A 55695-nucleotide genomic window follows, 5' to 3' on the forward strand; every position below is an offset into this window, starting at 1 on the left:
GGCGGGGCGGCGGCCGCGCTCTCGGCGGCGGCCGTGGCGGCGGTGTACTGGCTGTCCTTGGACTCGCGGCCGGAGAACCTCGCCTTCACCTTCTACCACCCGCTCGCCGCGCTGGCATGGGCGGCGCTCATGCTCGGCGTCGTGCACGCCGGCGGCCGGGTCCGCTGGCACCGCCTGCTGCGGGCCCGCTGGCTCACCTACCTGGGCCTGGTCAGCTACAGCCTCTTCATCTGGCACGAGCCGGTCATGCTGCAGCTCTACCAGTGGGGCCTGCTGCCGGGCCGCCCGGCGGGCTTCTGGTGGGCGGTGGCGGTCGTACTGCTGGTGGCGGTGCCGGTCGCGGTGGCCAGTTACTGGGTCATCGAGTACCCGTCGAGTCTGCTGTACCGGCTCAGGGACGGGCGCGGCCGGCGGCGCGACTTCTATGCGGGGGTGGTGACCCGGTAGCCGCGGGGCGGACTCAGGGGGCGGACTTCAGCATGACCACGATGAAGCTGAGGAACGCCAGGAGGACGTGCGAGCCGACAACATAGAGGGCGACCCGTACGGACAGTCCGAGCGGTGCCCGGTCCTCGATGTCATTCTTACGGGCTCCGGCGGACGCCGGCGGGGGCGCGGGCTGCTCGGACACGGTGCTGGTCCTTTCCACGACGGGCGGCTTCACAGGCCGCGGCGGGTGCCGCCGCCCAGGCACAGTTCGGCGGCGCCGCTCTGCATGAGGGTGTGGACGAAGAGGATCTCGGTGCCGCTGCCGGCGGCGTCGGCGATGCGGTGCGGGGTCAGCGAGTCAAAGTGCGCCGCGTCGCCCGGGTCCAGGAGCTGCACCGTCTCGCCGAGCGTCAGCCGCAGCCGGCCCTTGAGCACGTACAGCCACTCCTCGCCGGGGTGCACCCGCACCAGCCCGGCCTGGCCGTCGTGCGGCGGGACGAACACCCGCAGCGCCTGCATGGCCCGCCCGGGACCGCCCATCGGCCAGTACGTCCAGCCGCCCGCCTCCGAGGGCTCGGCGTCGCTGCCGCGGAACACCGGCTGGAGCTCCGGCGCGGTCTCGCCGAGCAGGTCGGATACCGTGGTGACGTACGTCCGTGCCAGGGAGAGCAGCATCGGCAGCGAGGGCTGGCGGCGCCCGGTCTCCAGGCGCGAGAGGTGCGCGGGCGACAGACCGACCCGCCGGGCCGCGGTCTCCAGCGTGAGCCCCGCGCGACGCCGCAGGTCACGCAGGCGGGGGGCGACGACGGGCAGCTCTTCGGCGGCACCGTCGGGCCCGTTGTCCAGGGGTTCGGTCATGTCTCTGGTATAGCCAGGTCCGGCCTGAGGGGCAAAAGTTTTACCTCTGAGGCAAAAGCGGTCACGGAACCCCACGCATCTTTCCCCTCCTGTGAACTCCCGGGAAATTTCCGGCACTTGGATTGACAGGTCCATGTCTACGCGCGTCATGCTGTACGCCATGAGAATCCCCCCACGGATCACCCGGATCGGCGCCCTCGGCGCCCTCGCCTCGGCCCTGTTCCTCGCGGGCCCCACCGCCGTCGCCACCACGCCCGCGGCCACCCCGGCAGCGGTGGCCTACGCGGCTCCCGTACACGCAGCGCCCGTACACGCGGCGCCCGTGTACGCAGCTCCTGTGCAGGCCGCCGCCGTCGGCGACATCTGCTACTCGAAGCTGCCCGGCGAGGCCCACGAGACCCTGGGCCTCATCGACAAGGGCGGCCCCTACCCCTATCCGCAGGACGGCGGCGTCTTCTCCAACCGGGAGGGCATCCTGCCGCAGCAGCCCAGCGGCTACTACCACGAGTACACCGTCGAGACCCCCGGCTCCCCGGACCGCGGCGCCCGCCGCATCGTCACCGGCGAGCAGACCGACGAGGACTACTACACCGCCGACCACTACGAGTCCTTCGACCTGGTGGACCGCGGCTGCTGAGCAGCCCGGGACCAGCGCGGCGGCCGGGGCGGTGCCCCGGCCGCCGCCGTGTTTTTCCCCGGCGTACCGGGCCCCGCGGGCGCCGCCCGGGAACCAAGTCGCACCCCCCGCTGAGGGATTGTCAGCGGTTGGCGGTAGCGTTTCGGTGGAAACAGCGACCGGGCGGGCATCGGCGGCAAAGCGGCCTCAAGGCGGCGACCTGCGGCGGAGCCCGACCACCGGCGCATCGGAACAGTTCCCGGGGGGCACGGCGGCGACGCCGTGTGCGGGAGTGACCATGAAAGGGCGGCGAGCTGTCGTGTACCGCTGGGAGATCACCCGGGCCGCACTGGCTCAGCGCGTTTTCGCCATCGTCCGCAGCGAGACGTACGACGAGGCCAGCGCCACTGCCGACACGCTGCTGTCGGCCGGTATCACCAGCCTGGAGATCTCGCTGACCACACCGTTCGCGCTGGAGGCGGTCACCACGCTCACCCGCGAGCTGGGCGACGACGCGATCATAGGCGCGGGCACGGTCCTGGACGCGGCCTCCGCACGGATGGCCGTGGACGCGGGCGCCCGCTTCCTGGTCTCTCCCCATCTGGACGCCGAGGTGATCGCCACGGGCCATCGGTACGGCCTCCCGGTCTTCGCCGGCGTCGCCACGCCCACCGAAATGGTGCGCGCGCTGGAGCTGGGCGCCGACGCGCTGAAGCTCTTCCCGGCCTCCGGATACGGCCCCGGCTGGCTCAAGGACGTCCGGGCGGCGCTGCCGCAGGCGCCGCTGCTGCCGACGGGCGGCGTGACCACCGAGAGCGCCCCGGAGTGGATCGCCGCGGGTGCGGTCGCGGTCGGCATGGGCTCCGCGCTCTCCGCCGGCGACCGCGACACGGTCACCAAGCGCGCCGCGGCCCTCCTCCCGCTCCTCGCCGCTGCCGCCCCGCCGGCCAAGACCCCGGGGCTCGGCGCGCTGGACCTGTACGACGCCTGAGCGGTACGGACGTACCGCTTCCCGGCCTCCCGCCCGCCCGCTCGGATCGCCCCGCCTCAGATCCCCCCGCGCAGCATCCGTGACAGCCCCAGGGCCGCCGTGCGGACGGCCGGGGCGAGCTGGGCCGGGCGGAAGCGGGCGCGGGGGACGGCGACGGAGAGCGCGGCCACGGCGTCGCCGCCCGCGAAGACCGGCGCCGCGATGCAGCTCACCCCGAGCACGGCCTCCTGCTCCTCGTAGGCCAGCCCGGACACCTGGGTGTTCTCCAGCGCCATCCGCAGCCGCGCCGGGTCGGTGAGCGAGTGCGGCGTCAGGCACGGCAGTGGCCGCGCCAGTACCTCCTCGGTCAGCTCGGTGCCGCAGAACGCCAGCAGCGCCTTGCCCACGCCGGTACAGCTCAGCGGCAGGCTGTGGCCGATGTGCGAGGGCAGCTGGAGCGCGTCATGGCCGTGGATGCGCTCCAGGTAGACCACCTCCATCCCCTCGCGCACGCCGAGGTGCACGGTCTCGCGGGTGGCCTCGAAGAGGTCCTGGAGGAACGGCAGCGCCGCCTCGCGCAGATCCCGCCGCCGCGGCACCAGTGAGCCCAGCTCGAAGAGCCGGCCGCCGAGCCGGTAGCGGGCGTCGTCCGTGCGCTCCAGCCAGCCCAGCCGTACGAGGTCCGCGGCGAGCCGGTGGACGGTCGGCTTGGGCAGGCCCGTGCGCCGCGCCAGTTCCGCCAGCCGGTACGGACCGCCGGTCGGGCGGAAGGACTCCACGATCAGGGCGGCCTTGTCGAGCATGCTCGACCCGGTTTCGTTGGCTGTGTCGTTCCGTGTCACGGAACAAACATTGTCCCGTCCACGGCGCCACGTCTATACCGGAGCAGCACGCCCTTCCCTTCGGGCGCTCGCCCGGCCGCCCCCCAAGCGCCGCTCACACGCCGCCTCTTCTTGCCGATCAGGAGACGCTCCATGCCGACCCCACCCGAGCCCGTCCGCGCGGACGGCGCGCCGCCCGTCGTCGTCAAGGCCGCCGACATCCTGGCGGAGGCCGCCCGTACCGGTGTGCCCTGTGCCCCCGTACGCGGCCTGCTGCCCGAAGGCGACCTGGACACCGCGTACGCCGTCCAGCGGCTCACCATCGAGCGCGAACTCGCCGCCGGCGGCCGGATCGTCGGCCGCAAGACCGGCCTCACCTCACCCGCGGTACAGGCCCAGCTCGGCGTGGACCGCCCGGACTTCGGCGCCCTGCTCGCCGCGATGGCGGTGCCCGAGGGCGAGCCGGTGGCGGCCGGACGGCTGCTGCAGCCCAAGGTGGAGGCGGAGGTCGCGCTCGTCCTGGGCGCCGACCTGCCGCACCGGGACTGCACCGTCGCGGACGTGCTGCGCGCGACGGACTTCGCGCTGGCCGCGCTGGAGATCGTCGACAGCCGGGTGGCCGGCTGGGACATCTCGATCGTCGACACCGTCGCCGACAACGCCTCTTCCGGCCTCTACGTACTCGGCAGCGCCCCCGTGCCGGTGACGCGGCTGGACCTGCGCGCGGTACGGATGACCATGACCCGCAACGGCGCGCAGGTCTCCACGGGCACCGGCGCCGACTGCCTGGGCAGCCCGCTCAACGCCGCCGCCTGGCTGGCCTCCGCGCTCGCCGCGACGGGCGACCCGCTGCGGGCCGGCGATGTCGTACTGACCGGCGCGCTCGGCCCGATGGCGGCCGCGACGCCGGGTGACGTGTTCGAGGCGCACATTTCAGGGCTGGGCTCGGTGACGACCCGGTTCGCGGCGGAGACGGAAGGAGACCAGCGATGAGCGAGCACGCCCCCGACACGCGCACCAAGATCGCGATCATCGGCTCCGGCAACATCGGCACCGACCTGATGATCAAGGTACTGCGGCTCTCCGAGAGCCTGGAGGTCGTCGCGCTGGCCGGCATCGACCCCGACTCCGACGGCCTCGCCCGGGCCCGCCGGCTGAAGATCGCCACTACCCACGAAGGCGTCGAAGGGCTGGTGAAGCTCCCCGAATTCGAGGACGTGACGATCGTCTTCGACGCCACCTCCGCCGGGGCGCACCGCCACCACGACGAGGTGCTGCGCGCCCTCGGCCGTACGGTGATCGACCTGACCCCGGCGGCGCTCGGCCCGTACGTCGTGCCGCCGGTCAACCTCGACGCGCATCTGGACGCGCCCAACGTCAACATGGTCACCTGCGGCGGCCAGGCCACCATCCCGGTCGTCGCCGCGGTCTCGGCCGTCACGCCCGTCCACTACGGCGAGATCGTCGCCTCGATCTCCTCGCGCTCGGCGGGGCCCGGTACCCGCGCGAACATCGACGAGTTCACCGAGACCACCGCCGCCGCCATCGAGCGGGTCGGCGGCGCGGCGCGCGGCAAGGCGGTGATCGTCCTCAACCCCGCCGAACCGCCGCTGATCATGCGGGACACCGTGCACTGCCTGGTGTCGGACGGCGACCGCGAGGCTCTCGCCGCGGCCGTCGCGGAGATGGTCGCGCGGGTCCGGGCGTATGTCCCCGGCTACCGGCTCAAGCAGGAAGTGCAGTTCGAGAAGGTCGTCGCGGGCGACCCGCTGCACGCGCTGCTGCCCGCGGCGGCCGCATCCGGCGACGCCCTGAAGGTCTCCGTCTTCCTCGAAGTGGAGGGCGCGGCGCACTACCTCCCGGCCTACGCCGGGAACCTCGACATCATGACCTCGGCCGCGCTGCGCACCGCTGAGCGCATCGCCGCACACCGCACCAGCGAGGTGGCAGCACGATGACCGCGAACGGGACCGGCACCCCTGCCCTGTACGTCCAGGACGTCACCCTCCGGGACGGCATGCACGCCATCCGGCACCGCTACACCGTCGACCAGGCCCGCGCCATCGCCGCAGCGCTGGACGCGGCCGGCGTCGGCGCCATCGAAATCGCCCACGGCGACGGCCTGTCGGGCTCCAGCATCACCTACGGCGTCGGCGCGCACACCGACTGGGAGTGGATCGAGGCGGTCACCGACGCGGCGAAGACCGCCGTACCGACCACCCTCCTGCTCCCCGGCATCGGCACCGTCCGCGACCTCAAGCAGGCGCACGCGCTCGGCATCCGCTCCGTACGCATCGCGACCCACTGCACCGAGGCCGATGTCTCCGCGCAGCACATCGCGGTCGCCCGCGAACTGGGCATGGACGTGGCCGGCTTCCTGATGATGTCCCACATGGCGGAGCCCGCCGAACTGGCCCGCCAGGCCAAGCTGATGGAGTCCTACGGCGCGCAGTGCGTGTACGTCACCGACTCCGGCGGCCGGCTGACCATGGACGGCGTACGCGACCGCTTCCGCGCCTACCGCGACGTCCTCGACCCGGACACCGGACTCGGCATCCACGCCCACCACAACCTCGCGCTCGGCGTCGCCAACACCGTCGTCGCCGTGGAGCACGGTGCCACTCGCGTCGACGCCTCGCTGGCCGGCCAGGGCGCGGGTGCGGGGAACTGCCCGCTGGAGGCGTTCGTGGCCGTCGCGGACCTGATGGGCTGGGAGCACGGCTGCGACCTCTTCCCGCTGATGGACGCGGCCGACGACCTCGTACGCCCGCTCCAGGACCGCGAGGTGCGGGTGGACCGCGAGACCCTGAGCCTGGGGTACGCGGGGGTCTACTCCAGCTTCCTGCGGCACGCCGAGGCGGCCGCCGACCGGTACGGCCTGGACACCCGCACCATCCTCGTCGAGGTGGGCCGCCGGGGCCTGGTCGGCGGCCAGGAGGACATGATCACGGACGTGGCATTGGACATGGTGGCGGCGCGGGGCTGAGCCGCACGCGGGGGCCGGCGCCCGTACGGATGCCGGCCCCCGTACGGTCAGGACAACAGCGACTCCGCCACGTCGGCCGCCCGCGCCGTGCCGCCCTCCGCGCGGAGTTCGGCGCGCAGCGCGGCCGATCGCCGGGCCACCTCCGGGTCGGAGGTCAGCGCCAGCAGCGCGCCCCGCAGCGCCTCGGCGGTGGCGTCCGCGGTGTCGATCCGCCGGGCCACGCCCAGCGACACCAACTGGTCGGCGTTGCCGAACTGGTCGGCGGCCTGCGGCACCGCGATCATCGGCACGCCCGTGTACAGCCCCTCACTGGAGCCGCCCATCCCGGCGTGCGTGACGAACGCGTCGGCCTGCTCGAGAATCGCCAGCTGCGGAACCCAGGAATGCACTTCGACGTTCGACGGAATGGAGCCCAGCTCCGCCGGATCGGTGTGCTTCCCGATCTGCAGCACGACGTGCCACCCCGGGAGCTCCCCGAAGGCCGCCAGGCAGCGCCGGTAGAACTCCGGCAGCCGGGTGTAGGCCGAGCCCAGTGAGACCAGCAGGACGCGCTCGGCGCCGGCCGGGCGGGTCCAGTCGCCCTGGTCGCTCCGGTCGCCGAGGCAGGGCCCGACGAAGGTCACGGCTTCGGTGTCCACCTTGTCGGCGTGCGGCTGCATGGCCCGCGGAATCGTCGCCACCGCCCGCGCGGGGCGGCCGGAGAAGGCGCCCGGCTCCAGCGTCGTGGCCCCGTTGCCGGCCAGCCACTCGGCGAACTTCGCGAAGTACGCGTCGGCCCCGGGGAGTGCCCGGATCTGCGCGTCGATGTCGTCCTCGCCCGTGCCGCTCCACCCCACGTACGTCGGCGAGATCTGGAGCGTGGGCCGCCCCTGCGACTCGGCGAGCGCACGGCCCGCGTACCCGCCGATGTCGTACAGGTACAGGTCGGCCGGGTCGTCGTCGTACAGCTCGTGCAGCTGCGGCAGCATCTGGACGGCGTCGTCGAGGAAGACGGTCATCCCCTCGACCGGGCCCTCGGGCCAGGTGCTGCCGGTCACCGGCGGAAGGGTGGAGCGGTACGGGCGCAGTTCGGCGCCGGTCGAGGTGACCAGGTCGCCCAGGAACGGGTCGTTGGCATACGTGACGCGGTGGCCCCGGGCCACCAGCTCCCGGATGATCTCGATACCGGGGAGGGTGTGGCTGATGACGGGATTGCCGATCATCGCGATGTGGGCGCGGCGCGGCGACGCACCGGAGCTACGGGAAGCCATGGAGGATCACTCACTTCAGGTCTACGGAGGACAGGACACGGTGGCCCGGCGCCTGGCACCTGATGGTGCGGCGCGGGCGGGCGGCGCGGCGGGCGGAGCCGCCGCCGGGGCCGTGTCAGCCGTAGATCTGGTAGTGATGCATGGCCTCAACGTAACCTCATGTGCCGGACGTGACCAACCGATTTTCCGAGACCCAGTGGCCAGGGGGAGCGCACGTGACGGACATCGTGGAACTCACCGCCTTAGCACCGGACTTCACCAGCGACCCGTATCCGCACTACGCCGCGCTGCACGCCCGCGGCCCCGTGCACCGGGTGCGGCTGTCCGACGGCCAGGAGGTCTGGCTGATCGTCGGCCACGACGAGTCCAGGGCCGCGCTCGTCGACCCCCGGCTGAAGAAGGACTGGTCCGACCACCCGCAGTGGCAGCCGCCGGAAGGCACCGGCCAGCTCCTCGCCAACATGCTGCAGAGCGACCCGCCCCGCCACACCCGGCTGCGGAAGCTGGTCACCAGGGCCTTCACCGCCCGCGCCATGGAGGCGCTGCGCCCCGCCGTCCAGCAGATCACCGACGGCCTGATCGACACCATGCTCGCGAAGGCGACGGACGGCCGCGCCGACCTCGTCGAAGCGCTCGCCTACCCGCTGCCCATGACGGTGATCTGCGAGCTGCTGGGCGTGCCGGACCTCGACCGCGAGCGGTTCCGTCGCTGGTCGGACGCGTTCGTCACCGCCAACGGGCCGTCCGGCAGGGACGGCACGCAAGCCGAGTTCGCGCGCTATCTCGAACAGCTCATCCAGGACAAGCGGCGCTCCCCGGGCCCGGACCTGTTCAGTACCCTCATCCGCACCACCGACGAGGACGGCGACCGCCTCTCCGGCGACGAACTGGTGGGCATGGCCTTCCTCCTGCTCGTCGCCGGCCACGAAACCACTGTGGGCCTGATCGCCAACGGCACCCTCGCCCTGCTGCGTCATCCGGACCAGCTCGCCGCGCTGCGTGCGGACTGGGGGCTGCTGGACAACGCCGTCGAGGAGATGCTGCGGTACGACGGGCCGGTGGAGACCAGCACCTGGCGGTACGCGGCGGAGCCGGTGGAGATCGGCGGCACGGTGCTGCCGGCCGGGGACACCGTGATCGTGGCGCTGGCCTCGGCCGCCCGCGATGCCGGCCGGTTCTCGGACGCCGACCGCTTCGACATCACCCGCGACACCCGCGGCCATCTCGCCTTCGGGCACGGCATCCACTACTGCCTGGGCGCCCCGCTGGCCCGCATGGAGGGCCGTATCGCCGTCCGCGCACTCCTGGAGCGCTGCCCGGACCTCGCCCTGGACGCCGACCCCGCCGCACTGACCTGGCGCCCCGGCATCCTCATGCGCGGCCCTGTCCGGCTTCCGGTGCGCGTGCGCTGAAAGCCGGGCCCGGCTTAAGCTCTTGATCTTGCCTGGCCCATGCTGGTCCGTGCACTTGCCCGGAGCCCCCGCCGCGTACAGGAGTCGCCATGAAGCGTGCCGTCACGCTGTCCGCCCTCGCCTGCCTTCTCGCCGCCACCGCCGCAGCGCCCACCGCGTTCGCCGGGGACGGCAAGCCCGAGGCGTCCGCCACGCCGGAGGCGTCCGGCACGGCAGACGCCAAGGCCACCAAGACCGCCAAGAAGAAGATCGTCCACAAGCTCGCGCCCAGCCTCCTGGACACCGTGCCGCGCCGCGGCACCCTGCGGGTGTGCACCACCGGCGACTACCGCCCCTTCACCTCCTGGGACCGGAAGACCGAGAAGTACAGCGGCGTGGACATCGAGATGGCCCGGGACCTGGCGAAGAGCCTGGACGCCAAGGCCACCTTCGTGCCCACCACCTGGGCGAGCCTGGTCGCCGACCTCGACGGCGGGCGCTGCGACATAGCCGTCGGCGGCGTCTCCATCACTCTGCCCCGCGCCCGCAAGCTCGCCTTCAGCGAGCCGACCCGCACGGACGGCAAGACGCCGATCGTGCGCTGCGAGGACAAGGACAAGTACCGCACGCTGGAGGACATCGACAAGCCGGAGACGACCGTCGTCGTCAACCCCGGCGGCACGAACGAGGAGTTCGCCAGGGCGAACATCAAGCAGGCGAAGATCAAGGTCCACAACGACAACAACACGATCTTCGACGAGATCGTCGCGGGCCGCGCCGACGTGATGATGACGGACGCCAGCGAGACCCTCTACCAGGCCAAGCTCCACCCCGAGCTCTGCTCCGTCCACCCCGACGAGCCCTTCACCTTCGCGGAGAAGGCATACGCGCTGCCGCGCAAGGACTTCCAGTTCAAGGAGTACGTCGACCAGTTCGTGCATCTGGCGAAGCACGACGGCACGTACGAGAAGTACGAGGATGAATGGATGAAGTGACGCTGCGTCAGCCTTCCCCGTCGTACAGCGTCGCGCGCGCCGTGCCCCAGTCGCCCGGATAGTGGCGGTCGAGTGCGGTGAGGGCGTCGGTGAGGGCCGGGGTCAGGATGCCGTACGGGTCGGTCAGGGGGTCGAAGTAGGGGTGGCCCGGCTGGGCGTCGGGGCGTGGTCGGCCGCTCGTGCCGCGGGTCGGTTCCGGGCCGAGCCAGGCGGCTGCCAGGGCCCGCGCCATCGCCGTCGGTGGGTCGTCCTGCGTGAGCGGGCGGACGAGGCGGTGGTAGCGGCGGACCGGTGAGTCGTCGGAGAAGAGGACGTAGTCGCGGACCGGCGCGCGCCGGACCAGGTCGAATGCCTCGCTCCGGGCCGTCCGGTCGGTCGTCTGCTCGAAGACCCGGGCGAGGTACGCGGCCGCCGTCGGCAGATCGCCCAGCGCCAGCGCGTGGTGCGCGGCGGCCGCGCCCTGGCCGTGGTCGCGGGCCCGCAGCCGCAGCGCGTCGTGCGCGTGCCGCCAGGTGAACGCGTCGGTCTCCGGCCGCATGGCCAGTTCGCGCAGGAGCAGGTGGCGCAGCAGCGGGTGCAGCTGGTCGTGCCGGCCGTTCTGTACGGGCGGGGTGAGCAGGCCGTGCGTACGGAAGTGGGTCAGGGCGCCCTGCGCGCGGTCGTCCGTGTCGCCCCACAGGCCCCAGGCCGTGAACGCGTGGTCCAGGTCGACCGCTGCGGCGGCCCGGGGCAGCAGCTCCCGTACCTCCTCGGGGACGTCCCGCAGCAGCGTGTGCAGCAGGTCGCCCGCGAAGTCCCAGCCCGTGCCCTCGGGCAGCGGCCCGGCCGGCGTGAGCAGCCGGCGCAGCCGGTACGCCCAGTCGGTGTCCGCGGGGAACCGGGGCAGCGCGTCCAGGAGCGCGGCGACCGCGCCGGGGTGGCCGCGCGTCACGTCGTGCACGAGGCGGCCGAGCCAGGCGGCCGGGCGCGCGACGGGCGGCCGGGGCAGGCCGCGAGTGCCGCCGAGCGTTTCCGCCGCCAGCTCGGTGACCTCGGCCAGGGACAGTCCGCCGAGCTGGGCGACGACCAGGTCGTCGGCCGTCCGGTTCTCCTGGCGATGCGTCAGTCGCCAGTTGGTGAGCTGGAAGCGCAGGTCGGGCCCGGCCAGTTGCTCCGGGTCGACCTGCCGGGGCACGGTCCCGGCGGTGGCCACGGCCAGCAGCGGGTCCCAGGCCGGGGTGACGCCGCTGTCCAGCGCCCGGGCATGGGCCAGCCCCTGCAGGAACTCCTCGCCCACCGGGCAGTCGGCGTTGTCCAGCAGGAGCAGGCAGTGCGTGGTGCGTCGCCGGACGGAGCCGGAGCCGTAGGCCGTCCGCAGGTCCGAGAGCAGCGCGCGCAGCAGTACTTCGTCCACGGTCCCGCTGTACGCCGGGAGGCCCGCGAGCTGCCGCCGCAGGTAGCGCAGCAGGTCACGGGCGCTGCCGCCGCTGCGCCGTGCGACGCCGGCCAGTGCCCGCTCCAGGTGCCGCAGCCGCAGCCGTGGTTCACCGGCCAGCCGCATTACGGCGCCTACGCCGGGCGGCGGTGGTGCGTCCCCGAGCGCGTCCAGACTGCTCTGCAGCCCGGCCCGGACGGCAGCGGGCACGTCGCCGAGCGGGAAGCGGCCCAGCACGCCGCGCACCGACTCCGCCAGCTCCCGTCCGGCACGCGGCGTGGGCGCGAGGGCGAACGCGAGGAGCAGCCCGGCGAAGGCCGGGAAGGCGAGTGCGGGATGCCGGGCGGTGTCCCGGTGGAACTGCCCGGCCGCCTCCAGGGCCACGTCGGTGATCGAGGTGTAGGCGCCGTCCAGGTCCAGCCAGGCCAGCGGCGCGTCCAGCTCCTGGGCGCGGGCCGAGAGCTGCCGCAGCAGGGTGGTCTTGCCGCCGCCCGGCGGCCCGAGGAAGAGGTAGGCGGGCAGCTCGCTGTGGGCGTGCGGGTCGCGGTGGAGCGCGTCCAGTACCGCCGCCTTCAGCGCCTTCTCGCCGCGCGCCCCGGCCGGGGCGGCGGCAGCGGGCCAGGGCGCGGGGGAGCCGCCGTCGGGGACGCGGGGGCCGGGCAGGACGCCGGGTACCGGCGCCCGGCCGGCCGTGGCCGGCGTGGCCGCTGCCGCCGCGGCCGCCGTCGTCCTGGGCGACGCGATCCGCGCGGCCACCGGAAGCTCGGCGACCGTCGCCGCCCGGCGCGGCCCCGCCGCGTCCGCCCGCCCGATCCCCAGCCGTACCAGCAGCGCGTCGTTCACCCAGGCGAACGCCCTGGCGTGGTCCGGCAGCCGGTCCGGGCCCGCCGGGTGGGAGAGCCAGGCGGGGAAGTCCGGGGAACGGCCGACCAGTTCGTCCATCCGGCGGCCCACCGTCAAGCCGGTCTCCAGCAGTTCGGCGGTGGGGACGGTGTCGAACAGTATGGCCTTCGTCGCCGCGGAGAAGTCGAACTGCCGCAGCCGCTCGGGGACGTCGTGCGCGGCCGGGGGCGGCACGGCGCGCAGCAGCCCGCCGGAGAACACCTCGGCGAGATGCGCGGTCTCGGCGGGCCAGGACACCGATTCCTGCACCAGCCGCATGGCCGGTACGGACACCGGCGCGAGCGCCGCGAGATGGGCGGCGAGGCGGTACGCCTCGGGCGAGACGGTGTCGCGGAACCGCAGCACGGCGGCGGTCGCCGCGTCGGTGCCGGGTGGCGGCGCGGGTGTCGCGGCGGCGTCCGCGCCCAGGTCGCCGGCGGCCGCGGGCGCGGTGCGCAGCAGGGGGAGTACGGCCGTGCCGCCGGGCGAGGCGACCAGCCGCGCCCACTCCGCGACGGAGGCGGGGCGCGGCGCGAGGACGGGGATCGGCACGCCGCGGAAGGACGCCAGCTCGGGCGGCAGGCCCGAGGCGGTGACCTGCCAGGTCGCGTTCGCCGAGGCCCGGCCCCGGGTGGTCACCTCCCAGCGGTCGGCGCGTACGCCCGAGCCCTTCCAGAGCTGTGGCGGCAGGACTTGGAGCACTGCGGTGGGCCCGCAGCGGCCCCACCCGGCAAGTACGTCCGCCATCCGGCCGCCGCGCCACGCCGAGCCGATGCCGTCGGTCACGACCAGCACCATCGTGGCGCCGGAGGGGTCCGCGAGGACCGCCGGGTCGCCGTTGGCCGGGCCGTCGCCAAAAGGGCTGCTGCGCAGGGCGGGCCGCCCGCCGCCGCGGGTGTGCAGCCCGTACACCCGCACGTCGCGGAAGGCGCCGAGCCGTTCCAGTACGCCGCGCAGCTCGCCGCAGAGCCGCTGCCACAGCAGCATCGACGTGCCGTCGTCGATGACCAGCGCCAGGTCCAGCCAGCGTTCGCGGGCGGGCAGGATCGCCACGTCCGGGAGCCCGGTCTCGGCCATCGCGTCGACCGTCGCGGCCTCGTCGACCTCGGTACGGACCGGGCTGGGGCGCTGCTGCTGGAGCGGGCGCAGGGCGCGGGAGAGGGCGAGCGCGTCGGTGACGGCCTTGCCCTCGGGGGCGCGTACGGACACGGCCGGGCGGCCGCCGTCCCGGTCGGGGGAGGTGGTGCGGAGCGAGCCGCCGTGCAGGCCGTGCCCGGCGTCCGGGCGGCGGGGCGCGCGGGCGGGCGCCTGGGGGCGGGCCTCGCGGCCGGGGGAGCGGGAGGGCAGCACCGGCTCCCCGTCCGGCGCCTCGAGCTCCGACGGGTCGTCCGGCTCCGGCGGCGCCGTCCCGTTCTCCGGCTCGGGGGCCGGCGCCGCGGCCGCTTCGTCCGGTGCGGGCAGCCGGGTGGCCAGCCAGAGCGCGTCCAGCAACTCCTGCGGCGACAGCTCCACTCCGCTGTCGCTCAGGATGCGGCGGGCCCGCTCCGGCATCGTGGTTACACCGTCCCGCCGAGCCGGTGCAGCACGGCCTTGCGTACCGCCTCGGCGTCGATGTCCACGCCGCCCGCGCGCAGGAAGACGGCGTTCAGCAGCTGGTCGGTGGCCAGTTCGCCGAGCGCGCGGCGGTTCAGGAACGCGGTGAGCAGGTCGTCGACCTCGGGCAGGATGTCCGGGCCGAGGTGGGCCGCGATGATCTCGCGCAGCCGGGTCTCGTCCGGGTCGGGCAGGTCGAGGCGGACGCAGCGGCGCAGGAAGGCGGGCGGGAAGTCCCGCTCACCGTTGCTGGTGATCACCACGACCGGGAACTCCCGGCAGCGGACCCGGCCGCGGTGCACCGGCTCGGTCGCGCCCGGATCGGCGGTGAGCACGTCCACATCGGCCTGGTCCTCGGGCAGCCGGGCCAGCTCCGGGATCTCGAACTCGCCGCTCTCGAAGACCGCGAGCAGGTCGTTGGGCAGGTCCACATCGCCCTTGTCCAGCTCGTCGACGAGCAGCACGCGCGGCCGGTCGCGGGGCGCGAGGGCGGTGCCGAGCGGCCCGAGCCGGACGAACGTACCGATGTGCGGCTCCGGTTCGTCCCGGTCGCGGCGGAGCGACGCCTCGCGCAGCCGGCCCACCGCGTCGTACCGGTACAGCGCGTCCTGCAGCGTGGCGCGGCTGTTGACCGGCCAGTGCAGCACCCGGCCGAGCGACAGCTCGTGCGCGATGGCCTGCGCGAGCGAGGACTTGCCCGTGCCGGGATGGCCGGTGACCAGCAGCGGGCGGCGCAGGTGCAGCGCGGCGCTCACCACGTCGGCCTGCTCCGGGCCGATCAGATACGGGCCGCCGCCCGGCCCGGCGGCGGATGTCTCCCTGCGCGCGTGCCCGAAGCGGCGCCAGGGCGGCGCCTCGGGCATCGCGGGCCGGCGGGCCCGGCCGTCGCCGCGGAAGAGCCGCCAGCCGTCCGCGCCGCCGGTGCCGCGGTCGTCGGCGGGTCTTCCGGGGCCGGGGACGGCGGCGTCCGGGGCCTCGCGGGGGTCGGCGGGTGCGTTCTCGGTGCTCATGGCTCCCTGGACTTCCTACAGTTCCGCTCGCTCGGAAGGGTCGGTCAGCTGCGCGGTCAGCGGCAGTGGGCGGCCCGGATCGTCCCACACCAGGACCGGACGGGCACGGTGCTCGTCGGGGGAGCGGCGGGCCTTGGCCCGGTACTCCCGTACGGCTTCGGGCAGTTGGTGCACCCGCGAGGGCGGGTCGAGCGCGAAGAGCCGGCCGCTGTCGGCCGCGTGCTCCCCGCGGTCCCACAGCAGTACCGGTACCCCGCAGGCCAGGCACCATGTGGCGGTCCTGGCGCGGGTGCCGTGCGGGGTGCCGATCACCACGACGGACGCGTCCAGGTCCTCGTCGAGCAGCCCGGCCACCCGGCCCGGGTCGTCGTGCGCCGCGTCCAGCCGCACCGCGCCCTTCTTGCCCAGCGCCCGCCACCGGCGCCGCCACACGCCGTCGCTGTCGGCCAGCCGCCGGATGCTGGGGCAGCGCAGCACCATCGGATAGCGGGTGCCGACGACCTTGGGCGGCAGCGGTCCCTCGCCCGCGGCGTCCAGGGAGTCCAGGTCGATCTCCAGATCGCCGTGTTCCACGATCAGTTCGACGGCCGGCCAGGCCTGCCCGACCGAGGCGCCGGCCAGCCGGTCCAGGTGCTTGTGCAGCACCTTGACGATCTCGGCCGGGGACAGCGGGTCGGCGCCCGCACCGGCCGCGGGCTGCAGCCGGCCGTCGCCCACATCCGTCCAGAACCCCACGTCGTACCGGCGGGTGCGGCCGTGGCCCGTGCCGCCGGTCAGCTCCACGACCAGCCGCGGCGGTGCGCTCACCGCGGACTGCGCCCACTGGTCGGCGTCGGCGCGCCGGTCGGCGAGGGTGGCTGCGTCGATGCCGAGGTGGCCCGCCATCCGCTCGTTCCACAGCCGCAGTTCGGTGCGCTGGGCGAGCGGGCTGCCGAGCGCCGCGACGAACTCCACCGCGCGCAGCAGCGCCGGTACGCCCGGTGTACCCGCCGGCACCTGCCGCCCGTCGCCCGCGCGGCTCTCCAGCGCGGTCACCCAGTGCCGCGCGTACGCGGCGAAGACCTTCGGGTCGCTGAGCCCCGTACCGTCCACCACCTCGTCCGGCAGCGGATACGGGAACGCGCTGCGGGTGGCCTCGGGGACCCGCCGCCGGACGTCGTCGGGGAGCGTGCCGAGCAGTTGCAGCAGCGCCTGCTCCTCCCAGGGGGACATCCAGCGGTCCGTCAGGCGCGGGGTGAGCCGGGCCAGGTCGCGCAGCGCGCGGGCGTTCGCCGGGTCGTACGGCGCGAGGACCTCGGCGAGCGCGGGCACCGCCCGGTCGACGGTCAGCAGGACCTCCGTCCACTCCTCCAGGGTGGGCAGCGAGCCGTCCTCGGGGTGCGGCAGCCGGCACCGCTCGGCGAAGCGCGCCGCGTGCTTGCGGACGTGTGCCTCGTCGGGCAGCGCGCGGTCCAGCAGTACCCGCAGGTCCTCGCGGAGCCGGTCGGGGGTGCGCTGCTGCGGTACCGGGTCCGCGCAGTCCGCGAGCAGCGCGCGGGCGCCCGCGGCGATCAGCTCCTCCTTGATGACCTGCCAGGAGAACGACCAGCTCAGCCGGGTGGTCATGGCGGGATCGTAGGGCCCGGTCCCGTGCGTGACCATGGCGGCGACCAGCCCGACCGCGCGGTGGTCGTCCACCGACCAGACCGGGCCGCCGCTGTAACCGCCGCGGATCGCCGCGCCGGTGGGCCGCCCGTGCACATAGCCGATGCCGCCCTCGCAGGAGACGATCCGGCCGTACGCGGTGTGCTCGGGGTCGCCGGTGCCGTAGCGGGCGCGGACGGTCCGGTCGCCGGTCATGGCGGTCCAGCGGGGCGGGGTGACGCCGGGCGGCGGATCGCCGGTCAGCTCCAGTACGGCGAGGTCGCCGCGCCAGCGCCGGGCGCCGGGCGGCACGGGGGAGTGCCGCTCGGGGAACTGCTCGTCCCGCGGCGGTATCCAGTGGGTCAGCCGGGCGGTGCCGCGGGCGTCGTGCGTGGCGCCGGGGAAGCCCACCGTCAGCTCCACCGCGCCGGGGTGGGAGTGCTCCAGCCGGTCCCGGCCGGCCGCGAGGTTGACGACGTGGGCGCAAGTGAGGACGTGCCGCGGGGTGAGGCAGACGCCGGCGCCGACCGTGCGGACGCCGCTGCTGGGCGCCGCCGCGAGGGGACTCGGGTCGTACGTGCCGAGCGCGCCGCCGCCGAGCGGGGTGGCGGCGAAGGGACGGACGGCGGACGGGGGCGGCACGGGCGGCTGTCCGCCGTCCGCCGGGGCGAAGTCCGTCCCGTACACCGTGACCAGCCCGGCCCGCTCGTCCGGCGTCGCGTCCTCACCGGTGCCCTCGGCGCCGGCGCCGAACCACCGCACTCAGCCCTCCTGGGATGCGGTGTCCGGCAGCTGCCAGCTCGCGGTGATCTTCATGGCGGCCTGCGTGCTGCCCCCGGCGATGCCGAGCTTGAGGTCCTGCCCGATCTGCACGCCGAACTCCACGGACAGCTCCTGCGGCGGATTCTCCGTGCGTACGACGGAGTCGTGCACCTCCTGGAGCAGGGGCCCGAGCGGGCTGAGCACCGCGCGCAGCCCGTCCCCGGCGAGCGCGGCCACCCGCTCGCGGGCCCGGCCCACGGGCTCGACGGTGCCGGCCCCGTCGGGCAGATCCGGACGGGCGGCGGGCACGGCGGGCGCGGGCGTCCCGACGGGGGCGAGGGCGAGGCGGACCAACGTGCGGTCGGACAGTTGCAGTTCGGCGTACTCCGGCATCCGCCCATTGTGCCGTCTGTGCACCCTGTGGCCACCCGTTTCTCCCGATCGGGGCGCGCCGAAGCGGCGCCTGACCAGGGGTCAGGGGCGGGCGGGCTGCCGTACGCCGGTGCAGAAACGTACCGTTGGGCCGCCGAGCGAACACGGAACGGGGAGGCGCCCACCATGGCCGAGGACACCACCACCATCGGGCTCGATCTCGAAAGGGCCCGGCAGTCGCTCGCCGCGCAGCCGTTCAGCGCTCTGCTGGGCGCGCGGATCACGGCGTACGGCGACGGCGGCGCGACGCTGGAGCTGGACGTACGCGCCGAACTGGAGCAGCAGCACGGCTTCCTGCACGGCGGGGTGCTCTCGTACGCGGCCGACAACGCGCTCACCTTCGCGGCCGGGACGGCGCTGGGTCCGGCGATCGTGACCGGCGGTTTCTCGATCCAGTACCTGCGCCCGGCGCGCGGGCGGCTGCTGCGGGCGCGGGCCGAGGTGGTGCACGCGGGGCGCCGACAGGCGGTCTGCCGCTGCGACCTCATGGTGACCGACGGCGACGGTACGGAGACGCTGTGCGCGGTGGCCCAGGGCACGGTGATGGCGCTGAACGGACAGGCTCCGAAGTAATGCCAGTACATAATGTCCGGACAATGTGACCTCTGGACTTCCCGTCATGAGGATGGGCGGATACGCTCGGCCGCGTGGGGAAACACGAAGCAGTCACCGAGGGCGCCGAGGGCCCTGTCCAGTTCAGCGTCGACCGGAGCAGCCCGGTCCCGCTGTACTTCCAGCTGTCCCAGCAGCTGGAGGCCGCGATCGAGACCGGCAAGCTGGCCCCGGGCAGCCTGCTCGGCAACGAGATCGAGCTCGCGGGACGGCTGGGCCTGTCCCGGCCGACCGTCCGGCAGGCCATCCAGTCGCTGGTGGACAAGGGACTGCTCGTCCGCCGCCGCGGCATCGGCACCCAGGTCGTGCACAGCCAGGTCAAGCGTCCGCTGGAGCTGAGCAGCCTCTACGACGACCTGGAGGCGGCCGGCCAGAAGCCGGCCACGAAGGTACTGCTGAACACCACCACCGAGGCCACCGCCGAGGTCGCCGCGGCGCTCGGCGTCGCCGAGGGCGAGGAGGTCGCGCTCGTCGAGCGGCTCCGGCTCACGCACGGCGAGCCCATGGCCCACCTGCGCAATCACCTCCCGCTCGGGCTGATCGAGCTGGAGACCGCACAGCTGGAGAGCACCGGCCTGTACCGCCTGATGCGCAACGCCGGGATCACCCTGCACAGCGCCCGGCAGGCGGTCGGCGCGCGGGTCGCCGACGCGGCGGAGGCCGAGCGGCTGGCCGAGGAGGAGGGCGCCCCGCTGCTCACGATGCAGCGCACGACGTTCGACGACACGGGCCGCGCCGTCGAATTCGGCTCGCACGTCTACCGCGCCTCGCGCTACGCCTTCGAGTTCCAGCTCCTCGTGCGGCCCTGAGTCCGGCGCAGTCTCGGCCCCGGCGCGTACGAATGTTCTGACAAACCATTGACGCGGCTCGTCACGCGCCGCTAGAACTCCTCCAGCCGCAACCGGGCGGCGGGGGAGCGAAGGCGGTCCACGATGCGTACCGTACGAAAAGTCCGCGCCGTCGCGGCGGTCCTGGCAGCGCTCGCCCTCGCCGCCGGCTGCAGCGGCTCCGGCGGCAAGCAGTCCGAGGAGGACGCCGCGTCCGGTGCCTCCGGGAAGGCCGCCGGCACGCCCCGCATGACCATCGGCATGGTCAGTCACTCCGGCGAGGGCGACACCTTCTGGGACATCGTCCAGACCGGCGCCGAGCAGGCGGCGAAGAAGGACAACGTGAAATTTCTCTACGCCAATGACAAGGAGGGGTCGCGCCAGGCCGAGCTGGTCCGCAGCATGACCGACCAGAAGGTCGACGGGCTGATCGTGACGCTCGCCAAGCCGCAGGCCCTGCAGTCGGCGGTCCGGGCAGCCGTGAAGGCCGGGATCCCGGTGATCACCATCAACTCCGGCGGCGAGTACTCCCGCCAGTACGGCGCCCTCACCCACATCGGCCAGGACGAGACCGTCGCGGGCCAAGCGGTCGGCGACGAGCTGACCGAGCGCGGCCGCGAGAAGGCGCTCTGCGTCATCCACGAGCAGGGCAACGTCTCCCTGGAGGACCGCTGCGCCGGGGTGAAGAAAGCTTTCGACGGTACGGTCGAGAATCTCAACGTCGACGGGACGAACGCGCCGTCCTCGCAGTCCTCCATCGAGGCGAAGCTCCAGTCGGACAAGAGCATCGACGCGATCGTCACGCTCGGCGCACCCATGGCGGCCATCTCGGTCAAGGCCCGGGAGCAGGCCGGCAGCGCCGCGCAGATCGCGACCTTCGACCTGAACGCCGCCGTGGTGAAGAGCCTCAAGGCGAAGGACATCACCTTCGCCGTCGACCAGCAGCCCTACCTCCAGGGGTACGAAGCGGTCGATCTGCTCTGGCTGAACCGGACCAATGCGAACGTACTGGGCGGCGGCCGCCCGGTGCTCACCGGCCCGGCGGTCGTCACCGGCAAGGACGTGCCGGAGCTGGAGAAGTACACCGCTCGCGGGACCCGCTGACCCCGGGACCAGCACGCATAACGGATACTTGGCGGTTGGGCCCGATCCGTCGGGCCCACGGAATGACTACGGACAGTGAGATCCGCAGGATCCCATCGATTCAGCGATCCAACGAGAAGGGCACGACCTCGTGGCAAGGGTTCGGACAGGGGCACGCGCGCTGGGCGCCGTGCTGGCAGGGGTGCTCGGCCTGGCCCTGGCGGGCTGCAGCGCCACCGGCGGCAAGCGGGCCGAGGAGGCGCGCGAGGCGCAGGTGGCCGGCGGCCGGGCGGCCGTGAACACCCCGAAGTGGACCTTCGCCATGGTCAGCCACTCGGGCGACGGCGACACCTTCTGGGACATCGTGCAGAACGGTGCCAAGCAGGCCGCCGCCAAGGACAACATCAAGTTCGTCTACGGGCACGACAAGGAGGGCAGCCGGCAGGCGCAGCTCGTCCAGTCCTACATCGACCAGAAGGTCGACGGGCTGATCGTCACGCTCGCCAAGCCGGACGCCATGAAGGGCGCACTGGCCAAGGCCGAGAAGGCCGGCATCCCGGTGATCACCGTGAACTCCGGCTCCGAGGTCTCCGAGAAGTACGGCGCGCTCACCCACGTCGGCCAGGACGAGTCGATCGCCGGCGAGGCGGTCGGCGAGGAGCTGAACAAGCGCCACAAGAAGAAGGCCCTGTGCGTCCTGCACGAGCAGGGCAACGTCGGTCACGAGCAGCGCTGCGACGGCGCGCAGAAGACCTTCGAGGGCACGATGAAGAAGCTGTACGTCGAGGGCACGAACATGCCCGACGTGCAGTCCTCCATCGAGTCCCAGCTCCAGGCCGATCCGAAGATCGACTCCGTGGTCACGCTCGGCGCACCCTTCGCCGCCACCGCCGCGAAGGCCAAGGACCAGGCGAACAGCAAGGCCGAGATCGACACCTTCGACCTGAACGCGCAGGTCGCCGACGGGCTGCGGGACGGCTCGCTCGGCTTCGCCGTCGACCAGCAGCCCTACCTCCAGGGCTACCAGGCGGTGGACCTGCTCTGGCTGTACAAGTACAACTCCGACGTCCTCGGCGGCGGCCGTCCCGTCCTCACCGGACCCCAGGTGGTCACCAAGAAGGACGCCGGCGCGCTGGCCGAATACACGAAGCGGGGGACCCGATGAGCACCGCCGCACCGCCTGCGGAACCGCAACCCACGAAGCCGACCGAGGGCCCGGACGAGCGTCTTGTGCACCGCTCGCTCGCCCGCCGCCTGATGGGCCGCCCCGAGCTGGGCGCGGTGGTCGGCGCGATCGCCGTCTTCCTGTTCTTCTCCTTCGCGGCCGACACCTTCCTGCAGGCGGACAGCCTCTCGACGGTGCTGTACGCGTCCTCGACGATCGGCATCATGGCCGTACCGGTCGCGCTGCTGATGATCGGCGGCGAGTTCGATCTGTCGGCCGGCGTGATGGTCGTCAGCTCGGCGCTGATCTCCTCGATGTTCAGCTACCAGATGACGGCGAACACCTGGGTGGGCGTCGGGGTGTCCCTGCTGGTCACCCTCGCCATCGGGGTCTTCAACGGCTTCCTGCTGACCCGGACGAAGCTGCCCAGCTTCATCATCACGCTCGGCACGTTCTTCATGCTGACCGGCCTGAACCTCGGTTTCACCAAGCTGATCAGCGGCACGGTCTCCACGAAGTCCATCGCCGACATGGAAGGCTTCGAGTCGGCCCGGGTGCTCTTCGCCTCCCACCTCACGATCGGCGGCGTGGACATCCAGGTCACCATCCTGTGGTGGATCGCACTGATCGCGCTGGCCACCTGGATCCTGCTGCGCACCCGCGTCGGCAACTGGATCTTCGCGGTGGGCGGCAACGCGGACGCGGCCCGCGCGGTCGGCGTCCCGGTCATCAAGACCAAGATCGGCCTGTACATGGGCGTCGCCTTCGCCGCCTGGATCTCCGGCCAGCACCTGCTGTTCTCCTACGACGCGATCCAGTCCGGCGACGGCGTCGGCAACGAGTTCCTCTACATCATCGCGGCGGCCGTCGGCGGCTGCCTGATGACCGGCGGCTACGGCTCGGCGATCGGCGCCGCCGTCGGCGCCTTCATCTTCGGCATGACCAGCAAGGGCATCGTGTACGCCCAGTGGAACCCGGACTGGTACAAGTTCTTCCTCGGCGCGATGCTGCTGCTCGCCACGCTGCTGAACGCCTGGGTACGCAAGCGCGCGGAGGCGAGCAAATGAGTACCGCGACCGACCGTGAGCCGCGCACCGAAGCGGGCACGCCGCTCGTCGAGCTGAGCGACGTCAGCAAGTACTACGGCAACGTCAAGGCCCTGGAAGGGGTCTCGCTGGAGGTGCACGCGGGGGAGATCTCCTGCGTGCTCGGCGACAACGGCGCCGGCAAGTCCACCCTCATCAAGATCATCGCGGGGCTGCACCAGCACGACGCCGGCTCCTTCACGATCGAGGGCGAGGAGGCCCGGCTCTCCTCCCCGCGCGAGGCCCTGGACCGCGGCATCGCCACCGTCTACCAGGACCTCGCCGTCGTCCCCCTGATGCCGGTCTGGCGGAACTTCTTCCTCGGCTCCGAGCCGACGAAGGGGTTCGGCCCCTTCAAGCACCTCGACGCCCGCGCGATGCGCGAGATCACCCGCTCCGAGCTGCTGCGGATGGGCATCGACCTGCGCGACGTGGACCAGCCGATCGGCACCCTCTCCGGCGGCGAGCGGCAGTGTGTGGCCATTGCCCGCGCCGTCTACTTCGGCGCGAAGGTCCTGGTACTGGACGAGCCGACCGCGGCGCTCGGCGTCAAGCAGTCCGGCGTGGTCCTCAAGTACGTCGCCGCCGCCCGGGACGCGGGCCTCGGCGTCGTGCTGATCACCCACAACCCGCACCACGCCTACCTCGTCGGCGACCGCTTCGTCCTCCTCAAGCGCGGCACGATGGCCGGCAGCCACCTCAAGTCGGAGATCGCCCTGGAGGAGCTGACCCGCCAGATGGCCGGCGGCAGCGAGCTGGAGCAGCTCAGCCACGAACTGGAGCGCGCGCAGGGCCCGGAGCACCTCGGCGGCCACCCGATGCACTGAGGTCACTCCTGCGCTGAGGCCACTCCTGCACTGCGGCCGCGGGGCGTACGGGTGCCGGTGGCCGGGTACGGGTGCGGCGCGCGGGACGGCTTCCGCGGGGGCGCCGGTCCCCGGCGGTAGCTTCGCCGGTACGGGGGTCAGCGGACCCCGCGGCGCGCCCGCGCCGAGTACGCCACACGCACAGGAGGCACGACATGACCAGCGCCCCGAGCGGCGAGACCACCATGCGCGCGATCATCCAGGACGCGCTCGGCGGACCGGACGTCCTGCGGATGTCCGAGGTGGCGCGGCCGGAGCCGCTGCCGACCGAGGTGCTGGTGCGGGTGCACGCCGCGGGCGTGAACCCGATCGACTGGAAGACCCGCCAGAGCGGCGGCCTCGGCGTCCTCGGCGATCCGCCGTTCACCGTCGGCTGGGACGTCTCCGGCGTGGTCGAGGCGGTCGGCTTTGGCGTGCACACCCTCGCCGTGGGCGACGAGGTGTACGGGATGCCGTGGTTCCCGCGCGAGGCCGGCGCGTACGCCGAGTACGTCACCGCCCCCTCCCGGCAGTTCGCCCGCAAGCCCGCCCTGCTCAACCACGAGCACGCCGCCGCCGTGCCGCTGGCCGCGCTCACCGCCTGGCAGACGCTGGTCGACGCGGCCCAGGTGACCGCCGGGCAGCGGGTGCTGGTCCACGCGGCGGCCGGTGGCGTCGGCCACTTCGCCGTGCAGCTCGCCAAGCACCTCGGCGCCCACGTCATCGGCACCGCGAGCGCCGCCAAGCACGACTGGCTGCGCAGGCTGGGCGCCGACGAGCTGGTCGACTACACGGCCGTACGGTTCGAGGACGAGATCCGGGACGTCGATGTGGTCATCGACCTGGTCGGCGACGACAAGGACGACACCAGCACCCGGTCGCTGGGCACGCTCCGCTCCGGCGGTCTGCTGATCGCCGTGCCTTCCGGTGTCGCGCCCGAGCTGGCGGACACCGCCCGCCAGCTCGGTCTGCGGGCGTGCGGCTTCCTCGTGGAGCCGGACGGCGCGGCCCTCACGAAGATCGCCGAGCTGATCGACAAGGGCGTGGTCAAGGCCGAGGTGGAGGACGTCCTTCCCCTGGAACACGCCGCCGAGGCGCACCGCCGCGGCGAACAGGGCCGCACCAGCGGCAAGCTCGTCCTGAAGGTACGGGACTGACGCTCAGTCCTGGATGCCGGTGGGAAGGGACAGCTCCGAGCCCGCGTGCAGGGTGATGCGCGTCGGTACGAGCGCGGTGGCCTCGGCCGCGGGCTCCCCGGTGCCCGGGTTGCGGGCGTAACGAGGGTGCGCGCCGCCGCTGAGCTGGAGGCGGATGCGGTGGCCGGCGGCGAAGCGGTGGGCGGTGGAGCTCATCGGTACGGTGACCGTCGAGGGGCCCGGCCCGTCGGCCGGCAGCCGGAGCAGCCCGTCGCAGACATTGGTGGAGCGGTTCTCCGCGTCCACGTCGCACAGCCGGGCGAAGACGTCCGCGTGGCCGGTGTCCGTGGAGATCCGCAGCCGCGCGGCGACCGGGCCGAGTACCTCGACGGGCTCGGTCAGCGGCGGGCTCGTGAACGTCAGGACGTCCTTCCGCGCCTCCAAGGCACCGTTGTCGCGGGGCCCGGCTCCGGGGGAGAGCAGCGGACCGCCCACGGAAGGGGTGGGATCGGCCGGGTCGTAGCGGACGGAGGCCGGCGGCGCGGAGTCCGCCGGGGGCTGCCGGGTGAGGGTCCCGTGCGCGGCGGGGAACCAGGCGGTCGTGGCGGGGGCCGGCGGCCAGTCGTCCAGGTCTCGCCAGGCGCCTTCGCCGCCGACGTGCACGCGTACGGGGGTGGGGCGCAGGCCGGCGGGGTCGCCGCACAGATGCGCGCGCAGCGAGCCGAGGCTCTCGGCGAAGACCTCGGGCCAGCCCTGCTGCATCGCGGAGGTGTGCGTCCAGGGGCCGACGAGCAGGGTGGTCGCGCAGCCCGCCCGGCGCAGCCGGTGGTACTGCGCAATGGTCTGGTCGGCCAGCGTGTCGTGCCACCCGGCGATCAGCGCGATGGGCACGCCCGGCCGCTCGGCGGCCGCCGCCATGGACGTGCCGTGCCAGTGCGGGTCGTCGGCCTCCGGGTGCGTCATCGCACCGTCCAGCCAGGGCACCTCCCCGAGCGCCGGTACGTACGCCTTGCGCAGCGGCAGCGCCGTGGTGATCTCGCGCAGCCGGCGCTTCAGGCGCAGCATCGCGCGGACGAGGGGCACCGTCCCCTGGTGCTGGTACGTCATGCCCGCGCCGACGGCGAGCGCGTTCTCCAGGTGGAAGGCGCCGCCCGCGTGGAAGAAGGCGTGCGGATCGTGCAGTCCGGCCTGTATCACCATCGCCTTGAGCTCCGGTGGCGGATCGAGCGCGAGCGCCCACTGCACATACCCCAGGTAGCTGGGGCCGACCGTGCCGAGCGTGCCGGTGAACCAGGGCTGCTGCCGCAGCCAGGCCACCGTGGCACGGCCGTCGGCGGCCTCCTGGCGCCACGGGTCGAACCGGCCGCCCGAGCCGCCCGTGCCGCGGCAGCTCTGCAGGACCACGTGGAAGCCCTGTTCGGCGAAGAGCATCCCGTACATGGGTGACCAGGGCAGCCCCCTTCCGTAGGGCGAGCGCACGAGCAGGGTGGGGAAGTCGCCCGCCGCGCGGGGGAAGTAGTGGTCGGTCAGCAGGGGGCTGCCGTCCGCCGCCGGTACCACGAGCCCCGGCTCCCAGCCGGCTTCGTACCGCTTGGCCGGGAGGCCGCGGAAGGTCGCCCGCATCATCCGTGCGGACAGTGGCGGTCGCCGTGTCATACGTTCTCCCCCTCGTTCCCCTCCAATATTTCCGTACACTGTACGAGAATAGTCGGACGTGAAGGAAGGCGAAGAACGTGGTCAGTCATGACGGAGCCGGCGTCGACCCCCAGCAGCTCTGGCTCGGCACCGCCCGGACCGGCCGGGGCCGCAAGCCCGCCTTCAGCCGCGCGGCGATCACCGCGGCGGCCGTCGCGCTCGCGGACGCCGAGGGGCTGGACGCGGTCACCATGCGGCGCGTCGCCGCCGAGGTCGGCGCCGGCGTCATGTCGCTCTACAGCTACGCGCCCGACAAGGAGACGCTGCTGGAGCTGATGGTCGACCACGTCAGCGGCGAACTCCCGGCGGACGAGCCCCTCACCGGCGACTGGCGTGCCGACCTGAAGGCCATCGGCCACCTCCAGCGCGCCCTGATGCTCCGTCACCCCTGGCTGCCCGCCGCGCTGACCACCCGCCGCACGCTCGGCCCGCACGCGCTGGCCTTCCTGGAGCGCGCGCTCGCGGCCCTGCGGCCCACCCGGCTGGACGGCGCCGCGAAGCTGGAGGTCTTCAGCCAGCTCACCGGCTTCGTCGCCGGGCACGTCGGGTACGAGATCGCGCAGTCCGCGGCGGCGGAGGCGCCCGGCAGGGCCGCGGCCGAGGCCCGCTACCTCGCCGCCGTCGCCGCCGACGGCCACCACCCGGAGCTCGCCGCGGCCCTCGCCGCGCCCGGCCGCCCCCTCACCCCGGAAGCCACCTTCACCCGGTTCCTCGACCGGCTGATCGACGGCCTCGACACCGGCTGACCCCGCCGTCGAGGCACGCGTGGTCCGTTTTCGGGGTACGCGCGTCAGCCCGGCCCGCGGCGGGCCGCGACCGCCAGTCGGGTGTCCTCGCCGACCAGATCCGAGTTGATCGCCTGGGCGGCCTGCACCCCGGCCGCCGCGGCGCCGATGACCTGGTCGGACAGGGACGTGATGTTCCCGGCCACCCACACCCCCGGCACGTCCGTGGCCCCGGATCCGGCCGCCTGTACCGAGCTGCCCACCATCTCCCCGTCCGACCGCTCCGCCTCGGCGGCCAGCCCCAGGGACGCGAGGAGCCCGGCGCGCGCGGTGAACCGCGGCTCCACGACCAGGGCCTGACAGGGCACCCGCCGGCCGTCCGCCAGCCGCACGCCGGCCAGTGCGTCGTCCGCCACCTCCAGACCCGCCACCCGCCCCGGCACCACGGCGATGCCACGGGCGGCCAGCCGCTCGTACTCCTCGGCGTCGGGCTCCGGCGAGGCGTGCAGCAGCAGGGTCACGTCCGTGCTCCACTGCCGCCACATCAGGGCCTGCCGGCAGGCGAGCGGCCCCGTGGCGAGCACCGCGATCGCCCGGTCGCGGGCCTCCCAGCCGTGGCAGTACGGGCAGTGCAGCACGTCCCGCCCCCACCGCTCCGCCACCCCCGGCACCTCGGGCAGCTCGTCGACCAGTCCGGTCGCCACCAGCAGTCGGCGGGCCGCGACCGGCGGGCCCGCCGCCAGGAGGACGCGGAAGCCGCCGCCCTGCTGCGGCTCGGCCGCCACCGCCTCGCCCGGCAGGAACTCGCCGCCGTACCCGGCCACCTCGGCCCGGCCGGCCGCGAGCAGCTCCTCGGGCGGCATGCCGTCGCGGGTGAGGAAGTTGTGGGTGCGGTCCGCCATGACGTTGCGCGGCCGGCCGTCGTCGATCACCAGCACCGAACGGCGCGCCCGCACCAGGGCCAGCGCCCCGCTCAGCCCGGCGGCACCGCCGCCGACGACCACGACGTCGTACCGCCGTTCCTCCTGCGCCACCATGGTTTTCGGCCTTCTTCTAAATCGAGTGCTCCGGCCGGGCGGCCGTTGCTACCTTCCGCGCCATGTCTTCCCTTCAGAGAACACCCGCCGGGCCCGTCACCGCAGCCGATGTCGAGGAAGCCGTGCGGCTCGCGGTCACCGCCCTGCGCGCCGCGGAAGGGGCGGACTGGAGTGCGCGGGCCGGCTCCCTGGAGTGGGACTGCTGGGAGACCGCCGAGCACCTCGCCGACGACTACTTCGGCTACGCCGCCCAGCTCGGCCCGGCGCACCCGCCGGCGGACACGCACGTACCGTTCGCGGGGACCCGGCAGCGGCCGGACGGCCCGGTGAACGTCGTCTTCGCCGACCGCGAGGCGGGCCCCGCGGGACTGCTGCACGTACTGGAGGCGACCGGCGGCCTGCTGGCGGCCGTCGTCCGCACCGCGCCGCCGGAGAAGCGCGCCTTCCACGTCTTCGGCACGTCCGACGCCGCGGGCTTCGCGGCCATGGGCATCGTCGAGACGCTGGTACACGTGCACGACATCGCCGAGGGCCTCGGCCTGCCCTTCACGCCGCCCGCCGGGCTGTGCGACCGGGTGCTGGCCCGGCTCTTCCCCGACGCCCCGGCCGCGCCCGACCGCTGGTCCGTACTCCTGTGGTGCACGGGCCGCACGGCACTCCCCGGCCACCCGCGCCGCACGTCGTGGCGCTGGGACGGCACGCTCCGGGAGTCCGCCGGACGCTGACCCGCTGTCAACAGAAGGGTGCCGGCCCCCCGAAGGAGGCCGGCACCGGTGTGGACCACGACGTTACTTGTTGGCGCACTGCCCGTGTGCGGGGTTCAGCAGCCCGATCACGTCGATGCTGTTGCCGCAGACGTTCAGCGGCACGTGGATCGGGACCTGGATGGTGTTGCCGGACACCAGGCCCGGCGAGTGGCTGCTGCTGCCCTGGGCGCCCGAGTCGGCAACGGCGGCGCCGGCGCCACCGACGAGAGCGGCGGTGGCCAGAATGGCCGCGGCTGCGGCGGTACGGATGCGCATAGCGTTCTCCTCACAGAGGGCGGAACATCAACGGTTCCCATCACAACCCACAGTCCTGCGCGGGGCTCGTCGGGTTCGGCCGTCAGGGGCACACGGTCCGGGAAAAACGCTTGTGACCAGGGCCTCCTGTGCCGGCCGGGGACCCGGCCCCGTCAACGCGGCCCGAGCGCAGCGGAAAAGGTTCCCGAGATCGCCGTACTTTGAGAAAGGCCACAGGTCAGAGGGTTGCGGTGCGCCGCGGGGCGGCTTTGATGCACAATCGCACGGCGGGTGGGCTGTGCCCGCCCCGACGCCAGCCGAGGCCATGGCCTCCCGAGACCGCACAGGGACGAGACGAGCCGAGCATGAGTACGTACCGGGACAGGGTGCACCGTGGATCGGCGCGGGCCACCGTGCTGCGCACGGTCGGCACCCGCGAGCGGCGCTCGCACCTCAGCGCGCCCCGCGTGCCCACCGTCGGCATCGACATCGGCGGCACGAAGGTCATGGCGGGCGTCGTGGACGCCGACGGGAACATCCTGGAGAAGGTCCGCACCGAGACGCCGGACAAGTCCAAGAGCCCCAAGGTCGTCGAGGACACCATTACGGAACTGGTGCTGGACCTCTCCGACCGGCACGACGTGCACGCCGTGGGCATCGGCGCGGCCGGCTGGGTCGACGCCGACCGCAGCCGCGTCCTCTTCGCCCCCCATCTGAACTGGCGGAACGAGCCGCTGCGCGACCGCCTCGCGGGCCGTCTCGCGGTCCCCGTCATGGTCGACAACGACGCGAACACCGCCGCCTGGGCGGAGTGGCGCTTCGGCGCCGGGCGCAACGAGGACCACCTCGTGATGATCACGCTCGGTACCGGCATCGGCGGCGCGATCCTGGAGGACGGCCAGGTCAAGCGCGGCAAGTACGGCGTGGCCGGTGAGTTCGGGCACATGCAGGTCGTGCCCGGCGGGCACCGCTGCCCGTGCGGCAACCGCGGCTGCTGGGAGCAGTACAGCTCCGGCAACGCGCTGGTGCGCGAGGCGCGCGAGCTGGCGGCCGCCGACTCCCCGGTCGCGTACAACATCATCGAGCGGGTCGGCGGGCACATCCCGGACATCACCGGGCCGCTGATCACCGAGCTGGCCCGCGAGGGCGACGCGATGTGCATCGAGCTCTTCGCGGAGATCGGCCAGTGGCTGGGCGTGGGCATCGCCAACCTCGCCGCGGCCCTGGACCCCTCGTGCTTCGTCATCGGCGGTGGCGTCAGCGCCGCCGACGACCTGCTCATCGGCCCGGCCCGGGACGCCTTCAAGCGCACCCTCACCGGGCGCGGCTACCGCCCCGAGGCCCGCATCGCCCGCGCCCAGCTCGGCCCCGAGGCCGGCATGGTCGGCGCCGCCGACCTGGCCCGGCTGGTGGCCCGCCGCTTCCGCCGCGCCAACCGCCGCCGCGTCGAGCGCTATGAGCGCTACGAGCGGAGCGGCCGCCGATGACCGACCTGGAACAGGCACCCGTGACCGACCAGCCCGAGCGCCACGACCGCTCCGAGTCTCCCGACCGGGACGCGCACGACGACGTCCCCGCGGCGGGCGACGGCGGGACGCACGCGCCCCCACCCCCGCCGAGCCGCCGGCGCCGCTGGCTCACCGCCGTCGTCGTCTTCCTGCTGATCGCCATCCCGGCCGGCTACCTCGCCCTCTCCGCCGCGCAGAGCCGCGACAGCGGTCAGGAGAAGGAGGAGCGGGCGGCCATGGCGGGCCTCACCTGGCACTGGCCCTCCAAGGTGCAGCGGCGCATCTATGACGTGCCGATACCGTCCTACTCGTACCCGGTCGCGTTCTTCGAGACCAACTCCTTCAAGACCAGCTCGCTGTACGTGACCTTCCGCACGTCCCAGGACGGCCTGGACCAGTTCCTGGCGCACTACGGGAAGACCCGCGAGGACCTGCGGAAGGACGTCGCGACGATCACGCCGAAGCAGGCGGCGCGGGTCAAGTGGGACTTCACGGTCGGGGACGGCTACGCGGGCCTGGTCAACAAGGAGAAGGCGCCGCGGCCCTCGCAGCGGATCACGGTCGACTTCGCCGAGGACGGCCACCCCGTGGTGTACATCGTGTCCACGACGCGGTTCTGACGCGGTTCTGACGCGGTTCTGATGGGGCGTGCCGGTCCGGAACCCGGCGCGGACGGCCGGGTTCCGATGGCGAAACTCTGATGAAGAATGCCGACCGGATCACATGCGGGCGATCCCGGCCAGCCGGTTATGAGCCGAATCCACCACCATGACCGACTCTTCCGGCCACGGCGGTGTCCGATTGCTGACCCGGGTGTCAGGAGTGGGCGGTTTGATTGGGTAGCGTGGCCGGGTGAGCGAGAAGACCCTGCAGCACCGGATTGACGGCCCCGACGACGCGCCCGTACTTGTCCTCGGCGCCTCGCTTGGCACCACCTGGCACATGTGGGACCGGCAGATCCCCGAACTGACCCGCCAGTGGCGCGTTGTCCGCTTCGACCTCCCCGGCCACGGCGGATCCCCCGCCTACCCCGCCGCCTCGGTCGCCGAGCTCGCCGAGCGGGTGATCGCCACCCTCGACGGCCTCGGCATCGACCGCTTCGGCTACGCCGGCTGCGCCATGGGCTCGGCCGTCGGTGCCCAGCTCGCGCTCGCCCACCCCCAGCGCCTCACCTCGCTCGCGCTGGTCTCGGCCTCGCCCCGGTTCGGCACCGCCGACGCCTGGCGGCAGCGCGGCGTGGTGATCCGTACCAACGGTCTCGACCCGATCGCCCGCACCGCGCCCGAGCGCTGGTTCACGCCCGGCTTCGCCGCCGCCCAGCCCGCCATCGTCGAGTGGGCCGTACAGATGGTGCGCACCACCGACCCCGGCTGCTACATCGCCGCCTGCGAGGCGCTCGCCGCCTTCGACATCCGCAATGAGCTCGGCAGGATCTCCGCGCCCACCCTCGTGGTCGTCGGCTCCGAGGACCTGATCACCCCGACCGCCGACGCGCGCACCCTGGTCGCGGGCATACCGGACGCGGGTCTCGCCCTGGTGCCCGGTACCTCGCACCTCGCCCCGGTCGAGCAGCCCGCCGCCGTCACCGAGCTGCTCATCCGGCACTTCTCCACCGCCTGGCAGGACAAGCCGGCCGGACAGGCCGCGCTCGGCGCCACCCCGCCCAAGCCCGTCCTCACCCCGAAGCCCGCGCAGCAGGCGCAGCCCCAGCCGCCGGTCGTCGCCATCGAGCCGGCCGCCGAGCAGCCGGAGATGGTCGGCACCGACTCCTACGAGGCGGGCATGAAGGTCCGCCGCGAGGTGCTGGGCGACGCGCACGTGGACCGCGCCGAGGCCACCGCCGACGAGTTCACCGGCGACTTCCAGGACTTCCTGACCCGCAACGTCTGGGGCGAGGTGTGGACCCGCTCGGGCCTGGACCGCCGCACCCGCAGCGTCATCACGCTCACCGCGCTGATCACCAGCGGCCACCTCGACGACCTGGCCGTCCACGTCCGCGCCGCGCTCCGCAACGGTCTCACCCCCGGGGAGATCAAGGAGACGCTGATCCACACCGCGGTCTACGGCGGCGTGCCGGCCGCCGGCGCGGCCTTCACCATCGCCCAGCGCGTCATCCGCGAGGAGACCACGCCGGAGGATTGAACTGCCTGGCAGACAAGGTGATGGAAGGCTTGTCCGGGGCACGCCGCGGATCAGGTGAATGGGTGCGCACGCAGCGCGCCGCAGGATGTACTCCTGGCTTTGGCACAGCGTCATCCTGTGGAGAGAGCCATGTACATCCGTAGCACCATGACCGCCTGCAGTCTCGCCGCCGCGGCGATCGCCGGCGGAGCCGGCAGCGCCGTCGCGCTCGGCGACGGCCCGACGAGCCTCAGCGGCAACGGCGCGGCGTCCGCCTTCGGCAACTCGACGACCCACGGCAACCTGAGCGCGCAGTTCGGGGCGGTCCAGGGCACGTTGAACAAGCTGTGCCTCGGGGTGCCGGCGAAGGCCAATGTCGGATCGCTGGTGGGCATCCTGGTGCCGGTCACGGTGCAGGACGTCAACGTCCTCGCCTCCCCGCAGAACCAGCAGTGCGCCGACAACTCCACCCAGTCCTCGGGCAGCGATCACTGAGCTCCGGCCGAGCAGCACAGGCCCCGGCCGGGCCCTGTCCGGTCCGGGCCGCCCCGCGCGGCAGGATGGACCCATGGAACTGGAACTCACCAAGAAGACGCACGCCTGCGTCCGGCTGGCCAAGGACGGGCGGACGCTGGTCATCGATCCCGGTGGCTTCAGCGAGCAGGACGCGGCCGTGGGCGCGGACGCGATCCTGATCACCCACGAGCACCCCGACCACTTCGCCGAGGACCGGCTGCGGGCGGCCATGGAGGCCAACCCGGCCGCCGAGATCTGGACGCTCGCCTCGGTCGCGGAACAGATCTCGGCGGCGTTCCCGGGCCGGGTGCACACCGTCGGCGAGGGCGACACCTTCACGGCGGCCGGCTTCGAGGTGGAGGTGCACGGGCAGCTGCACGCCGTGATCCACCCCGACATCCCGCGGATCACCAACGTCGGGTACTTCGTCGACGGCTCGGTCTTCCACCCCGGCGACGCGCTCACCGTCCCCGGCCGCCCGGTCGACACCCTCCTGCTGCCCGTGCACGCCCCCTGGAACAAGGTGGCGGAGGTCATCGACTACGTACGCGAGGTCAAGCCGCGGCACGCCATCGACATCCACGACAGCCTGCTCCAGGAGCACGCCCGGCCGATCTACGACCGCATGATCGGCCAGCTCGGCGGCACCGATCACGGCCGTCTTTCCCCTGGTCAAGCGGCATCGCTCGGCTGAGTACGGCGACTGTCACAGGCGGGCGGTAGGTTGGCACTCATGCGCATCGCGACCTGGAACGTCAATTCGATCACCGCCCGCCTGCCCCGGCTGCTGGCCTGGCTGGAGACCACCGGCACGGACGTGCTGTGCATCCAGGAGGCCAAGTGCTCCAAGGAGCAGTTCCCCTTCGACGAGCTGCGCGAACTGGGGTACGAAGCGGCGGTGCACGCCACGGGCCGGTGGAACGGCGTGGCCGTGCTGTCCAAGGTGGGCCTGGCGGACGTGGTCGAGGGCCTGCCCGGTGACCCGACGTACGACGGCGTGGCCGAGCCGCGCGCCATTTCGGCGACCTGCGGCCCGGTCCGCGTCTGGTCGGTCTATGTCCCGAACGGCCGCGAGGTCGAGCACCCGCACTACGCCTACAAGCTCCAGTGGTTCGAGGCGCTGAAGGCGGCGGTCGCGGGCGACGCGGCGGGCGACCGCCCGTTCGCGGTCCTCGGTGACTACAACGTCGCGCCGACGGACGACGACGTCTACGACACCGCCGCCTTCGAGGGCGCCACGCATGTCACCCCGGCCGAGCGGGCCGCCCTCGCGGACCTGCGCGGCGCGGGCCTGACGGACGTCGTGCCGCGCCCCCTGAAGTACGACCACCCCTTCACGTACTGGGACTACCGCCAGCTCTGCTTCCCGAAGAACCGCGGGATGCGCATCGACCTGGTCTACGGCAACGAGCCGTTCGCCAAGGCGGTCTCCGACGCCTACGTCGACCGCGAGCAGCGCAAGGGCAAGGGCGCCTCGGACCACGCGCCGGTGGTCGTCGACCTGGACGTGTGACGCGCGCGCCGGCCGGGGCACAGCCCCGGCCGGCCCCGCCTCACGGCACGAGCTTGCGCAGTTCCACCGACTCCGCGAGCGCCTTGAGCCCCTCGTCGCCGGGGTGCAGATGGTCGCCGCTGTCGTAGGCGGGCAGCATCCGCTGCGGCCGCTCCGGGTCGCGGATCACCGCGTCGAAGTCCAGTACGGCGTCCACGGCCCCGCCGCTGTTCCGGATGAAGGCGTTGACGGCCTGCCGCCGCTGGTCGACCTCCGGGTAGCAGTCGGGGTAGCCCTCGCAGGGCGCGACCGTCGCGGCCACCACCCGCAGGCCCCGCTCGTGCGCCCGCCGCGCGATGTTCCGCAAGCCCTCGATCACCTCGGCCGCCGAGGTGCCGGAGCGCACGTCGTTGATCCCCTCGAAGACCACGACCGTACGGGCCGAGGTCTGGGCCAGCACGTCCCGCTCCAGCCGGTGCTGGGCGCTGACGCCGCCGGTGTCCGTGCTGATCCCGTCGCCCTTGTAGCGGTCGGTGACGATGCGGTTCGCCGAGATGCCGTGGTTGATCACGCCGTACTTGGGCAGCGCGGTCTGGTTCTGGAAGCGCCGCGCCAGGGTGTCCGGCCAGCGCCGGTTGGCGCCCTGCGTCGACTTCACGCCGTCGGTGATCGAGTCGCCCAGCGCCACGATCGAGCCGGGCCCGCCGGTGACATCGACGCCCGAGAGGAACGGCCAGGTCGTGAGGGTGCCGGTGTAGGCGGCGCCGCCCGCGTCGCCGGTCCGGTCACCACTGCCGGTGGCGCTCACGTACGACCGCTGGATCGCCTCCTTGTGCACGGGCGCCGCGCCCACCGGGCCCGCGAGGTGGAAGCTGACCAGCAGATTGGTGTCGGCGGGTACGGCGAAGTCCACCGGATCGCTGAACGCCTGCGCGCCGGCGGGGATACGGGTGCCGCGCTGCCCGCCGAAGGTGAGCGGCACCGGCTTGCCCTTGGTCGCGGCGCCCGACCCCTGCACCGCGACGCTCGCCGCGCCGATGTCGACGGGCGTGGCCGCGAAGGTGTTCTCCAGCCGGACGCGGGCCTGGCGGCCACCCGCCCCGGCGTGCACCACCAGCCGCAGCGTCTGGTCCCGCCACGGCCCGACCTTGGTGTACCCGGCGCTGCTGGCCGCCCAGCTGCCGGTCCAGCCGGGCGTGGCCCGGCGCAGCGCCGCGGCGAAGACGTGCAGGTCACGGTCGGGGCCCGGGTCCTTGGGGAGGACGACCGAGCGGACCTGGCGGCCGGGGCGCACCGGCACCGTCACCGCGTACAGGCGTACCGTTTCCGCGCGCTGCCCGGCCGCGGTGTTCAGATGCGGCAGGGCCACCGCCTTGGTACTGAGGGGACCGGTCCGCCAGTCCGGCGCGGTCAGCTCGTACGTGCTGCGCGAGCCGTCCTTGTACTCGACCGTGCCGGTGCCGGTGGCGTCCCCGCCGGTCCCGGCGACCAGGAAGGACAGCGCGGTGCCGGTGCCGCCCAGCCGGACGGCCTGGCCGTTGGCCCGTACGTTGTCGGGCGTGCCGGGCGTGGTGCGCGGCCAGGTCAGCCGGGTCGCGTCGAGGTCCAGCGCCCGGCCGGGCGTCCAGCCGGCCGCGGCGAGGTCCTGCGCCGACAGGGAGCTGCCGGCGCCGTCGAAGTCGGCCGCGCCGGATCTGGCGTCGTCGCTCACCGCCTTGTTGTCGAAGAGTCTCGCCAACGGCTGTGGCTCCGCGGCGCGTTGCTGGTCGGCGACGGCCGGGACGGCGGTGCCCGCGACCGTGAGGGTGAGAGCGAGCGGAACGGTTGTGCCCCATTGTCGTACGCGCATCAGACGGCTCCTTCGGTGGCGGGTGCGCCACGGGGATGAGCATGATCCGGTCCATCAGACACAAGCGCCATGAACGTAAGGAGACGGCTGGGGAGCGTCAAGGGAGATGTGGCGACCGGATGACGCGGGGCGCCGCGCGCCTGTGGCCGCCATCCGGTCGGGAGTGGGACCCTGCACCCCATGAACCTGTCTTTCCTGGACAAGTGGCGCAAGCATCCGGAAGCGGTCCGTTCCGCCGCCGCGCCGGCACCGGGGGACGAGGACGCGGAGGGCATCGCCGATCTGCTCTCGGAGTGCGATCTGCTGCGCGGGCAGGCCGCGAGCGCGGGGGTGGAACTGGATGATTCCGTGGGCTCGTTGGAGGCGCTGGACCAGTTGCTGCCCGCCTGGCGGTCGGACCCGGAGGTCGCGCCGTGGCTGGGCAACGACGCGGGCCTCTACCTCGGTACGGTCCTGGTGCGCACGGTCCCCGGGGCCCGCTGGAAGATCTGGCCCGGCGGCGAGCCGGTCGTCCGGCTGTCCTCGGGCCGCGAGATCGATGTGGTGACGGCCGGTCACGAGTGGGCGGACAGCGGCGTGCCCGAGCTCTCCCAGCTCTACGCCGAGGTCGCGGAGAGCTGAGCGCCCCTTCGCCGGGGCGGCTCCCCTCTCATACGAACGCGATGTCGTACGCCAGCTGCCAGCGGTCGGCCCGTACGACGATGTCCGAGGTCTCCACCGCCCGTCCGTCCGCGTCGAAGTGCGTGCGCTCCACGACCGTGACGCAGCTGCCCGGCAGGCAGCCCAGCGCCTCCGCCTCGGCGCTGGCGGCGGGCCGGGAGCCCACCCGCTCCTCGGCGCGCACCACCCGGATCCCGATCGCCGCCATCCGCCCGCGCACGCCGCGGCGCGCGTAGGGCCCGTGCTCCGGGAACACCACGTCCGTGCCCTCGGTGATCGCCAGCGGCTCCCAGCTCGTCGCGAGCTGCACGGGCCGGCGGCCGGCGAGGTACTCGTACTGCGAGCGGACCACGCTGTCGCCGGGCGCGATGCGCAGCCGCCGGGCCACCGGCTCCGTCGCCGCCTCGGTCGTGGACGTCGCCTCCCATGTCAACGGCGTGCCCTCCGGGCAATTCACATGGGTGATACTCGCGGCGAAGGGCGAGTCGACGGCGCCCGTGGAGCGCAGCAGTATGCCCAGCGGCGCCCGGTCCGCGACGAACACCCCGCGCCCGAACTGCCCTTCCGCGTACCCCGCCGCCTTCAGCATCCGCACCGCCCGGTCCACGGTCTGGTCGCTGGCTTCGTACGCCCGCTTCAGCTCGGCGCGGGAGGGAATGCGGGCGCCGACGGCGAGGACGCCCTCGTCGATCTGACGCCGCAGGTCGTCGGCGATGCGCTGGAAGACAGGCCGGTGCTCCACCATGCACACAGACTCACACATTCCCCTAGAGGCCCGTAGTGGTGTCATCCGGCAGCACCGTGATGTGTGTCCGGCGTCGGTGACGGTGTCGCATATGAGTGCGCGAACCGAATGCGTGACCTTTTCGCGGAGATGTCGTTGATCGGATGATGGCATCACGGGCGGGAGGGGCGTCGATGAGCCGGAGGGTGCCGCTGGGCGAGGGCGAGACAGTCCGTACCGCGTGCGCACGCGGCGTGCTGCGAACCGGGGTGGATGAGAAGACCGGTGCGCTCCTGCCTGCCTCCGCGCTCGTCGAGCGGGTGGGCTGGTGCGCTGATCTGGTGTGCGGGATGGTCAGCGCGTTGCTCGCCGAGCATTGGAACGGCCCCGATGTGGCCGTGCTCGCCTCCGGCGAGGACGCGGGCTGCAGGAAGCTGCCGTCGAACGCCTGGATGGCGCTGCGGCGTCTTGGTTGGACTGTCGCACCGTCCGAGGGCATCCGGGCCAATGACCGGATTGTGCGTATGGCTCAGGAGCAGGCCGGGCGGGCTCTGCGGTCGGCGAAGTGGCGTGCTGATCTGACTGCCGGGGTGCTCGCGGCGTGGCCCGCTGACCCGGCCAGGCGCGCCCCGGACGAATGGGACGCGGTGCGTGAGGCCGTGCCGGGCGGGCAGCATCTGCCGGGCAGTGCGATCAAGTCCCGCACTCGACAGATCGCCGCCTTCGTCGGGAAGTACGGGCGGCTGCCGGCCGATGTGTTCGAGCTGGAGGCCGCGCCCCGAACTGCCCGGATGCTGCTGCTGTCGGCGTGCGACGGGCAGCAGGCCACCGTTGAACGGCACGAGAGCGAGCCGGGCCGGGCGCTGCTGCGGGTGCAGCTCCCCATCCGCCCCGACCCGCGCTCCTACCGGGACTGGACGTGGGTTGCCTGCCCGATCATGCTGCCGCCCACCATCCCGCCCAGCGCGGCGCTGCACCTTCCCACCCTGCGCATCCACCGAGGGCGCGTGCGGGCCGACCTCGCCTTTGCCCACCCCGTTCCCCGGACCCGGCGTACCGGACATACGGTCGCGCTCGGCGTGGACTGGGGTCTCACTACGCTGTTGTCCGCCGGGGCCGCCCGGCTGCACGACGACGGGCGCATCACCGGCCTCGGGGCCGGGGGCATGTTCCGCGCCGCTGGTGTCCTGGCGAAACAGCACCGTCTGCGCCGCCTGTCCGAGCAGCTGCACGCAAAGGCAAACCACTACCAGCGACTCACCGGCGGCATCGCCGAACATCCCTTGTCGGCCAAGCATCAGCTTCTCACCGACGAGATCCGACGCGTCGGCGACCGCCGGTCGAACCTCAACGACGCCCTTGCCGGGTCCGCCGCCCGCTGGACCGTCGATCAGGCCATTGCCGTCGGCGCGACGGTGATCTATGCAGAGGACCTCCGCTCGATGGAGGCCAGGGGTATGGGCCGCACGATGAACACTCGGCTCTCCCAGACGGTGCGCGGGCAGATCGTGGACCGGATGCGGCACCTGGCCGCCGAGGCCGGGATCGCCGTCGTGACGGTCCCGGCCCGGAACACCTCCCGGCACTGCCCGCAGTGCCTCGTACCGCTACGGCACCGCAAGGCCCCGGACCGGCCCACCACACCCGGCTGGACGTGGGCCCTCTGCGGCTCCTGCGGCTGGCAGGGCGATCGCGACCAGGGGGCATGGATGCGCGTCGCCGCACGCGGCCTCACCCACCAAGCGAAGACCGTGACCGAACGCGCCGGCAGTGGCATGGTCATCCGCGCGGTGGTGGACACACTCGAAGCAAAAGCCGTGGTCACCCCGAACACCGCGAAGACCAGCCGCGTCCGGTCCAAGACCGGACCCACCCGGCGGCAGACAGCACGCCCCGCGCCCAGGCGACGCGGGGCACCCTCCCCCACCGGTCCTTCGGGTCTCGCGGGCAAGCGTCCGGAGGGACACGCTCACACGGGCCGGACCCGGCTGCCTCGCGCCGCCGACCGGCACCAGGGCGTGACGACGATCAGCAAGCACACCACCGACCGGCCTCACAGGCCCCGCGGGGCAGCACTGGGCGCGGGATTCCACCTGCACGCTCACGCTACCCGGCCTCGGTGGGAAGACCCCGAGCCAGACACACTCCGTCTTGCATGGGGTCGCTCAGCTGATCAGAGACGTTAGGTACGCAGGCGTCTCGTGTGTACCTAGGGGGTGAGCGAGGCGCGTGCCCAGGGATCGTCGTGCCGTCCTCGGGAGCTCGCGGCGCCGGGACCGGCGGCCCCGCGTGTCCCCGAGCGTCGAACCGGGGGCATTTGGGGTAGTTTGCGAACTCTCCGCTGTACGGACGTGCCGGACGAGAGTGAGCAGGGCTGCATATGGCCGGTGACGCGCTGATCGAGATGCGCCGGGTCAACAAGTACTACGGGAAGCTGCACGTCCTCCAGGACATCGACCTCACCGTCGGCCGCGGCGAGGTGGTCGTCGTCATCGGCCCCTCCGGCTCCGGCAAGTCGACCCTCTGCCGAACGATCAACCGCCTCGAACCGATCCACTCCGGCACCATCACGCTGGACGGCCACCCGCTCCCCGAGGAGGGCCGCGAGCTGGCCCGGCTGCGCGCCGACGTCGGCATGGTCTTCCAGTCCTTCAACCTCTTCGCGCACAAGACCGTGCTGGCCAACATCACGCTCGCGCCGCTGAAGGTCCGCAAGAGCGGGAAGGAGGCGGCCGAACGGCGGGCCCGTGAACTCCTGGACCGGGTCGGCCTCGCCTCGCAGGCCGACAAGTACCCGGCCCAGCTCTCCGGCGGCCAGCAGCAGCGCGTGGCCATCGCCCGCGCGCTGGCCATGGAACCCAAGGCGCTCCTCTTCGACGAGCCCACCTCGGCGCTCGACCCGGAGATGATCAACGAGGTGCTGGAGGTCATGCGGCAGCTCGCCCAGGAGGGCATGACGATGGTCGTGGTCACCCACGAGATGGGCTTCGCCCGCTCCGCCGCCAACCGCGTGGTCTTCATGGCGGACGGGGCGATCGTGGAGGACCGCACCCCCGAGGAGTTCTTCACCCACCCGAAGAGCGACCGCGCCAAGGACTTCCTCTCCAAGATCCTCAAGCACTGAGCGGGGGAGTGCGCAGTGAAGAAGACACCATGGGCCGCCGCGGCCCTCCTCCTCGCCGTCCTGGCCGTACTCACCGCCGCCTGCGGCAAGCCCGGCAGCCCGCCCGCCAAGGGCCCGCGCGGCGACAAGCTCCCCAAGTACCAGGTGCAGACCCGCTTCCAGCTCACCGACTCGCCCACCTGGCAGCAGGCGAAGCGCCGCGGCCACCTGGTCGTCGGCGTCAAGGAGGACCAGCCGTACCTGGGCGAACGTGACCCGTCCTCCGGCGCGTACCGCGGCTTCGACATCGAGATCGCCAAGATGCTCTCCGCCGCGCTCGGTTTCGACCCCAAGACGCTCACCTACAAGACGATCGCCTCGGCCAACCGCGAGACCGCCCTGCAGAACGGCCAGATCGACTACTACGTCGGCACGTACACCATCAACGACCTGCGCAAGAAGCAGGTCGGCTTCGCGGGCCCGTACTACATGGCGGGCCAGGGCCTGCTGGTGCGCAAGGACGAGCAGGACATCAAGGGCCCCGAGGACCTGGCCGGCAAACGGGTCTGCTCCGCCGCGGGCTCCACCCCGTACCAGCGCATCAAGGCCGACTATCCCAAGGCCGTCCTCGTCGCGTACGACACCTACTCCGTCTGCGTCGACAACCTGCTCACCTTCCAGGTCGACGCGGTCACCACCGACGACGCGATCCTGCTCGGCTACGCCGCCAAGGCTCCCGACGAGCTGAAGCTGGTCGGCAAGCCCTTCTCCAAGGAGCCCTACGGCGTCGGCCTGCCCCTCAAGGACCCCGCGCTGCGCTTCGCGCTGGACGACGCGCTCGAAGCCGCCGAGAAGAACGGCAACTGGAAGAAGGCGTACGACGCCACGCTCGGGCTGTCCGGAGTGCCCGCGCCGAAGCCGCCCAGGATCGACCGCTACAGGTGAGCCGAGGGAGCCCGCGACACCTATGGATGTACTGACCCACAACTGGTCCCTCTACGGCAAGGGCCTGCTCGGCACCGTCGAGCTCACCGTCTTCGCCTCGCTGCTCGCCCTCGGACTCGGCGTGATCATGGCGGGCTTCCGGGTGGCACCGGTCGGCTCGCTGCGCGCCTTCGGCACGGTATGGGTGACGGTGCTCCGCAACACCCCGCTCACCCTGCTGTTCTTCGCGGTCCTGCTCGGCCTGCCGCGGTTCGGTCTCGTGCTGCCCTTCGACGTCTTCGCGATCCTGGCGCTCGGCTGCTACACCTCGGCGTTCATCTGCGAAGCGGTGCGCTCGGGCATCAACACCGTGCCGGTGGGCCAGGGCGAGGCGGCCCGCAGCCTCGGCATGACGTTCGCGCAGACGCTGGGCACGGTGGTGCTGCCCCAGGCGTTCCGTACGGTCATCCCGCCCGTCGGCTCCACGCTGATCGCGCTGGCCAAGAACTCCGCGATCGCCGGCTCCTTCAGCGTCGTCGAGCTGCTGGGCACGTACAAAACGCTCAACGAGTTGGGCTACAGCATCATCTGGTCCTTCATCTGGATCGCCGTCGGCTACCTGATCGTGACCCTGACCATCAGCGCGCTGTTCAACGTGCTGGAGAAGCGCTGGGGAGTCGCCCGATGACCGGCACAGCCCTCTACGACGTCCCCGGACCGAGGACCCGCGGCCGGCACCGCCTCTACGGCGTGGTGGCGACGCTCGTCATCCTCGCCGTCCTCGCCTGGGCGGTCTATCTCCTCATCGACACCGGCCAGTTCAGCGCCCGGAAGTGGACGCCCTTCGAGTACCAGGGCATCCAGGAGCTGCTGCTGAGAGGCCTGGGCAATACGCTCAAGGCGTTCGCGATCGCGGCGGTGCTCGCCCTGGCGCTCGGCGCGGTGCTGGCCGCCGGGCGGCTCTCCTGGCACCGGCCGGTCCGCTGGCTGGCGACCCTGCTGGTGGAGTTCTTCCGCGCCATGCCCGTACTGGTGATGATCTTCTTCATCTATGTGGCGCTGCGAGCCGAGCCGCTGACCGCGCTGGTCGTCGGCCTGACGCTCTACAACGGCTCGGTGCTCGCCGAGGTCTTCCGCACCGGCGTGCACGCCGTCGAGCGCGGCCAGCACGAGGCGGCGTACGCGCTGGGCATGCGCAAGACGCAGGTCATGACGCACGTACTGGTCCCGCAGGCGGTCCGCTCGATGCTGCCCACGATCATCAGTCAGTTGGTCGTCGCGCTGAAGGACACCTCGCTCGGCTTCCTCATCACCTACGAGGAGTTCCTGCACGCGGGCCGGCTGATCGCCTCCAACCTCGACTACGACCTGCCGTTCATCCCCGTCGTCCTGGTCATCTCGCCGATCTACATCGGGATGTGCATGCTGCTGTCCTGGTTCGCCCACTGGATCGGCCGGCGGCAGCGGCGCAACCCGAAGGTCGAGGGGGAGGTGGGCGCCGCCGAACCGGGGAACCTCATGCCGGGGAATCCCCCGCTGTGACGGCGCCCTCCCGGCCGGTGTCAGTCCCGTACCGGTACCGACACCCACGACGGGTCGTCGGCCGGCGAGGAGAAGGTGAGCTTCGCGCCGTCCGGGTTGTGCTCGATGTAGAGCGGGTCGACGGAGTCCACGACCACCGCGAGGCGGTGCCCGGCGGGCACGTCGTACGCCGTGGAGAACAGGTCCAGGTCCATCCCGAACGGCTCGCCCGGCTGCTTGCCGTGGAAGGTGAACGGCGCGTGCGTGACCAGCTTCCCGGTGCCGAGCGGGCCCACGTCGTAGAGGTAGGCGACCGCGGTGCCGCTCTCGGCGGTGCTGGTGACCGTGGTGTGCACCTTGGCCGTGCCGCGCACCCTCGCTTGCGTCTCGTACCGCTCGGACTGCCAGACGGCCGCGGCCGAGCGGGGCAGCAGCGGGATCGACGCCATCGGCGGGACCTTGAAGAACTGGTCCAGCATGCTGGAGAGGAAGATCGTGCCGCCGTCCGCGCCGCTGTTGCGGTTCGTGGCGATCTCGTGCGTGCCGTTCAGCGGGATACGCCGCTGGTCCGACGGCACGTCCTTCCAGCTCGCGTACCCCTCGTACGCGCCCGTGGAGCGGGACTTGAGCTGTACCGGGGACTCACTGTCGACGCCGTTGTCGGCGCCCTTGAGGTAGTGGTCGAACCAGCGCTTGGTGTCGGTCCAGGTGTCGTTGGGCAGCCCGAGCAGGCCCGTGGCCTCGGCGGTGGCATGGTCGCCGGGCCGGAACTCCAGCCGCTTGGGCCCCTTCAGCTTCTCGAAGAAGTCGGCGTACTGGTTCGGCGGGAAGATCGAGTCACCCCAGGCATTGCCCAGCATGATCGCCGCGCCATTGGCATTGATCCTGTCGAGGTAGGTCGCGGGGGAGCGCTTCTTCCCCCACGCGATCATCTCGTCCTCCTTGTCGAGGTTCGAGCCGAGGAAGTCCTTCATGATGGTCTGCAGCTCGGCGCTGGGGCGCCCGGTGATCTGGCCCGCGCCCGCCAGCAGCCCGGCGGCCTGCGCGTGCTGCGTGCGGCCGCTGTAGATGGAGTCGATCAGATCGGCCCACCCGCTGAGCGCCGCGACCGCCTTGATGCGCGGATCGAACGCCGAGGCCAGCAGGCTGATCCCGGCGCCGTAACTCACCCCGCCCATGCCGACCTTCGCCGGGTCGGCGGGCGTGTTGGCCAGCGCCCAGTCGACGACCTTGCGCGCGTCGGCGACATCCTGCGGACCCGCCGTCTCGATCTGCCCGCCGGACTGCCAGAAGCCGCGCGAGTTGTACCCGACGACGATGTACCCGGAGTCCGCCAGCTTCTTGGCCTGCGCGACGTACTCGATCTGCGGCATGCCCCAGCTGGTCGGCAGCACGATCACCGGATACTTCTTGCTTCCGTCGGCGTCGCCGGGGGTAAAGACATTGGCCTTGAGGGTGATCCCGCCGTCGCCCTCGATGTCCACGAACTTCACGGACGCGGGGGCGGTGGTGGCGGCGGCCGGGGACGCCTGGGCGACGGGGGCCGTGGCCGTCAGGGTGGTGGCGAGGACGGCCGCGGAGACGGTACCGATCGCGGCGCGCAGCGTCGTACGGGAGGGCGTCATCTACTGCTCCAGGTCGCGGTGTGGGGGGACAGGCGGAGAGGGGGCGTGACCGGTGGCACCGGTACCGAAGTGACTGGAGAGTAAGGCGAGCGAGTTACCGAAGGTAACCCGTCGGTAGGTTACGCAAGGGTAAAGATCTCGTGGCAGCGGTCCTTCGGCGCCCTGTCGCCCCTGAAGAGCCGCAGGTAGGCTCCGGCTTCTGGCGCGAACTCGATGGAGGGAAGGCACAGATGACGCATGTCCGACGCCTGTCGGTGCTGGCCGTGACGGCCGCACTGGCCGGCTCGCTGGCCTCCGTACCGGCCAGTGCCCGGCCCGCGGCGGCCCCTGAGGCCCCCGCGACCGAGGCCCCGCCCAAGTCCCCGGTCGCTGTGGGCTCCGGCGGCGCGGTCTCCAGCGTCGATCCCGACGCCTCGGCGGCCGGCATCGAGGTGCTGAAGAAGGGCGGCAACGCCGTGGACGCCGCGGTCGCCACCGCGGCGGCGCTGGGCGTCACCGAGCCGTACTCCGCCGGCGTCGGAGGCGGCGGCTACTTCGTCTACTACAACGCCAAGAAGCGCTCCGTGCAGACGATCGACGGCCGCGAGACCGCGCCGCTGACCGCCGACAAGGACCTCTTCCTGGAGAACGGCAAGCCGATCCCCTTCAGCGAGGCCGTCACCAGCGGGCTGAGCGTCGGCACCCCCGGCACCCCCGCCACCTGGGACAAGGCGCTGGACAAGTGGGGCAGCCGCTCGCTCGGCGACGTCCTCGCGCCCGCCACCCGCATCGCCCGCGACGGCTTCACCGTCGATGAGACCTTCCGGAAGCAGACCGCGGACAACGCCGACCGGTTCCGGGACTTTCCCGCCAGCGCGAAGCTGTTCCTGCCCGGCGGGCAGCTCCCGGTCGTCGGATCGACGATGCACAACCCCGATCTCGCGCGCACCTACGACGAGTTGGCGACGAAGGGTGTGGACGCGCTGTACCGCGGACGGCTGGGCGAGGACATCGTCCGTACCGTCGAGCAGCCGCCCGTGCGGGAGGGTGCCACCCGCAAGGTGCGGCCCGGCGACCTGACCGCGGCGGACCTGGACGCGTACGAGACCAAGGACCAGGCGCCGACGAAGACGAAGTACCGCGGCCTGGACGTCTACGGCATGGCGCCGTCCTCCTCCGGCGGCACGAGCGTCGCCGAGGCGCTCAACATCCTGGAGAACTACGACGTAGCGAAGCTGAGCGAGAAGCAGTACCTGCACCGTTACATCGAGGCCAGCCGCATCGCGTTCGCCGACCGCGGCCGCTGGGTCGGCGACCCGGCCGCGCAGAAGGTGCCTACCAAGGAACTGACCTCGCAGAAGTTCGCCGACTCGCGGGCCTGCCTGATCAAGGGCGACGCGGTGCTCAAGAGCCCGGTCGCGCCCGGCGATCCGCGCCACCCGAAGCCCTGCGCGGCCGGTGACAAGGCCGCACCGACGACGTACGAGGGTGACAGCACCACCCACCTCACCGCCGCCGACAAGTGGGGCAACGTCGTCGCCTACACCCTCACCATCGAGCAGACCGGCGGCAGCGGCATCACCGTCCCCGGCCGCGGCTTCCTCCTCAACAACGAACTGACGGACTTCTCCTTCGCCCCGGCGGCCCCCGGCGTCCCCGACCCGAACCTCCCGGGCCCCGCCAAGCGCCCCCGCTCCTCCATGTCGCCGACCGTCGTCCTCGACCACGGCAAGCCGGTGCTGGCCGTCGGCTCGCCCGGCGGGGCCACCATCATCACGACAGTTCTGCAGACGCTTCTCGGCCACCTCGACCGCGGCCTGCCGCTCGTCGACGCCATCGCCGCGCCGCGCGCCAGCCAGCGCAACGCCGCGCAGACCGAGCTGGAGCCGGGGCTGTACGACAGCAAGCTGCGCAAGGAACTGGAGGCGCTCGGCCACGCGTTCAAGGAAAACCCCGAGATCGGCGCGGCCACCGGCGTCCAGCGGTTGACGGACGGGCGCTGGCTCGCAGCCGCGGAGAAGGTCCGCCGCGGCGGTGGTTCGGCCATGGTCGTCCACCCCGAAGGCCACGCGAACTCCCGCTGACCGTATACGGAACAGCCGTCTCCGGTGCCCCGCGCGGGCCCGGAGACGGTTGATGCCGGCTCGCGCACATGGTTACGCTGCGCTTCTCCGTCGGAACGGAACGTCAGTGCGAGAGGCGGCGTGAGGCAGTGGGGGACAGGTTCGAGGGACTGGCCGAACAGGCCAGAGCGTTGCGCGACGGCGACACCACGGCGGCCGAACTGGTCGGGCGGTCGCTGGAGCGCATCGAAGCGACCCGGGGCACGGTCAACGCCTTCCGGCTGGTGCGGACCGAGGCGGCGCTCGCCGAGGCCGAGGCCGCCGACCGCAGGCTCGCAGCGGGCGAGCGGCTGCCGCTGCTCGGCGTGCCGGTGGCGGTCAAGGACGACACCGACGTGGCGGGCGAGCCCACCGCGTTCGGCTGCGCGGGCACGTTCCCGCCCAAGGCCGAGGACTCCGAAGTGGTACGGCGACTGCGCGCGGCCGGCGCGATCGTGGTCGGCAAGACCAACGCCTGCGAGCTGGGCCAGTGGCCGTTCACCGAGGGCCCGGCCTTCGGCGACACCCGCAACCCGTGGAGCCCGGCGCACACCCCCGGCGGCTCCTCCGGCGGCTCGGCCGCCGCGGTCGCCGCCGGGCTCGTACCGGCCGCGCTCGGCACGGACGGCGCGGGCTCGGTCCGCATCCCCGCTGCCTGGACCCATCTGGTCGGCATCAAGCCGCAGCGCGGCCGCATCTCCACCTGGCCGGAGCCGGAGGCGTTCCAGGGCATCACCGGCATAGGGCCGCTGGCCCGCACGGTCGAGGACGCGGCGCTGCTCCTGGAGGTCTCCAGCGGCAGCCACCGGCACGACCTGCACCGACCGGCGCCGGTCGCGGTGCGCGACGCGGTCGGCCGGGACCCCGGACGGCTGCGCATCGCGCTGTCCTGGAAGGCCGCCTGGACCGGTACGCCGCGCCCGCTCCACCCCGATGTGCGCGCCGCCGTCACGGACATCGCCCGCACCCTCGCCCGCCTCGGCCACTTCGTCGAGGAGGCCGAGCCGGACTACGGGCTGATCGGGCTGTCCTTCGTGCCGCGCGCGACCACGGGCGTACGGGAGTGGACCGAACGGGTGCCGGACCGCTCGCTGCTGGACCGCAGGACCCGCGACGCCGCGCGGCTGGGCCGGCTGCTGAGCGGGCGCGCGCTGCGGCTCGCGCGGGCCGTCGAGGCGCGCCAGCAGAAGCGGGTGGGCGCGGTGTTCGGCCGGTACGACGTCGTGCTGACGCCGACCACGGCCACGCCGCCGCCGCGGGTCGGCACGCTCGCCGCGATGAACGGCTGGCGCACCGACCGGGCGATGATCGCGGCCTGCCCGTACGCCTGGCCGTGGAACGTGCTCGGCTGGCCGGGCATCAGCGTGCCGGCGGGCTTCAGCTCGGGCGGACTGCCGCTCGGCGCCCAGCTGTTGGGCCCCGAGGGCGGCGAGCCCCGGCTGGTCTCGCTCGCCTCCCAGCTGGAGGACGACCTGCGGTGGTACGAGAAGTGGCCGCGGCTGCGGGCCGGGGCGTGAGGTCGGTCTTCAGGGCAGCCGGGTGATCAGCCCAGCAGCTTGAGAATCGCGTCGGTGGTGTCGGTCTCGCCCAGCCGCGGGAAGATCTTCTCGACGCTGTTGCGGTGCGCGTCGGCGTCCATGTCCGTCACGGCGTCCGTCGCGACCGTCACGTGGTAGCCGTGCTCGTACGCGCTGCGCGCCGTGGACTCCACGCCGATGCTGGTCGCGATGCCGCCGAGCACGATCTGCGTGACGCCGAGGCGGCGCAGCTCCATGTCCAGCGCGGTGCCGTGGAAGGCGCCCCAGGTCTTCTTGGTGACGAGGAGGTCGGACGGCTGCCGGTCGAGCTCGGGGACCAGGTCGGCCCAGTCGGCGGGCGGGTTGCCGGCGGGGGCCGGGCCCTCGGTGCGGCCGGGTGCGCCGCCGGTGACGTTCACCAGCACGACCGGCAGGCCGCGCGCGCGGAACGCGGCGGCCAGCCGCGCGCCCTGCGCGATGACCTCGGCGGCGGGGTGGGCGGTGGGCAGCGCGGCGATGCCCTTCTGCAGGTCGATCAGGACCAGTGCGGTCTTCGGGTCGAGCGTGGTGGCGGTCATGGTTCAGTGCTCCGTCAGTCGTTTCAGCAGCGCGGCGGCCTCGGCCAGTACACGCCGTTCCTCGGGGGTGGTCTGCTCGGCGATGGCCGCGGTGAGCCAGTTCTGCTTGGCCCGCCGGACGTCGGCCAGTACGCGCCGGCCCTCGTCGGTGAGCGCGAGGACGGCCTGCCGGCCGTCGGTGGGGTGCGGGCTCCGCGCGACGATGCCGCGCTCCTCCAGGGCGGCCAGCGTCACCCGCATCGACTGCGGGCGCACCAGCTCGGCCCGGGCCAGCGCCGCGGTGGTGGCGGGCCCGTCGCTGTCCAGCCGGGCACAGACCGCGCGCTGCGTGGGCGTGAGCTGCCCGCTCGGTGACTCGGCGCGCAGCCGGCGCATCAGCAGGCCGACGGCCGCGCTGAGGTCCGTGACGAGCTGCTCGTGCGCTGTCCCTTTGGTCGGCATGGCGCCACCGTAAAAAATAGACAGGCAAACTTGCAAGTTTGGCTGTCATCCGTGCCGATCACGCCGTTGTTCCGCGATCGCGGAACCCTCGCCCCGGCGGGGGTGGAAAACTCCCTGTAGTCGTTCCGTGACAGACGGGACGGTGCATTGCTGATGTGCAACCGAGGGACCGGTGCGGCAGCGCACCGTGACCATGGGGGAGGAGAGGACGGCATGCCGGAGGAGCAACTGCAGGACGCATTAGGCGAGTTCGCGCACTTCCTGCGCGGCCTGACGGAGGCGTTGGACGAGACCGGGGGCTGGTACGGGGTCTTTCTGCAGCGCGACCCCGAGGGGGTGCGGGCCTGGCTGGAGGGGCGCGAGGTGCCGCCCTGGGACGTGGTCGAGTCGCTGCTCCACGACCTGTCCGGGCGGTGCGGCGCACAGGCGGCGGCGGAGGCCGGGACGCGCGCCCGGCGGCTGCACGGTGCGGCGGTCGCCGCGTACGACGCGCTGACCGGCCCGGCGGGGCTCCGCGACCGGCTCGACACGACGCTCGCCGAACTCCGCGACGCCACCCGCCGCGAGCGCGACCTGCGCGCCGGTCTCGAGCACGCGGAGCCCGGTACGGAGGCGGACACGCTGACCTATGAACTCGCCTGGGCCGCCGACGACATGGCCCGTGCGCACGCCCGCGTGCAGGAGCTCCAGTTGCGTATCGAGGGCAGTGAGTGGGCGGAGGGGCCGCCGCTCGTGGTGGGCCACCTCGCGCCGCACGAGCCGGCGGCGGAGCCCGTGACGGAGGATTCCGTGGTGGCGGAGCCCGTGGCGGAGTACGCCTTCACCGACAGCCGGGAGGGCGGACAGGAGCGGAAATCCGCCAACGAGCGGGCCGGGGAGGCACGCGGGTCTGGTACCGGTCAGGTGCCTCCGCCGTCCCTCCCGCCCCATGTGCAGCAGGCCGTGGCCACTGCCGTGACCCATCTCGCGGAGCTGCGGGCCGCCGGGCGCGGCGGTGAGGCGCACGCCGTCCTGTGTGCCGCGGCCCGCCGCCCCGCCGAGGAACTGCCGTTCATCGCCGAGGAGTTGGAGCGCTGCGGGCTCGCCGTCGACGTGCCCACCCTCCTGTGGGAGGTGGCCTGTCTGCCGCCGGTCCCGCTCGCCGCCGCGGCCGGCGCGCTGGCCGCCGCGGGCCGGGACCGGGACTGTACGAGCCTGCTCCGGCAGGGCGTGGCCCGGCCGGTCGCCGAGGTGGCGAGCGCCGCGCAGACGCTGCTGGACGGCGGGTTCCGGGCCGAGGCGCGGGACCTGCTGGCCGCGCTCGTCCGCACCCGTACGGCGCAGGAGGCGGCCGGCCTGGCGCACGCCACGGACGTGCCCGAGGTCCTGCTGCCGCTGCTGCTGGAGGCGGCCGAGGAGGGTGCCCCGCACCGCTACCGCGATCTGGTCCACGCGCTGCGGATGGCCGGTGTCCCCGACCGCCTCACCGGTGCCTGCTGACCCGTTCGCACCACTGCTCACAGCCGCTTCGTACAGCAGTTCCCGGCGGCGCGGAATCGGCCGCGCGGCGCGGCAGAGATGGTCTTGCCAGGGTGCACATCGCGGCCTACGGTCACCTCCACACGCGTAGAGCACACATGGACCGGTGTCTGACGCCCTGGCAAAGGAGCAGCTCATGGCCGATGTTGTACGTGCCGCACTGGTGCAGGCGACCTGGACCGGTGATACCGAGTCGATGATCGCCAAGCATGAGGAGCACGCCCGCGCGGCGGCCGCCCAGGGCGCGAAGGTGATCGGCTTCCAGGAAGTCTTCAACGCCCCGTACTTCTGCCAGGTCCAGGAGCCGGAGCACTACCGCTGGGCCGAGCCGGTGCCGGACGGCCCGACCGTCCGCCGGATGCAGGAGCTGGCCCGCGAGACCGGCATGGTCATCGTCGTCCCGGTCTTCGAGGTCGAGCAGTCCGGCTTCTACTACAACACCGCGGCCGTCATCGACGCGGACGGCACGGTCCTCGGCACGTATCGCAAGCACCACATCCCGCAGGTCAAGGGCTTCTGGGAGAAGTACTACTTCAAACCGGGCAACAAGGGCTGGCCGGTGTTCGACACCGCGGTCGGCAAGGTCGGCGTCTACATCTGTTACGACCGGCACTTCCCCGAGGGCTGGCGGCAGCTCGGCCTGAACGGCGCCCAGCTCGTCTTCAACCCCTCCGCCACCTCCCGCGGCCTGTCCGCCCACCTCTGGCAGCTGGAGCAGCCGGCCGCCGCGGTCGCCAACGAGTACTTCGTCGCCGCGATCAACCGCGTCGGCGTCGAGGAGTACGGCGACAACGACTTCTACGGCACCAGCTACTTCGTCGACCCGCGCGGGCAGTTCGTCGGCGACGTGGCCAGCGACAGCAAGGAGGAACTGGTCGTCCGCGACCTGGACTTCACGCTGATCGACGAGGTCCGGCAGCAGTGGGCGTTCTACCGGGACCGCCGCCCCGACGCGTACGAGGGGCTGGTGCAGCCGTGACCCACTACGCCGACGACGCCGCCCATCTGCACGCCCGGCACCGCTCCGTCCTGCCCGAGTGGCTGACCCTGCTCTACGACCGCCCCATCGAGCTGACGCACGGCGAGGGCCGGCACGTCTGGGACTCCGAGGGCAACCGCTACCTCGACTTCTTCGGCGGCATCCTCACCACGATGACCGCCCACGCGCTGCCCGAGGTCACCAAGGCGGTCGCCGAGCAGGCCGGGCGGATCATCCACACCTCGACGCTCTACCTCTCCCGTCCGATGGTGGACCTGGCGGAGCGGATCGCGGCGCTCTCCGGCATCCCCGACGCGCGGGTCTTCTTCACCACGTCCGGTACGGAGGCCAACGACGCGGCGCTGCTGCTGGCAACCACGTACCGCCGCTCCAACCAGATCCTGGCGATGCGCAACAGCTACCACGGCCGGTCCTTCTCGGCCGTCGGCATCACCGGTAACCAGAGCTGGTCGCCGACCAGCCTCTCGCCGCTGCAGACGCTGTGGGTGCACGGCGGGGTGCGCAGCCGCGGCCCGTACGCGCACCTCACGGACGCCCAGTACATCGAGGCGTGCGTCGCGGACCTGAAGGACATGCTCCAGCAGACGGCGGGCGGCGTGGCCGCGCTGATCGCCGAGCCCATCCAGGGCGTCGGCGGCTTCACGGCGCCGCCCGACGGCCTGTACGCGGCGTTCCGCGAGGTACTGGCCGAGCGCCGCATCCTCTGGATCAGCGACGAGGTGCAGACCGGCTGGGGCCGGACGGGTGAGCACTTCTGGGGCTGGCAGGCGCACGGCACGAACGGCCCACCCGACCTGCTGACCTTCGCCAAGGGCATCGGCAACGGCATGTCCATCGGCGGCGTGGTCGCCCGCGCCGAGGTCATGAACTGCCTGGACGCCAACTCCATCTCCACCTTCGGCGGCAGCCCGGTGACGATGGCGGCGGGCCTCGCCAACCTCACCTACCTGCTCGAACACGACCTCCAGGGCAACGCCCGGCGCGTCGGCGGCCTGCTCATCGAGCGGCTGCGGGCGGTGGCCGCGGGGCTGGACATCGTGCGCGAGGTCCGCGGGCGCGGCCTGATGATCGGCATCGAGCTGGTCGAGCCCGGCACGGACGAGCCGTCACCGCGGGCGGCCGCGGCCGTCACGGAGGCCGCACGGGAACGCGGCCTGCTCATCGGCAAGGGCGGCCTGAACGGCGCGGCCCTGCGCATCGCGCCGCCGCTGTCGCTGACGGTCGCGGAGGCGGAGGAGGGGGCGGACCTGCTCGCGGAAGCGCTGCGGGTGGCACGTAAACAGCTCGCCGGCTGACCGCCGTAGGGGTTCGCGCCGGTGGCCGGGCCCAGCTGCGCTGTGGCTGGGCGCGCAGTTCCCCGCGCCCCTGAAGGGGCGCGGGGAACTGCGCGAGCAACCCACGCGGTGGGGCAGTCGGGGGCCGGCGCGAACCCCTACGGCGGGGGCCGGCCGAGGTCGCGCGGGCCCGCGCAAGCGCTGATCATCGGAGGTATGGCCACACCTCCGACGACCGGGCTCAGGCCCATGCTCGCCACGCCGGGTCCGCTGCCCGCCGACGGCGCCGACCCGGCCTGGGCGTACGAGGTGAAGTGGGACGGGGTGCGCCTGCTCGCGCACGTACCGGGGGACGGGTCCGTGCGGCTCGTCACCCGCGCGGGCAACGACGCCACCCGGACCTACCCCGAGCTCACCGCCCTCGGCGACGCGCTGCGCGGCCGGTCCGCCGTCCTCGACGGCGAGGTCGTCGTGCTCGACGCGGAAGGCCGCCCCGACTTCGGGCGGCTCCAGCGCCGGATGAACGTCGCGGACGCGCGCCGCACCGCCCGGCTGCTGACCGACCACCCCGTCCACCTCGTCCTCTTCGACGTGCTGTACCTGGACGGGCGGCCGCTGCTGGACGCCCCGTACGAGGAGCGCAGGGCGGCGCTGGCGGGCCTGGAGCTGGCGGCGCCGGAGTGGTCGGCGCCCGGACACGTCGTGGGGAAGGGCGCCGAGGTGTGGGAAACGACGCTGCGCAACGGCCTGGAAGGCGTGCTCGCCAAGCGGCTCGGCTCCCTCTACACCCCGGGCGTCCGGTCCGCCGACTGGCGCAAGACCAAGCACGTGCGCACCCTCGACGTCGTCATCGGCGGCTGGTGGGAGGGGCGCGGCGGGATCGCCGGGCTGCCCGGTTCGGTACTCGCGGGGATCGAGGAGGCGGGCGGAGCGCTGCGGTACGCCGGCTCGGTCGGCTCCGGCCTCTCCGACCACGAACGGCGGGAGCTGGCCCGGTACTTCGAGGTCCTCGCGCGCGACACCTCGCCGTTCACCGGGCCGGTCGAGGAGCCGGGCGCCCGCTGGGTGGAGCCGCGGCTGGTCGCCGAGGTCGGCTACTCCGGCTGGACGGCGGCGGGCCGACTGCGCCACCCGACCTGGCACCGGCTGCGGCCGGACCTGACGCGGCTGGACTGATCCCCCGGCAGTCGACAGCCGGTGTGCGCCTCACCGCTTCGCGCGCGGCAGCCGCTTGGCCCGGTTGAGGTTGATCAGCGGGCCGAGCAGATCGCCGTACCGCTCGCGCCGCTCCGCGATGTCCCCGATGAGGAAGTGCAGGTCGCCAGGGTCCGTACAGCCGTCGATCTCGTCCCAGGTCACCGGCGTGGAGACGGTCGGCTCGGCGCGGGCGCGCACGGTGTACGGCGTGGCCGTGGTCTTCGCCGCGCTGTTCTGGCTGAAGTCGATGAAGACCTTGCCGGGCCGCAGCGCCTTGGTCATCCGGTGCACCACCTGCTCGGGCAGCGCGTGCTCCGCCTCCACCGCGATGCCCTTGGCGTACGCGGTGACGTCGTCCGACGGGGTGGGCTCGATCGGCACGAGCAGGTGCAGCCCCTTGGACCCGGAGGTCTTGGCGTACACATGGAGGCCGTCGGCCGACAGCCGCTCGCGCAGCCACCCGGCGACCGCGCAGCAGTCGACGATCGTGGCCGGCGCGCCGGGGTCCAGGTCCAGCACCAGCCGGTCGGCCATGCCCGGCTCGTCCTTGCGCCACTGCGGGGTGTGCAGCTCCACGACGAGGTTGGCCGCCCACATCAGGGACGCGGTGTCCTGCAGTACGACCTGGCGGCCGGTCTTGCCGCTCCGGCGGGTCAGATCGACGGTCTTCACCCAGGCGGGCGTACCGGGGGGCACGTTCTTGGTGAAGAACGTCTCGCCGTCCGGGCCGTCCGGATACCGCAGGAAGGAGACCGGGCGGTCGTAGAGGTGGGCGAGCATCGCGCCCGCGGTCTGCGCGTAGT

General features: G+C 72.9%; 52 protein-coding genes (2 of these 52 cut by a window edge). 35 read left to right on the forward strand and 17 right to left on the reverse strand.

Annotated features, from left to right (window positions below):
* Positions 1–447, forward strand: partial view of an acyltransferase family protein gene (locus IF04_RS0107345; RefSeq protein WP_051830897.1) — the 3' portion only. 768 nt of this gene lie to the left of the window's left edge; only the last 447 of its 1215 coding nucleotides appear in the window; the start codon falls outside the window, past its left edge; it ends in the stop codon at positions 445–447.
* Between the two features lie 13 nt (positions 448–460).
* Here IF04_RS0107345 and IF04_RS38600 read toward each other — a convergent pair whose 3' ends face one another.
* Entirely contained in the window at positions 461–631 is a 171-nt protein-coding gene (locus tag IF04_RS38600) for a DUF6126 family protein (RefSeq protein ID WP_157847610.1), read from the reverse strand.
* 29 nt (positions 632–660) lie between these two features.
* On the reverse strand, positions 661–1287 hold the full coding sequence (locus tag IF04_RS0107355) for a helix-turn-helix domain-containing protein (protein WP_030252637.1): 627 nt from the start codon (positions 1285–1287) through the stop codon (positions 661–663).
* Between the two features lie 160 nt (positions 1288–1447).
* Between IF04_RS0107355 and IF04_RS0107360 the strand changes: the two genes are divergently transcribed.
* The gene (locus tag IF04_RS0107360; protein ID WP_030252639.1) at positions 1448–1924 is read left to right on the forward strand and encodes a guanyl-specific ribonuclease; all 477 of its coding nucleotides are present in this window, start codon (positions 1448–1450) and stop codon (positions 1922–1924) included.
* 298 nt (positions 1925–2222) lie between these two features.
* Positions 2223–2894, forward strand: coding sequence for a bifunctional 4-hydroxy-2-oxoglutarate aldolase/2-dehydro-3-deoxy-phosphogluconate aldolase (locus IF04_RS0107365; protein ID WP_030252642.1), 672 nt, complete (start codon positions 2223–2225; stop codon positions 2892–2894).
* 56 nt (positions 2895–2950) lie between these two features.
* Here IF04_RS0107365 and IF04_RS0107370 read toward each other — a convergent pair whose 3' ends face one another.
* Entirely contained in the window at positions 2951–3676 is a 726-nt protein-coding gene (locus IF04_RS0107370) for an IclR family transcriptional regulator (RefSeq protein ID WP_030252645.1), read from the reverse strand.
* Positions 3677–3847: 171 nt separating this feature from the next.
* Between IF04_RS0107370 and IF04_RS0107375 the strand changes: the two genes are divergently transcribed.
* Genes IF04_RS0107375 through dmpG form a run of 3 tightly spaced genes read left to right on the forward strand, consistent with a single transcriptional unit; the run spans position 3848 to position 6680 of the window.
* Positions 3848–4687: a 2-keto-4-pentenoate hydratase gene (locus tag IF04_RS0107375; RefSeq protein ID WP_030252647.1), complete on the forward strand. Its 840-nt coding sequence runs from the start codon at positions 3848–3850 to the stop codon at positions 4685–4687.
* A complete protein-coding gene (locus tag IF04_RS0107380) occupies positions 4684–5652 on the forward strand; it encodes an acetaldehyde dehydrogenase (acetylating) (protein WP_030252649.1) in 969 nt (322 codons plus the stop codon). Before IF04_RS0107375 ends, IF04_RS0107380 begins: the two co-directional genes overlap by 4 nt.
* The gene (gene dmpG / locus IF04_RS0107385) at positions 5649–6680 is read left to right on the forward strand and encodes a 4-hydroxy-2-oxovalerate aldolase (RefSeq protein ID WP_030252652.1); all 1032 of its coding nucleotides are present in this window, start codon (positions 5649–5651) and stop codon (positions 6678–6680) included. The genes IF04_RS0107380 and dmpG overlap by 4 nt, the downstream gene beginning before the upstream one ends.
* Positions 6681–6727: 47 nt before the next feature.
* On the opposite strand, the gene IF04_RS0107390 is transcribed toward dmpG, so the two are convergent.
* The gene (locus tag IF04_RS0107390) at positions 6728–7930 is read right to left on the reverse strand and encodes a macrolide family glycosyltransferase (RefSeq protein ID WP_030252655.1); all 1203 of its coding nucleotides are present in this window, start codon (positions 7928–7930) and stop codon (positions 6728–6730) included.
* A 215-nt stretch (positions 7931–8145) separates the two neighbouring features.
* Between IF04_RS0107390 and IF04_RS0107395 the strand changes: the two genes are divergently transcribed.
* Both IF04_RS0107395 and IF04_RS0107400 read left to right on the forward strand, forming a co-directional pair.
* Positions 8146–9342: a cytochrome P450 family protein gene (locus tag IF04_RS0107395; protein ID WP_030252657.1), complete on the forward strand. Its 1197-nt coding sequence runs from the start codon at positions 8146–8148 to the stop codon at positions 9340–9342.
* Positions 9343–9431: 89 nt separating this feature from the next.
* Complete coding sequence (locus tag IF04_RS0107400; protein WP_030252660.1) at positions 9432–10316, forward strand: transporter substrate-binding domain-containing protein; 885 nt, start codon at positions 9432–9434, stop codon at positions 10314–10316.
* A gap of 7 nt (positions 10317–10323) precedes the next feature.
* Here the strand turns inward: IF04_RS0107400 and IF04_RS36495 are convergent, their stop codons facing one another.
* The 4 genes from IF04_RS36495 to IF04_RS0107420 all read right to left on the reverse strand — a co-directional run bounded on the left by IF04_RS36495 (position 10324) and on the right by IF04_RS0107420 (position 17993).
* Positions 10324–14163, reverse strand: coding sequence for an SAV_2336 N-terminal domain-related protein (locus IF04_RS36495; protein WP_051830823.1), 3840 nt, complete (start codon positions 14161–14163; stop codon positions 10324–10326).
* A gap of 5 nt (positions 14164–14168) precedes the next feature.
* A complete protein-coding gene (locus tag IF04_RS0107410) occupies positions 14169–15068 on the reverse strand; it encodes an AAA family ATPase (protein WP_051830902.1) in 900 nt (299 codons plus the stop codon).
* A gap of 162 nt (positions 15069–15230) precedes the next feature.
* Positions 15231–17600, reverse strand: coding sequence for a VMAP-C domain-containing protein (locus IF04_RS0107415; RefSeq protein WP_030252667.1), 2370 nt, complete (start codon positions 17598–17600; stop codon positions 15231–15233).
* Positions 17601–17993, reverse strand: a complete 393-nt coding sequence (locus IF04_RS0107420; protein ID WP_030252669.1) for a CU044_2847 family protein — start codon at positions 17991–17993, stop codon at positions 17601–17603.
* Positions 17994–18158: 165 nt separating this feature from the next.
* Here IF04_RS0107420 and IF04_RS0107425 point away from each other — a divergent pair, with 165 nt between their 5' ends.
* The 7 genes from IF04_RS0107425 (at position 18159) to IF04_RS0107455 (ending at position 24806) form a co-directional block, all read left to right on the forward strand.
* On the forward strand, positions 18159–18605 hold the full coding sequence (locus tag IF04_RS0107425) for a PaaI family thioesterase (protein WP_030252671.1): 447 nt from the start codon (positions 18159–18161) through the stop codon (positions 18603–18605).
* A gap of 74 nt (positions 18606–18679) precedes the next feature.
* Positions 18680–19453 (forward strand): GntR family transcriptional regulator, encoded by a 774-nt coding sequence (locus IF04_RS0107430; RefSeq protein WP_037958608.1) that lies wholly within the window; start codon positions 18680–18682, stop codon positions 19451–19453.
* Positions 19454–19576: 123 nt separating this feature from the next.
* Positions 19577–20575, forward strand: a complete 999-nt coding sequence (locus IF04_RS0107435; RefSeq protein WP_030252675.1) for a sugar ABC transporter substrate-binding protein — start codon at positions 19577–19579, stop codon at positions 20573–20575.
* 130 nt (positions 20576–20705) lie between these two features.
* A complete protein-coding gene (locus IF04_RS0107440; protein ID WP_030252677.1) occupies positions 20706–21719 on the forward strand; it encodes a sugar ABC transporter substrate-binding protein in 1014 nt (337 codons plus the stop codon).
* Positions 21716–22786 (forward strand): ABC transporter permease, encoded by a 1071-nt coding sequence (locus tag IF04_RS0107445; protein ID WP_030252679.1) that lies wholly within the window; start codon positions 21716–21718, stop codon positions 22784–22786. The genes IF04_RS0107440 and IF04_RS0107445 overlap by 4 nt, the downstream gene beginning before the upstream one ends.
* A complete protein-coding gene (locus IF04_RS0107450) occupies positions 22783–23631 on the forward strand; it encodes an ATP-binding cassette domain-containing protein (RefSeq protein ID WP_030252681.1) in 849 nt (282 codons plus the stop codon). The genes IF04_RS0107445 and IF04_RS0107450 overlap by 4 nt, the downstream gene beginning before the upstream one ends.
* Before the next feature lie 194 nt (positions 23632–23825).
* Positions 23826–24806: an NADP-dependent oxidoreductase gene (locus IF04_RS0107455; protein ID WP_030252683.1), complete on the forward strand. Its 981-nt coding sequence runs from the start codon at positions 23826–23828 to the stop codon at positions 24804–24806.
* A gap of 3 nt (positions 24807–24809) precedes the next feature.
* Here IF04_RS0107455 and IF04_RS0107460 read toward each other — a convergent pair whose 3' ends face one another.
* Positions 24810–26441, reverse strand: a complete 1632-nt coding sequence (locus IF04_RS0107460) for a CocE/NonD family hydrolase (protein ID WP_051830825.1) — start codon at positions 26439–26441, stop codon at positions 24810–24812.
* 77 nt (positions 26442–26518) lie between these two features.
* Between IF04_RS0107460 and IF04_RS0107465 the strand changes: the two genes are divergently transcribed.
* Entirely contained in the window at positions 26519–27226 is a 708-nt protein-coding gene (locus tag IF04_RS0107465) for a TetR/AcrR family transcriptional regulator (RefSeq protein WP_030252688.1), read from the forward strand.
* Positions 27227–27270: 44 nt separating this feature from the next.
* Here IF04_RS0107465 and IF04_RS0107470 read toward each other — a convergent pair whose 3' ends face one another.
* Positions 27271–28242, reverse strand: a complete 972-nt coding sequence (locus IF04_RS0107470) for an NAD(P)/FAD-dependent oxidoreductase (protein WP_030252690.1) — start codon at positions 28240–28242, stop codon at positions 27271–27273.
* A gap of 62 nt (positions 28243–28304) precedes the next feature.
* Between IF04_RS0107470 and IF04_RS0107475 the strand changes: the two genes are divergently transcribed.
* On the forward strand, positions 28305–28967 hold the full coding sequence (locus IF04_RS0107475; RefSeq protein ID WP_030252693.1) for a hypothetical protein: 663 nt from the start codon (positions 28305–28307) through the stop codon (positions 28965–28967).
* A 63-nt stretch (positions 28968–29030) separates the two neighbouring features.
* Here IF04_RS0107475 and IF04_RS0107480 read toward each other — a convergent pair whose 3' ends face one another.
* Complete coding sequence (locus IF04_RS0107480) at positions 29031–29264, reverse strand: chaplin (RefSeq protein WP_051830827.1); 234 nt, start codon at positions 29262–29264, stop codon at positions 29031–29033.
* Positions 29265–29608: 344 nt separating this feature from the next.
* Here IF04_RS0107480 and IF04_RS0107485 point away from each other — a divergent pair, with 344 nt between their 5' ends.
* From IF04_RS0107485 to IF04_RS0107510, 6 genes are all read left to right on the forward strand, one after another.
* On the forward strand, positions 29609–30730 hold the full coding sequence (locus IF04_RS0107485) for an ROK family glucokinase (RefSeq protein ID WP_030252699.1): 1122 nt from the start codon (positions 29609–29611) through the stop codon (positions 30728–30730).
* The gene (locus IF04_RS0107490) at positions 30727–31371 is read left to right on the forward strand and encodes a hypothetical protein (protein ID WP_245654314.1); all 645 of its coding nucleotides are present in this window, start codon (positions 30727–30729) and stop codon (positions 31369–31371) included. The genes IF04_RS0107485 and IF04_RS0107490 overlap by 4 nt, the downstream gene beginning before the upstream one ends.
* Positions 31372–31603: 232 nt before the next feature.
* Entirely contained in the window at positions 31604–32893 is a 1290-nt protein-coding gene (gene pcaDC / locus IF04_RS0107495) for a bifunctional 3-oxoadipate enol-lactonase/4-carboxymuconolactone decarboxylase PcaDC (protein WP_030252704.1), read from the forward strand.
* A gap of 129 nt (positions 32894–33022) precedes the next feature.
* Positions 33023–33367: a rodlin gene (locus tag IF04_RS0107500; RefSeq protein WP_051830832.1), complete on the forward strand. Its 345-nt coding sequence runs from the start codon at positions 33023–33025 to the stop codon at positions 33365–33367.
* A gap of 79 nt (positions 33368–33446) precedes the next feature.
* The gene (locus IF04_RS0107505) at positions 33447–34082 is read left to right on the forward strand and encodes an MBL fold metallo-hydrolase (RefSeq protein WP_030252708.1); all 636 of its coding nucleotides are present in this window, start codon (positions 33447–33449) and stop codon (positions 34080–34082) included.
* A gap of 39 nt (positions 34083–34121) precedes the next feature.
* Positions 34122–34901 carry an exodeoxyribonuclease III gene (locus IF04_RS0107510; RefSeq protein ID WP_030252709.1) on the forward strand — a complete coding sequence of 260 codons (780 nt, stop codon included), beginning with the start codon at positions 34122–34124 and terminating at the stop codon, positions 34899–34901.
* Positions 34902–34941: 40 nt separating this feature from the next.
* On the opposite strand, the gene IF04_RS0107515 is transcribed toward IF04_RS0107510, so the two are convergent.
* On the reverse strand, positions 34942–36729 hold the full coding sequence (locus IF04_RS0107515; protein WP_030252710.1) for an SGNH/GDSL hydrolase family protein: 1788 nt from the start codon (positions 36727–36729) through the stop codon (positions 34942–34944).
* A 180-nt stretch (positions 36730–36909) separates the two neighbouring features.
* On the opposite strand from IF04_RS0107515, the gene IF04_RS0107520 reads away from it, so the two are divergent.
* Positions 36910–37350, forward strand: coding sequence for a DUF6278 family protein (locus IF04_RS0107520; RefSeq protein WP_030252711.1), 441 nt, complete (start codon positions 36910–36912; stop codon positions 37348–37350).
* A 28-nt stretch (positions 37351–37378) separates the two neighbouring features.
* Here IF04_RS0107520 and IF04_RS0107525 read toward each other — a convergent pair whose 3' ends face one another.
* Positions 37379–38134 carry a GntR family transcriptional regulator gene (locus IF04_RS0107525; RefSeq protein ID WP_030252712.1) on the reverse strand — a complete coding sequence of 252 codons (756 nt, stop codon included), beginning with the start codon at positions 38132–38134 and terminating at the stop codon, positions 37379–37381.
* A 173-nt stretch (positions 38135–38307) separates the two neighbouring features.
* On the opposite strand from IF04_RS0107525, the gene IF04_RS35560 reads away from it, so the two are divergent.
* The 5 genes from IF04_RS35560 (at position 38308) to IF04_RS0107550 (ending at position 43682) form a co-directional block, all read left to right on the forward strand.
* Positions 38308–40299 carry a zinc ribbon domain-containing protein gene (locus tag IF04_RS35560; RefSeq protein ID WP_037958614.1) on the forward strand — a complete coding sequence of 664 codons (1992 nt, stop codon included), beginning with the start codon at positions 38308–38310 and terminating at the stop codon, positions 40297–40299.
* A 194-nt stretch (positions 40300–40493) separates the two neighbouring features.
* Positions 40494–41237 carry an amino acid ABC transporter ATP-binding protein gene (locus tag IF04_RS0107535; RefSeq protein ID WP_030252716.1) on the forward strand — a complete coding sequence of 248 codons (744 nt, stop codon included), beginning with the start codon at positions 40494–40496 and terminating at the stop codon, positions 41235–41237.
* Between the two features lie 15 nt (positions 41238–41252).
* On the forward strand, positions 41253–42161 hold the full coding sequence (locus tag IF04_RS0107540; RefSeq protein WP_030252718.1) for a glutamate ABC transporter substrate-binding protein: 909 nt from the start codon (positions 41253–41255) through the stop codon (positions 42159–42161).
* 22 nt (positions 42162–42183) lie between these two features.
* On the forward strand, positions 42184–42828 hold the full coding sequence (locus IF04_RS0107545) for an amino acid ABC transporter permease (RefSeq protein ID WP_030252720.1): 645 nt from the start codon (positions 42184–42186) through the stop codon (positions 42826–42828).
* Positions 42825–43682 (forward strand): amino acid ABC transporter permease, encoded by an 858-nt coding sequence (locus IF04_RS0107550; RefSeq protein ID WP_030252722.1) that lies wholly within the window; start codon positions 42825–42827, stop codon positions 43680–43682. Before IF04_RS0107545 ends, IF04_RS0107550 begins: the two co-directional genes overlap by 4 nt.
* Positions 43683–43702: 20 nt before the next feature.
* On the opposite strand, the gene IF04_RS0107555 is transcribed toward IF04_RS0107550, so the two are convergent.
* Entirely contained in the window at positions 43703–45286 is a 1584-nt protein-coding gene (locus IF04_RS0107555; protein ID WP_030252723.1) for a CocE/NonD family hydrolase, read from the reverse strand.
* Positions 45287–45516: 230 nt separating this feature from the next.
* Between IF04_RS0107555 and ggt the strand changes: the two genes are divergently transcribed.
* Together ggt and IF04_RS0107565 are read left to right on the forward strand one after the other, a co-directional pair.
* The gene (gene ggt, locus IF04_RS0107560) at positions 45517–47349 is read left to right on the forward strand and encodes a gamma-glutamyltransferase (protein WP_030252725.1); all 1833 of its coding nucleotides are present in this window, start codon (positions 45517–45519) and stop codon (positions 47347–47349) included.
* A 68-nt stretch (positions 47350–47417) separates the two neighbouring features.
* Positions 47418–48884: an amidase gene (locus tag IF04_RS0107565; RefSeq protein WP_078599951.1), complete on the forward strand. Its 1467-nt coding sequence runs from the start codon at positions 47418–47420 to the stop codon at positions 48882–48884.
* A 26-nt stretch (positions 48885–48910) separates the two neighbouring features.
* On the opposite strand, the gene IF04_RS0107570 is transcribed toward IF04_RS0107565, so the two are convergent.
* Positions 48911–49462, reverse strand: coding sequence for an isochorismatase family protein (locus IF04_RS0107570; protein ID WP_030252730.1), 552 nt, complete (start codon positions 49460–49462; stop codon positions 48911–48913).
* A 3-nt stretch (positions 49463–49465) separates the two neighbouring features.
* On the reverse strand, positions 49466–49903 hold the full coding sequence (locus tag IF04_RS0107575) for a MarR family winged helix-turn-helix transcriptional regulator (RefSeq protein ID WP_030252732.1): 438 nt from the start codon (positions 49901–49903) through the stop codon (positions 49466–49468).
* Between the two features lie 213 nt (positions 49904–50116).
* Here IF04_RS0107575 and IF04_RS0107580 point away from each other — a divergent pair, with 213 nt between their 5' ends.
* From IF04_RS0107580 to ligD (IF04_RS0107595), 4 genes are all read left to right on the forward strand, one after another.
* Positions 50117–51382, forward strand: a complete 1266-nt coding sequence (locus IF04_RS0107580; protein ID WP_030252734.1) for a hypothetical protein — start codon at positions 50117–50119, stop codon at positions 51380–51382.
* 175 nt (positions 51383–51557) lie between these two features.
* A complete protein-coding gene (locus IF04_RS0107585; protein ID WP_030252736.1) occupies positions 51558–52400 on the forward strand; it encodes a nitrilase-related carbon-nitrogen hydrolase in 843 nt (280 codons plus the stop codon).
* On the forward strand, positions 52397–53716 hold the full coding sequence (locus IF04_RS0107590) for an aspartate aminotransferase family protein (RefSeq protein ID WP_030252738.1): 1320 nt from the start codon (positions 52397–52399) through the stop codon (positions 53714–53716). The genes IF04_RS0107585 and IF04_RS0107590 overlap by 4 nt, the downstream gene beginning before the upstream one ends.
* 195 nt (positions 53717–53911) lie before the next feature.
* Positions 53912–54871 (forward strand): non-homologous end-joining DNA ligase, encoded by a 960-nt coding sequence (ligD, locus tag IF04_RS0107595; RefSeq protein ID WP_030252740.1) that lies wholly within the window; start codon positions 53912–53914, stop codon positions 54869–54871.
* Positions 54872–54901: 30 nt separating this feature from the next.
* Here ligD (IF04_RS0107595) and ligD (IF04_RS0107600) read toward each other — a convergent pair whose 3' ends face one another.
* A protein-coding gene (ligD, locus tag IF04_RS0107600) for a non-homologous end-joining DNA ligase (RefSeq protein ID WP_030252746.1) crosses the window boundary here: on the reverse strand, positions 54902–55695 show its 3' portion. It continues 100 nt past the right edge of the window; the window shows 794 of its 894 coding nt (coding positions 101–894); its start codon lies beyond the right edge, outside the window; it ends in the stop codon at positions 54902–54904.

The organism is Streptomyces violens (genome assembly GCF_000717745.1).
GTDB classification, from domain to species: domain Bacteria; phylum Actinomycetota; class Actinomycetes; order Streptomycetales; family Streptomycetaceae; genus Streptomyces; species Streptomyces violens.

What these genes read in the sequence shown, in the direction of transcription:
- IF04_RS0107450 (WP_030252681.1), top strand. Translation starts at nt 22,783, where the DNA reads ATGAGTACCGCGACCGACCGTGAGCCGCGCACCGAAGCGGGCACGCCG.
- IF04_RS0107490 (WP_245654314.1), top strand. Translation starts at nt 30,727, where the DNA reads ATGACCGACCTGGAACAGGCACCCGTGACCGACCAGCCCGAGCGCCAC.
- IF04_RS0107390 (WP_030252655.1), bottom strand. Translation starts at nt 7,930, where the DNA reads ATGGCTTCCCGTAGCTCCGGTGCGTCGCCGCGCCGCGCCCACATCGCG.
- IF04_RS0107380 (WP_030252649.1), top strand. Translation starts at nt 4,684, where the DNA reads ATGAGCGAGCACGCCCCCGACACGCGCACCAAGATCGCGATCATCGGC.
- IF04_RS0107555 (WP_030252723.1), bottom strand. Translation starts at nt 45,286, where the DNA reads ATGACGCCCTCCCGTACGACGCTGCGCGCCGCGATCGGTACCGTCTCC.
- IF04_RS0107355 (WP_030252637.1), bottom strand. Translation starts at nt 1,287, where the DNA reads ATGACCGAACCCCTGGACAACGGGCCCGACGGTGCCGCCGAAGAGCTG.
- IF04_RS0107460 (WP_051830825.1), bottom strand. Translation starts at nt 26,441, where the DNA reads ATGACACGGCGACCGCCACTGTCCGCACGGATGATGCGGGCGACCTTC.
- IF04_RS0107360 (WP_030252639.1), top strand. Translation starts at nt 1,448, where the DNA reads ATGAGAATCCCCCCACGGATCACCCGGATCGGCGCCCTCGGCGCCCTC.
- IF04_RS0107545 (WP_030252720.1), top strand. Translation starts at nt 42,184, where the DNA reads ATGGATGTACTGACCCACAACTGGTCCCTCTACGGCAAGGGCCTGCTC.
- ggt (WP_030252725.1), top strand. Translation starts at nt 45,517, where the DNA reads ATGACGCATGTCCGACGCCTGTCGGTGCTGGCCGTGACGGCCGCACTG.
- IF04_RS35560 (WP_037958614.1), top strand. Translation starts at nt 38,308, where the DNA reads ATGAGCCGGAGGGTGCCGCTGGGCGAGGGCGAGACAGTCCGTACCGCG.
- IF04_RS0107585 (WP_030252736.1), top strand. Translation starts at nt 51,558, where the DNA reads ATGGCCGATGTTGTACGTGCCGCACTGGTGCAGGCGACCTGGACCGGT.
- IF04_RS0107525 (WP_030252712.1), bottom strand. Translation starts at nt 38,134, where the DNA reads ATGGTGGAGCACCGGCCTGTCTTCCAGCGCATCGCCGACGACCTGCGG.
- IF04_RS0107565 (WP_078599951.1), top strand. Translation starts at nt 47,418, where the DNA reads ATGGTTACGCTGCGCTTCTCCGTCGGAACGGAACGTCAGTGCGAGAGG.
- IF04_RS0107480 (WP_051830827.1), bottom strand. Translation starts at nt 29,264, where the DNA reads ATGCGCATCCGTACCGCCGCAGCCGCGGCCATTCTGGCCACCGCCGCT.
- IF04_RS0107510 (WP_030252709.1), top strand. Translation starts at nt 34,122, where the DNA reads ATGCGCATCGCGACCTGGAACGTCAATTCGATCACCGCCCGCCTGCCC.
- IF04_RS0107475 (WP_030252693.1), top strand. Translation starts at nt 28,305, where the DNA reads ATGTCTTCCCTTCAGAGAACACCCGCCGGGCCCGTCACCGCAGCCGAT.
- IF04_RS0107575 (WP_030252732.1), bottom strand. Translation starts at nt 49,903, where the DNA reads ATGCCGACCAAAGGGACAGCGCACGAGCAGCTCGTCACGGACCTCAGC.
- IF04_RS0107445 (WP_030252679.1), top strand. Translation starts at nt 21,716, where the DNA reads ATGAGCACCGCCGCACCGCCTGCGGAACCGCAACCCACGAAGCCGACC.
- IF04_RS0107500 (WP_051830832.1), top strand. Translation starts at nt 33,023, where the DNA reads ATGTACATCCGTAGCACCATGACCGCCTGCAGTCTCGCCGCCGCGGCG.
- IF04_RS0107515 (WP_030252710.1), bottom strand. Translation starts at nt 36,729, where the DNA reads ATGCGCGTACGACAATGGGGCACAACCGTTCCGCTCGCTCTCACCCTC.
- IF04_RS0107520 (WP_030252711.1), top strand. Translation starts at nt 36,910, where the DNA reads ATGAACCTGTCTTTCCTGGACAAGTGGCGCAAGCATCCGGAAGCGGTC.
- IF04_RS36495 (WP_051830823.1), bottom strand. Translation starts at nt 14,163, where the DNA reads ATGCCGGAGCGGGCCCGCCGCATCCTGAGCGACAGCGGAGTGGAGCTG.
- IF04_RS0107435 (WP_030252675.1), top strand. Translation starts at nt 19,577, where the DNA reads ATGCGTACCGTACGAAAAGTCCGCGCCGTCGCGGCGGTCCTGGCAGCG.
- IF04_RS0107370 (WP_030252645.1), bottom strand. Translation starts at nt 3,676, where the DNA reads ATGCTCGACAAGGCCGCCCTGATCGTGGAGTCCTTCCGCCCGACCGGC.
- IF04_RS0107470 (WP_030252690.1), bottom strand. Translation starts at nt 28,242, where the DNA reads ATGGTGGCGCAGGAGGAACGGCGGTACGACGTCGTGGTCGTCGGCGGC.
- IF04_RS0107400 (WP_030252660.1), top strand. Translation starts at nt 9,432, where the DNA reads ATGAAGCGTGCCGTCACGCTGTCCGCCCTCGCCTGCCTTCTCGCCGCC.
- IF04_RS0107570 (WP_030252730.1), bottom strand. Translation starts at nt 49,462, where the DNA reads ATGACCGCCACCACGCTCGACCCGAAGACCGCACTGGTCCTGATCGAC.
- IF04_RS0107420 (WP_030252669.1), bottom strand. Translation starts at nt 17,993, where the DNA reads ATGCCGGAGTACGCCGAACTGCAACTGTCCGACCGCACGTTGGTCCGC.
- IF04_RS0107425 (WP_030252671.1), top strand. Translation starts at nt 18,159, where the DNA reads ATGGCCGAGGACACCACCACCATCGGGCTCGATCTCGAAAGGGCCCGG.
- IF04_RS0107580 (WP_030252734.1), top strand. Translation starts at nt 50,117, where the DNA reads ATGCCGGAGGAGCAACTGCAGGACGCATTAGGCGAGTTCGCGCACTTC.
- IF04_RS0107375 (WP_030252647.1), top strand. Translation starts at nt 3,848, where the DNA reads ATGCCGACCCCACCCGAGCCCGTCCGCGCGGACGGCGCGCCGCCCGTC.
- IF04_RS0107410 (WP_051830902.1), bottom strand. Translation starts at nt 15,068, where the DNA reads ATGCCCGAGGCGCCGCCCTGGCGCCGCTTCGGGCACGCGCGCAGGGAG.
- IF04_RS0107485 (WP_030252699.1), top strand. Translation starts at nt 29,609, where the DNA reads ATGAGTACGTACCGGGACAGGGTGCACCGTGGATCGGCGCGGGCCACC.
- IF04_RS0107550 (WP_030252722.1), top strand. Translation starts at nt 42,825, where the DNA reads ATGACCGGCACAGCCCTCTACGACGTCCCCGGACCGAGGACCCGCGGC.
- dmpG (WP_030252652.1), top strand. Translation starts at nt 5,649, where the DNA reads ATGACCGCGAACGGGACCGGCACCCCTGCCCTGTACGTCCAGGACGTC.
- ligD (WP_030252740.1), top strand. Translation starts at nt 53,912, where the DNA reads ATGGCCACACCTCCGACGACCGGGCTCAGGCCCATGCTCGCCACGCCG.
- IF04_RS0107535 (WP_030252716.1), top strand. Translation starts at nt 40,494, where the DNA reads ATGGCCGGTGACGCGCTGATCGAGATGCGCCGGGTCAACAAGTACTAC.
- IF04_RS0107455 (WP_030252683.1), top strand. Translation starts at nt 23,826, where the DNA reads ATGACCAGCGCCCCGAGCGGCGAGACCACCATGCGCGCGATCATCCAG.